Annotated in this window: 52 protein-coding genes and 2 pseudogenes (1 of these 54 running past the window's edge); 28 read left to right on the top strand and 26 right to left on the bottom strand. The window is 54.6% G+C overall.

Annotated features, from left to right (window positions below; genetic code table 11):
• Nucleotides 1–110: 110 nt before the first annotated feature.
• Both LJE94_10280 and LJE94_10285 read right to left on the bottom strand, forming a co-directional pair.
• Nucleotides 111–1,025, bottom strand: a complete 915-nt coding sequence (locus tag LJE94_10280) for a tyrosine-type recombinase/integrase (protein ID MCG6910495.1) — start codon at nucleotides 1,023–1,025, stop codon at nucleotides 111–113.
• Complete coding sequence (locus tag LJE94_10285) at nucleotides 1,000–2,094, bottom strand: tyrosine-type recombinase/integrase (protein ID MCG6910496.1); 1,095 nt, start codon at nucleotides 2,092–2,094, stop codon at nucleotides 1,000–1,002. The genes LJE94_10280 and LJE94_10285 overlap by 26 nt, the downstream gene beginning before the upstream one ends.
• Nucleotides 2,095–3,156: 1,062 nt before the next feature.
• Here LJE94_10285 and LJE94_10290 point away from each other — a divergent pair.
• The 4 genes and pseudogenes from LJE94_10290 to LJE94_10305 all read left to right on the top strand — a co-directional run bounded on the left by LJE94_10290 (nucleotide 3,157) and on the right by LJE94_10305 (nucleotide 5,619).
• Nucleotides 3,157–3,459 carry a hypothetical protein gene (locus LJE94_10290; protein ID MCG6910497.1) on the top strand — a complete coding sequence of 101 codons (303 nt, stop codon included), beginning with the start codon at nucleotides 3,157–3,159 and terminating at the stop codon, nucleotides 3,457–3,459.
• Between the two features lie 716 nt (nucleotides 3,460–4,175).
• Nucleotides 4,176–4,943 carry an SDR family oxidoreductase gene (locus tag LJE94_10295; protein MCG6910498.1) on the top strand — a complete coding sequence of 256 codons (768 nt, stop codon included), beginning with the start codon at nucleotides 4,176–4,178 and terminating at the stop codon, nucleotides 4,941–4,943.
• Between the two features lie 54 nt (nucleotides 4,944–4,997).
• Nucleotides 4,998–5,408 carry a phosphate-starvation-inducible PsiE family protein gene (locus tag LJE94_10300; GenBank protein ID MCG6910499.1) on the top strand — a complete coding sequence of 137 codons (411 nt, stop codon included), beginning with the start codon at nucleotides 4,998–5,000 and terminating at the stop codon, nucleotides 5,406–5,408.
• Nucleotides 5,409–5,493: 85 nt separating this feature from the next.
• Nucleotides 5,494–5,619: pseudogene (locus LJE94_10305) on the top strand (SDR family NAD(P)-dependent oxidoreductase).
• Nucleotides 5,620–5,695: 76 nt separating this feature from the next.
• Here the strand turns inward: LJE94_10305 and uvsE are convergent.
• Nucleotides 5,696–6,613, bottom strand: coding sequence for a UV DNA damage repair endonuclease UvsE (gene uvsE, locus LJE94_10310; protein ID MCG6910500.1), 918 nt, complete (start codon nucleotides 6,611–6,613; stop codon nucleotides 5,696–5,698).
• Between the two features lie 738 nt (nucleotides 6,614–7,351).
• Here uvsE and LJE94_10315 point away from each other — a divergent pair.
• From LJE94_10315 to LJE94_10345, 7 genes and pseudogenes are all read left to right on the top strand, one after another.
• The gene (locus tag LJE94_10315) at nucleotides 7,352–8,008 is read left to right on the top strand and encodes an NAD(P)/FAD-dependent oxidoreductase (protein ID MCG6910501.1); all 657 of its coding nucleotides are present in this window, start codon (nucleotides 7,352–7,354) and stop codon (nucleotides 8,006–8,008) included.
• Between the two features lie 495 nt (nucleotides 8,009–8,503).
• Nucleotides 8,504–9,508 (top strand): metal-dependent hydrolase, encoded by a 1,005-nt coding sequence (locus tag LJE94_10320; GenBank protein MCG6910502.1) that lies wholly within the window; start codon nucleotides 8,504–8,506, stop codon nucleotides 9,506–9,508.
• A 342-nt stretch (nucleotides 9,509–9,850) separates the two neighbouring features.
• Nucleotides 9,851–10,087, top strand: coding sequence for a MoaD/ThiS family protein (locus LJE94_10325; protein ID MCG6910503.1), 237 nt, complete (start codon nucleotides 9,851–9,853; stop codon nucleotides 10,085–10,087).
• 18 nt (nucleotides 10,088–10,105) lie between these two features.
• On the top strand, nucleotides 10,106–11,239 hold the full coding sequence (locus tag LJE94_10330) for an efflux RND transporter periplasmic adaptor subunit (protein MCG6910504.1): 1,134 nt from the start codon (nucleotides 10,106–10,108) through the stop codon (nucleotides 11,237–11,239).
• A 13-nt stretch (nucleotides 11,240–11,252) separates the two neighbouring features.
• Complete coding sequence (locus tag LJE94_10335) at nucleotides 11,253–14,480, top strand: efflux RND transporter permease subunit (GenBank protein ID MCG6910505.1); 3,228 nt, start codon at nucleotides 11,253–11,255, stop codon at nucleotides 14,478–14,480.
• Nucleotides 14,481–14,489: 9 nt separating this feature from the next.
• Nucleotides 14,490–14,606 (top strand): annotated as a pseudogene (locus LJE94_10340) (addiction module antidote protein, HigA family).
• Between the two features lie 387 nt (nucleotides 14,607–14,993).
• Nucleotides 14,994–15,146 (top strand): hypothetical protein, encoded by a 153-nt coding sequence (locus LJE94_10345; protein MCG6910506.1) that lies wholly within the window; start codon nucleotides 14,994–14,996, stop codon nucleotides 15,144–15,146.
• Nucleotides 15,147–15,159: 13 nt separating this feature from the next.
• Here LJE94_10345 and LJE94_10350 read toward each other — a convergent pair whose 3' ends face one another.
• The 3 genes from LJE94_10350 to LJE94_10360 all read right to left on the bottom strand — a co-directional run bounded on the left by LJE94_10350 (nucleotide 15,160) and on the right by LJE94_10360 (nucleotide 22,342).
• Entirely contained in the window at nucleotides 15,160–16,971 is a 1,812-nt protein-coding gene (locus LJE94_10350) for a cation:proton antiporter (protein MCG6910507.1), read from the bottom strand.
• A 596-nt stretch (nucleotides 16,972–17,567) separates the two neighbouring features.
• Nucleotides 17,568–21,080: an AAA family ATPase gene (locus LJE94_10355; GenBank protein ID MCG6910508.1), complete on the bottom strand. Its 3,513-nt coding sequence runs from the start codon at nucleotides 21,078–21,080 to the stop codon at nucleotides 17,568–17,570.
• Nucleotides 21,077–22,342: a DNA repair exonuclease gene (locus LJE94_10360; protein ID MCG6910509.1), complete on the bottom strand. Its 1,266-nt coding sequence runs from the start codon at nucleotides 22,340–22,342 to the stop codon at nucleotides 21,077–21,079. The genes LJE94_10355 and LJE94_10360 overlap by 4 nt, the downstream gene beginning before the upstream one ends.
• Before the next feature lie 350 nt (nucleotides 22,343–22,692).
• Here LJE94_10360 and LJE94_10365 point away from each other — a divergent pair, with 350 nt between their 5' ends.
• From LJE94_10365 to LJE94_10385, 5 genes are all read left to right on the top strand, one after another.
• Complete coding sequence (locus LJE94_10365; protein ID MCG6910510.1) at nucleotides 22,693–23,184, top strand: peptidylprolyl isomerase; 492 nt, start codon at nucleotides 22,693–22,695, stop codon at nucleotides 23,182–23,184.
• Nucleotides 23,156–24,151, top strand: a complete 996-nt coding sequence (locus LJE94_10370; GenBank protein ID MCG6910511.1) for an MBL fold metallo-hydrolase — start codon at nucleotides 23,156–23,158, stop codon at nucleotides 24,149–24,151. Before LJE94_10365 ends, LJE94_10370 begins: the two co-directional genes overlap by 29 nt.
• Nucleotides 24,152–24,156: 5 nt before the next feature.
• Nucleotides 24,157–24,888 carry an MBL fold metallo-hydrolase gene (locus LJE94_10375; protein ID MCG6910512.1) on the top strand — a complete coding sequence of 244 codons (732 nt, stop codon included), beginning with the start codon at nucleotides 24,157–24,159 and terminating at the stop codon, nucleotides 24,886–24,888.
• Between the two features lie 3 nt (nucleotides 24,889–24,891).
• A complete protein-coding gene (locus LJE94_10380) occupies nucleotides 24,892–25,926 on the top strand; it encodes a hypothetical protein (GenBank protein ID MCG6910513.1) in 1,035 nt (344 codons plus the stop codon).
• Between the two features lie 242 nt (nucleotides 25,927–26,168).
• Nucleotides 26,169–27,224, top strand: a complete 1,056-nt coding sequence (locus LJE94_10385) for an alkene reductase (protein MCG6910514.1) — start codon at nucleotides 26,169–26,171, stop codon at nucleotides 27,222–27,224.
• 119 nt (nucleotides 27,225–27,343) lie between these two features.
• On the opposite strand, the gene LJE94_10390 is transcribed toward LJE94_10385, so the two are convergent.
• Nucleotides 27,344–27,568 carry a hypothetical protein gene (locus LJE94_10390; GenBank protein MCG6910515.1) on the bottom strand — a complete coding sequence of 75 codons (225 nt, stop codon included), beginning with the start codon at nucleotides 27,566–27,568 and terminating at the stop codon, nucleotides 27,344–27,346.
• A gap of 176 nt (nucleotides 27,569–27,744) precedes the next feature.
• Between LJE94_10390 and LJE94_10395 the strand changes: the two genes are divergently transcribed.
• Both LJE94_10395 and sixA read left to right on the top strand, forming a co-directional pair.
• Nucleotides 27,745–28,446: a molybdopterin-dependent oxidoreductase gene (locus LJE94_10395; protein ID MCG6910516.1), complete on the top strand. Its 702-nt coding sequence runs from the start codon at nucleotides 27,745–27,747 to the stop codon at nucleotides 28,444–28,446.
• Nucleotides 28,447–28,495: 49 nt separating this feature from the next.
• On the top strand, nucleotides 28,496–28,957 hold the full coding sequence (gene sixA, locus LJE94_10400) for a phosphohistidine phosphatase SixA (GenBank protein MCG6910517.1): 462 nt from the start codon (nucleotides 28,496–28,498) through the stop codon (nucleotides 28,955–28,957).
• Between the two features lie 15 nt (nucleotides 28,958–28,972).
• On the opposite strand, the gene LJE94_10405 is transcribed toward sixA, so the two are convergent.
• The gene (locus LJE94_10405; GenBank protein MCG6910518.1) at nucleotides 28,973–30,646 is read right to left on the bottom strand and encodes a cation:proton antiporter; all 1,674 of its coding nucleotides are present in this window, start codon (nucleotides 30,644–30,646) and stop codon (nucleotides 28,973–28,975) included.
• A gap of 315 nt (nucleotides 30,647–30,961) precedes the next feature.
• Here LJE94_10405 and LJE94_10410 point away from each other — a divergent pair, with 315 nt between their 5' ends.
• Nucleotides 30,962–31,726 (top strand): crotonase/enoyl-CoA hydratase family protein, encoded by a 765-nt coding sequence (locus LJE94_10410; protein ID MCG6910519.1) that lies wholly within the window; start codon nucleotides 30,962–30,964, stop codon nucleotides 31,724–31,726.
• Nucleotides 31,727–31,757: 31 nt separating this feature from the next.
• Here LJE94_10410 and LJE94_10415 read toward each other — a convergent pair whose 3' ends face one another.
• The 11 genes from LJE94_10415 to LJE94_10465 all read right to left on the bottom strand — a co-directional run bounded on the left by LJE94_10415 (nucleotide 31,758) and on the right by LJE94_10465 (nucleotide 42,917).
• The gene (locus tag LJE94_10415; GenBank protein MCG6910520.1) at nucleotides 31,758–32,885 is read right to left on the bottom strand and encodes an AI-2E family transporter; all 1,128 of its coding nucleotides are present in this window, start codon (nucleotides 32,883–32,885) and stop codon (nucleotides 31,758–31,760) included.
• Nucleotides 32,886–32,919: 34 nt separating this feature from the next.
• A complete protein-coding gene (locus tag LJE94_10420) occupies nucleotides 32,920–33,087 on the bottom strand; it encodes a hypothetical protein (protein ID MCG6910521.1) in 168 nt (55 codons plus the stop codon).
• Nucleotides 33,088–33,097: 10 nt separating this feature from the next.
• Nucleotides 33,098–33,478 carry a YdbL family protein gene (locus tag LJE94_10425; protein ID MCG6910522.1) on the bottom strand — a complete coding sequence of 127 codons (381 nt, stop codon included), beginning with the start codon at nucleotides 33,476–33,478 and terminating at the stop codon, nucleotides 33,098–33,100.
• A gap of 25 nt (nucleotides 33,479–33,503) precedes the next feature.
• Nucleotides 33,504–33,725 (bottom strand): hypothetical protein, encoded by a 222-nt coding sequence (locus tag LJE94_10430; GenBank protein ID MCG6910523.1) that lies wholly within the window; start codon nucleotides 33,723–33,725, stop codon nucleotides 33,504–33,506.
• Nucleotides 33,726–33,735: 10 nt separating this feature from the next.
• A complete protein-coding gene (locus tag LJE94_10435; protein ID MCG6910524.1) occupies nucleotides 33,736–36,522 on the bottom strand; it encodes a YdbH domain-containing protein in 2,787 nt (928 codons plus the stop codon).
• A gap of 202 nt (nucleotides 36,523–36,724) precedes the next feature.
• Nucleotides 36,725–37,834 carry a hypothetical protein gene (locus LJE94_10440; GenBank protein MCG6910525.1) on the bottom strand — a complete coding sequence of 370 codons (1,110 nt, stop codon included), beginning with the start codon at nucleotides 37,832–37,834 and terminating at the stop codon, nucleotides 36,725–36,727.
• A gap of 153 nt (nucleotides 37,835–37,987) precedes the next feature.
• Nucleotides 37,988–38,695 (bottom strand): ABC transporter ATP-binding protein, encoded by a 708-nt coding sequence (locus tag LJE94_10445; protein MCG6910526.1) that lies wholly within the window; start codon nucleotides 38,693–38,695, stop codon nucleotides 37,988–37,990.
• On the bottom strand, nucleotides 38,688–39,476 hold the full coding sequence (locus tag LJE94_10450) for an ABC transporter ATP-binding protein (protein ID MCG6910527.1): 789 nt from the start codon (nucleotides 39,474–39,476) through the stop codon (nucleotides 38,688–38,690). Before LJE94_10450 ends, LJE94_10445 begins: the two co-directional genes overlap by 8 nt.
• A gap of 1 nt (nucleotide 39,477) precedes the next feature.
• Nucleotides 39,478–40,689: a branched-chain amino acid ABC transporter permease gene (locus LJE94_10455; protein MCG6910528.1), complete on the bottom strand. Its 1,212-nt coding sequence runs from the start codon at nucleotides 40,687–40,689 to the stop codon at nucleotides 39,478–39,480.
• Nucleotides 40,690–40,752: 63 nt separating this feature from the next.
• A complete protein-coding gene (locus tag LJE94_10460; GenBank protein ID MCG6910529.1) occupies nucleotides 40,753–41,655 on the bottom strand; it encodes a branched-chain amino acid ABC transporter permease LivH in 903 nt (300 codons plus the stop codon).
• Between the two features lie 131 nt (nucleotides 41,656–41,786).
• Entirely contained in the window at nucleotides 41,787–42,917 is a 1,131-nt protein-coding gene (locus tag LJE94_10465; GenBank protein MCG6910530.1) for a branched-chain amino acid ABC transporter substrate-binding protein, read from the bottom strand.
• Between the two features lie 224 nt (nucleotides 42,918–43,141).
• Here LJE94_10465 and LJE94_10470 point away from each other — a divergent pair, with 224 nt between their 5' ends.
• Entirely contained in the window at nucleotides 43,142–43,996 is an 855-nt protein-coding gene (locus LJE94_10470) for an NAD(+)/NADH kinase (protein MCG6910531.1), read from the top strand.
• 380 nt (nucleotides 43,997–44,376) lie between these two features.
• Here the strand turns inward: LJE94_10470 and LJE94_10475 are convergent, their stop codons facing one another.
• The 3 genes from LJE94_10475 to LJE94_10485 are packed head-to-tail and all read right to left on the bottom strand — an operon-like array spanning nucleotide 44,377 to nucleotide 46,865.
• Nucleotides 44,377–45,420, bottom strand: a complete 1,044-nt coding sequence (locus LJE94_10475; GenBank protein ID MCG6910532.1) for an MlaD family protein — start codon at nucleotides 45,418–45,420, stop codon at nucleotides 44,377–44,379.
• On the bottom strand, nucleotides 45,404–46,084 hold the full coding sequence (locus LJE94_10480) for a hypothetical protein (GenBank protein ID MCG6910533.1): 681 nt from the start codon (nucleotides 46,082–46,084) through the stop codon (nucleotides 45,404–45,406). Before LJE94_10480 ends, LJE94_10475 begins: the two co-directional genes overlap by 17 nt.
• Before the next feature lie 7 nt (nucleotides 46,085–46,091).
• Complete coding sequence (locus LJE94_10485) at nucleotides 46,092–46,865, bottom strand: ABC transporter permease (protein ID MCG6910534.1); 774 nt, start codon at nucleotides 46,863–46,865, stop codon at nucleotides 46,092–46,094.
• A gap of 211 nt (nucleotides 46,866–47,076) precedes the next feature.
• Between LJE94_10485 and LJE94_10490 the strand changes: the two genes are divergently transcribed.
• On the top strand, nucleotides 47,077–48,033 hold the full coding sequence (locus LJE94_10490) for a hypothetical protein (GenBank protein MCG6910535.1): 957 nt from the start codon (nucleotides 47,077–47,079) through the stop codon (nucleotides 48,031–48,033).
• A gap of 8 nt (nucleotides 48,034–48,041) precedes the next feature.
• Nucleotides 48,042–48,410, top strand: a complete 369-nt coding sequence (locus LJE94_10495) for a tetratricopeptide repeat protein (protein MCG6910536.1) — start codon at nucleotides 48,042–48,044, stop codon at nucleotides 48,408–48,410.
• Between the two features lie 222 nt (nucleotides 48,411–48,632).
• Here the strand turns inward: LJE94_10495 and LJE94_10500 are convergent, their stop codons facing one another.
• A complete protein-coding gene (locus LJE94_10500; protein ID MCG6910537.1) occupies nucleotides 48,633–49,184 on the bottom strand; it encodes a response regulator in 552 nt (183 codons plus the stop codon).
• A gap of 18 nt (nucleotides 49,185–49,202) precedes the next feature.
• Complete coding sequence (locus LJE94_10505; GenBank protein ID MCG6910538.1) at nucleotides 49,203–49,454, bottom strand: nitroreductase family protein; 252 nt, start codon at nucleotides 49,452–49,454, stop codon at nucleotides 49,203–49,205.
• Nucleotides 49,455–49,672: 218 nt separating this feature from the next.
• On the opposite strand from LJE94_10505, the gene LJE94_10510 reads away from it, so the two are divergent.
• From LJE94_10510 to LJE94_10530, 5 genes are all read left to right on the top strand, one after another.
• Entirely contained in the window at nucleotides 49,673–50,599 is a 927-nt protein-coding gene (locus LJE94_10510; protein ID MCG6910539.1) for a hypothetical protein, read from the top strand.
• Nucleotides 50,600–50,682: 83 nt separating this feature from the next.
• The gene (locus LJE94_10515; protein MCG6910540.1) at nucleotides 50,683–51,075 is read left to right on the top strand and encodes a PaaI family thioesterase; all 393 of its coding nucleotides are present in this window, start codon (nucleotides 50,683–50,685) and stop codon (nucleotides 51,073–51,075) included.
• Nucleotides 51,076–51,085: 10 nt separating this feature from the next.
• Nucleotides 51,086–52,072, top strand: a complete 987-nt coding sequence (locus LJE94_10520) for a bile acid:sodium symporter (GenBank protein MCG6910541.1) — start codon at nucleotides 51,086–51,088, stop codon at nucleotides 52,070–52,072.
• A 499-nt stretch (nucleotides 52,073–52,571) separates the two neighbouring features.
• A complete protein-coding gene (locus LJE94_10525; GenBank protein MCG6910542.1) occupies nucleotides 52,572–53,597 on the top strand; it encodes a radical SAM protein in 1,026 nt (341 codons plus the stop codon).
• A 146-nt stretch (nucleotides 53,598–53,743) separates the two neighbouring features.
• Nucleotides 53,744–54,619 carry an NAD(P)-dependent oxidoreductase gene (locus LJE94_10530; protein MCG6910543.1) on the top strand — a complete coding sequence of 292 codons (876 nt, stop codon included), beginning with the start codon at nucleotides 53,744–53,746 and terminating at the stop codon, nucleotides 54,617–54,619.
• A gap of 88 nt (nucleotides 54,620–54,707) precedes the next feature.
• On the opposite strand, the gene LJE94_10535 is transcribed toward LJE94_10530, so the two are convergent.
• Complete coding sequence (locus LJE94_10535; protein ID MCG6910544.1) at nucleotides 54,708–56,063, bottom strand: PhoH family protein; 1,356 nt, start codon at nucleotides 56,061–56,063, stop codon at nucleotides 54,708–54,710.
• 188 nt (nucleotides 56,064–56,251) lie between these two features.
• Between LJE94_10535 and LJE94_10540 the strand changes: the two genes are divergently transcribed.
• Nucleotides 56,252–57,583 carry an L-serine ammonia-lyase, iron-sulfur-dependent, subunit alpha gene (locus LJE94_10540; GenBank protein ID MCG6910545.1) on the top strand — a complete coding sequence of 444 codons (1,332 nt, stop codon included), beginning with the start codon at nucleotides 56,252–56,254 and terminating at the stop codon, nucleotides 57,581–57,583.
• 36 nt (nucleotides 57,584–57,619) lie between these two features.
• Here the strand turns inward: LJE94_10540 and LJE94_10545 are convergent, their stop codons facing one another.
• Nucleotides 57,620–57,671, bottom strand: partial view of a MaoC family dehydratase gene (locus tag LJE94_10545; GenBank protein MCG6910546.1) — the 3' portion only. Its footprint extends 377 nt past the window's final position; 52 of the gene's 429 nt are visible here — the last part of the coding sequence; its start codon lies beyond the right edge, outside the window; the stop codon is at nucleotides 57,620–57,622.

Here is a 57,671-nt window from a genome sequence, read left to right on the forward strand (position 1 = left end):
ATGGAGATAAGACGTAACAAAAGTTGATTTTTCTATTATAATTAGTCGGTTATCTGCTTATAGCTTGCCCCTTATTCTGGTGGTTGTCAAGCACTAATTTAACCTGGGCATCATCCAGGTTCAAGAGGATGAACCGGCAATGGCAATGGCTGCTCAGAGCGTTGCAGAACATTGCGCATTGCTTTGAAGTAGTCCCGCTGCACCTTTAAATTCGATACCTTACAATACCGCTGGGTCGTCGTGATCCAGTTGTGACCCAAAAGATCCTGGATGGTTTCGACTTCCGCCTCCGCATTCAGCAACTGGGTAGCCATGGTATGCCGCAAACGGTGGCAGGATACTTCAATGCCGGTCTTCTTTGCATAATATTCTATTCGTTTTTGAATGCCGCGAACAGAGATCGCCTTCCCTTTATAGGCCCCTTTCTCAACCAAGAAAACGTTTTTGGAACGGTAATGAGAACGGAACTTCAAGTAGGCATTTAATGCATCGAGAGCATCGCTGCTGATATAAACCACACGATCTTTGCCGCCTTTTCCTTGCTGAACCATGATCCTGCGGCGTTTGAGATCAATAGCGCCCATGGTCAGGTTGGCTACTTCCTCCACACGCAGCCCGCATCTGAGCATCAACTTGAACATGGCTATATCGCGGTTACTCTTGATTGATTCGAACAGCTTTTCGACCTCATGATCACGAAGGCTTCTCGGCAAAGGCTTAGGTACACGCAGACGGCGGTTACGTTTCACAGGGTTGATGAGGTCCACATTCTCCTCATGCTTCAAATAGTCGTAGAATACCCTGATGATGGTGATGTAGAGGTTGATGCTCGCCGGATGCATCCTCTTTCTGAGAAGGTAATCAATGTAGGTGTCTACCTTGTCTGAAGTCGCGTCCTCAAGCGTCACATCCAGCCAGACTACATACTGCTTGATGATGTTCAGATAGTATTTGACCGTATGCTTGGAGAAATTCCGGCGTTTCAGGTGCCTTCTAAAGTTAATAATCACATGCGTCATCTGCATCGGGATCACCTCTCAAGATACGCTCCATGGCCATAAAATATTCGTTTTCCCTGGTTTTATCAGAAAGACGGGCATATATCCTGGTGACCTCCAGGTTGGTATGCCCCAATAGAACACGCAGACATTCCAGTGGCATCCTTGCGTTCAAAAGCTCCGTTGCAAAGGTATGCCGTAGACAATGAAGCGTATACCCACTGTATTCCAAACCCGCTTTCTTTAAATACTTGACGAAGATGCTGCGGGCGGTCTCATAGCATAGGTGACCATCACCGCGACCATAGAACAGGTATTCCTTGAAGGTGTTCCTGACCTGGAGCCAAGACATAAGGGCTTCGCGTGCATCGTCACTGTAGTAGGCAACTCTGCCGACACCGGTCTTGTGGGCTTCATAAATCAGTATCCTGTTATTGTTCAGATCCAAATCATGCACTTTTGTATTCAACAGCTCGCCGATGCGCATGCCGGTTCTCAGCAAAAGCAGGATCATGGCCCGGTCGCGAACCTGGTCAATTGCGGACAATATTCGTTTTACATCTTCAGGGTCGATGGCCCGTGGCAGGCGGTCGGGTAGCCTGATTCTGATTTTCCTTTCCAGAAGTTCGTAGCCCAGAACTTTAGCCTCAATTAAAAATCGTACAAACGCATATACCCATCGAAGCCTGTTGGTCACTGTCACGGGCTGTAGCCCACGATCCTGGAGATCTTCCGTAAAAGCCTCGATATCCTCTCTGTCCATTTGCTCAATGTGATTCTTGCCTGATTTACCGTAGAAGGACAGAAACTGCTTCAGTGAAGTGGCTGCGTTTCTTAGGGTGTTGGTCTTGCAGTTGAGGCGATATCGTTCACGCATATAGCCTGCAAAATGTTCTTTGGCAGAAAAATCCATGAATGATACTTCTTTAAGGATCTTTTCAAGGACTTTAAGCCGTGGAGAGATCTTTTCCGGGGCAGTTTTGGGCTTTTCTGCGATGAGATGGAAGGGATGGTCGCCAAAAACGCCGTGAAGATCCAATGGATGGCAACCGTGAAGCCGATTTGGGTTGATATTCTGTAACTGGTCTCTGTGCATATCTACCTCCTTTTCTACTTTTAATAGAAAAATCAGTTAGATATTGCACTTAAACCATTTAAGCGTCAAATATCATTTTGTTACGTTTTAATGGAGACCATCGTGCCTTTTCGCGCGTGAAAATAACTTTTTCCGATGTATGTTATCACCACCAGTGTTGGATAATGCAACATACTGATACCATACCCAACGACAGCATATCAACTCCGCAAAATTTTAGCCCCCACCCTTCCGCCTTGAACATATGCCCATGGCGTATCTTTAAATTAAGTCGGCGTGCAAGACGAGATGAGATGGTTAGATAACGCCGGGAACAAACCCGGCAATCTGCTAATGTATTTATTTTTATATCGCCTAAATGTTTTCATAACAATTCCTGCCAATAAAACATGGCATTACCGGCGGATTGTATACGGTAAAGTCAAGTTGGCACAGCATGATGATTACGGGCAACCATGCGGCTATAGGAATGCCGATGATTCCATTCATTTTGTTTGCTTTGGTTTCCGGAATTTATATGGATCGAAAGAAAAAAAGAGGAAAATCCTGCCTTTGATTCATGGCATATGTAATTAGATCATGTTGCTTTTGGCTATATCTCAAATAGTTACTTGTGTTCAAGTATACTGGATGTATGTATTGGGCCTTTAATTGAACATAATCTATAAGCATTTCTAAAACCTTCAATACCGCATGGTAGCAAAAAATTCATCAAATTTTTTACAAGATTAAGGTGATAGTTTTAACCTATCGTAAAACAATCAATGCGCACATATTGCAAAATGCTGTTTTCTCCTTATATTAACTCTAAACAAAACATTTTGATGCAAACTAAAACTAACCTTTGACATCTATCATAAAAACAGGTGACATCATGGAAATATTCTTTATTACAATTCTTACCCTCGCAACATGGACCACGTTGGCATTCATTGTATATCGTAGCCAAAAGAACAAGAATAGGCCGGTGTATGTGTGTAATCTATGCAACGATAACCACTGTGAATGCACCCTGGAGCGATCATAGGTGCAGCTAAAATCCATTACACGAAAGGAGTGACCATGAAGGTACAAGACTACTGTAAAGCAATGCACGCAGAGGTAAAAGCTTGGAGCGAAAAGCTCGAAGCCATGAAGAAGGTTGCCGACAGCTACGGAACAGAGCAGAAAGAAAAAATTCTACCGCTTGTCGGTCAGCTAGAGCAGGAGGTGACCGCTGCCCAGATGAGGGTTCAACAACTCGAAACCGAGTGTCCATCTGACTGGTCGCCCCTCAAAAATGAAATCGACGATCTTTTCGGTACCATCGGAAGCAGTGTGGACCGAGCATGGCGAGACCTTTCTCCCGGGGAAGTCGGCGGGTGATGGGGATACGGGGAGGGGTGACTCCCTCCCTCGCCGTTTCTTTGGTTTTCGCACCATGTATACCTATATGAAATGTGCTTTAGTGTTTTCTGGGAAAGAAATGTTAAGACGGTTTCAACCCAATCAATTGTTTACCCGAATGTGGAGAACCCAGCACTGCTTTCTCCCCGGAAGAGAGCATTTAATGTAATCCCACGGGTAACTCCGTGATCCCATTAAAATGCCAGGCTTCGCCGTGTTTATCCGCTTTATTATTGGAAATTGACTATGGTCTAGTTTCCAACTACATGCTGCCGTTTAATTAGGATCCGGACAGTTTTCTGTGGCGTTTCTCTTATCAATCCATCAATACAAGGGGTGAGTTTTTGCACGATCGGGCCCGATATTGGGGCCAAAGGGGTATCCACTATCACCAATTTCTTGATGCCGGAGAAAATACGTTGAACGTAAAACATTCAGGCTGTTGGTAGACTCTTTAAATCAGCACCAGGGGTATGATGCTGGTGATTTTTTACACAGATACATATTCTTACCAATTTAGGTGGGGGAAATGCCTGGCGGGGAGCTGTTTTAGGTGTCCTTCCGGGTGCCGCCCATGGTCTGAAATAGTTCCCGGATCGATGGATCAGTGGACTTGAAGAACCGCCACCCGAACTATTGGGTCCAATTACCGGTGTATCTTCAGATTAACAGTAGGTCTCGCAAAGGAGCTGAAGATGAAACTAAACAACAGAATAGCTTTGATTACCGGCGGAAGCCGAGGCCTGGGAAAGAATGCAGCCTATCGTCTCGCTGACAGCGGTGCTGATGTGATCATTACCTATAACCAGCAAAAGGACGCTGCCGAGGCCGTGGTCAAAGATATTTCAGAACGCTTTCAGCGAAATGCCCTGGCCCTTCAGCTTGACGTCGGCGACATTGGATCCTTTGACGGCTTTTTCAGCCATGTGACAGATGCATTGAAAAGAAATTGGAACAGCGCCAGGTTCGATTTTCTGATCAACAATGCGGGTGTTGCCGGACGGAGGCCCATCGGCGAGATGACCGAAGCGATTTTCGACAACCTGTTTAATATCCATTTCAAAGGGGTCTATTTCCTGACCCAGAAAGCACTTCCACTTATAAATGACAATGGATCTGTGGTGAATATCTCCTCAGGGCTGACCCGCTTCTCATTGCCTGGCCAAAGCGCCTATGCGGCCATGAAAGGTGCAATCGAGGTGTTTACCAAGTACATTGCCAAGGAATTTGCACCCAGGGGCATCCGGGCCAACCTGGTGGCACCGGGCGCCATTGAAACGGATTTTACCAAGGCTGCCTTTGATGCCAATCCGCAGGTAAAGAAGATGATCGCCGCACAAACGGCTCTGGGCCGCGTAGGAGTACCCGATGACATCGGCGGCGTCATTGCCTTCCTGTGTTCCGAAGACGCACGCTGGGTAAACGGCCAGCGGCTGGAAGCCTCAGGAGGAATTTTTCTGTAATGGCTGCTACCGAACAATGTCCTCGAGTTACACCAAAAGTGTGAGGTAATTCACATGCACGGATTTTTAAAACAATTTGAAAAGGTCGTTATCACCAGCCTGATATCCATGATGGTCCTGGTTGTCCTGCTGGCCACCATAGAGTTGGGGTGGATTATTATCAAAGATATTATTACGCCACCGATTATACTCCTGGAAATCAGTGAACTGCTTGAGATTTTTGGTTTCTTTCTGTTGGTTTTGATTGGTGTCGAACTTCTTGAGACCATCAAGGCCTATCTTCTTGAAAAAGTGGTCCATGTTGAGATCGTCCTGGAAGTGGCCTTGATAGCCATCGCGCGCAAAGTCATCATCTTCGACCTGGAGAAGTATGACAGCCTGACCATATTGGGCATGGCAGGACTGATTCTTGCCGTATCCGCTGCATTTTATGTGGTGAAGCGTAAAATAAAAAAGTCCGAATAGGTCTGGAACACATTTTATAGTGCCATGCCGGTTCATCCATTAGCAGATGACAAGGTGGCTCTAATGAATAAATTCCAATGCAATATTGAAGGGAAGTGCTTCGGGTAAAAGGATTTTTTTGTCAGGTGCGTCGCGCGGCATCGGGCTGGCGAACGCAGTAGCCTTCGCTCAGGCAGGGGCGGAAGCGATCTATATCACCGCAAGGTCGGATCATCAATGATGATCTATTGGTGAATCGTTTGCGTACAAAGGATTAGCTGATGGAGAAAAATATAGGGATATGTATTTTAAAGGTGACCATCATACTCAGGTATAAGGTATAAATCATTTATTAATTTAGTTATGGCAATTTCTTTGGCCTTTGCCTCCACTTCAACAGTGACATTGATAGATAGCCACTCCTTGGGCAGGTCGTTGATGTCAATAAAATCATGGTGCTTTCTGGGATTCGATGAGTCCCAACCATCTTTTGGCGATGATATATGAAACAGCGGCTCCCGGTTCCATGTTCTCAGGCTTTGCTCTGTGGCTTTTTCAACGGACAATTCGTCGGGAAAACACCTGTGGTGGTGCACGTCGTAAACCATGGGGATTCCCACATCATGGCAGACTGGTAAAAGGTCAGAGGGAGAATAGTTTCTGTCATCATTTTCAAGGGTCAATCTTTTTCTGACAGGATCCGATAGCGTTTCGATGGTTTCCACAAGCCTGGACAGGGCTGACCGTTTGTCTCCATAAGTCCCTCCGGCATGAATATTGATAACATCGGCATTTACCCATTCCGCTACCTGGGCCTGGTATTCAAGATCTGAAATAGATCGGCAAATTACTTCTGAGCGGTTTGATGACAGGACAATGAATTGATCCGGATGGAAGGTTGTTCTGATATCATGTTTCAGGCTGAATGTGCCGCAGGCTTTGAAAGAATCAATGATCTTTTGTGCCCCTGGAAGTTCGTCAATTTCATATCCCATCTCCGGATGTGTTTTTAACGGCAAAATCTGACTGTTAATACGAAAAGAACCAATATTGTTTTCATAACAGTAAACAAGGGCTCTCATCAGACTTTCGGCATTGGTGCTGCACAAACGAGCAAGACGAACTTTTCGTTCTTCTTCGGAAAGCCGGGACAGAAATTTTGCAGTGGATTTCCGAAATTTGACAGGATGTTCTTTAAACACACAGCAAAGTCCTAATCTGAGCATTGCGTCCCCATTTCCGTTTTAAATTCTGATGCTAAAATATTTAATAGGTCGCATCGTAATGTTAGTGCAGCAGTAGCTCAGGCTAATTACCCTATTCATTTAGGAGATGTCAACGGCAGGTGTTTTGGCGGCTGTCGGCATATTATAACGACCATACACTGAAATTAAATTGTTAAATGAAAACGATAAATTGACAGCCTAATACAACCTTAGATATATGATCTGCCATACAGACTGCAGATTAAAACGGTGGCATCGATTCGCAAAGGAGTATTTATCGTGCGAACCGTACCGTTTGACCCACAAAATGACTTTGCCCCGATTCCCTTTGAGGACGAGCTTTGCCAACTGGCATTAGAAATAAAACAACTCGGATTGCAATGGCATCCGCATGTGGGCTGCTTTCTCTGGGATCCGAACCGATTCATCATGCACCCATCACCATTTCCGAACAGAGTCTATTTCGTCTTTATCGCATATACGAGGGAACCAACGAGGTACAGCGCCTGATTCTGGCCGGCCATGTTTTAAGCAAATATGAACCCAGCATGCCGCCTTTGGAAGAACTTTCCATGCTCAATTTTAATCAGCCCTGGAGACAAGTGTTACCCCGTTTGTCCCATTGGTTTGCCAAAAAGGTTGGCAGGCAACACCTTGACAAGTTAAAATGTATATTCATTGTTTTTATCGAGTACCGAGCTTTATAGCATATTCATAATACCAGAAAGGAGGCACTTTATGCTGAAACTGGGTGAAAAAGGCGCCATCTTACAACGTGACAAACAAACATATGCTATCGCGCCCCATATTCCCTGCGGGGTGGTGACACCTGAACTGCTGCGCCGGATTGCCGATGTTAGCGAAAAGTATAATGCCCAGGCCATCAAGATTACCGGGGCTACACGTATCGCAATCATCGGCATCCAAGAGGATGACGTGGATCAGGTGTGGCAGGAGATTCAGTTAGACAAAGGTGCGGCCGTAGGACTGTGCGTACGAAGTATTCGTTCGTGCCCTGGGAACACTTACTGCAAACTGGGCAAACAAGATGCGCTGGGTATCGGCATGGAACTCGACAAGCGCTATCATGCCAAAAGTCTGCCCGGCAAATTCAAAATGGCGGTATCCGGATGCCATCTGAGTTGCTCCGAATCCTGGGTGCGGGATATTGGCCTGATCGGCCTTAAAGACGGCTGGCAGATGGTTATCGGCGGAAACGTGGGCGCGGACCCGCGGATTGCCCAAGAGGTTGCTTCCAATCTCGATAAAGACGGCATCCTGAAGGCAGTAGAAAAAATCGTTCACTGTTATCAGGAGTCTGCTAAAAAAGGTGAGCGTCTGGGGAAAACAATCGAACGCATCGGCCTAGAACCGTTCAGGGCCGCTTTACAATAAATGAAACCAAAAGGACCTGATGCAGCCCTTTTTAAAACCGGGAAAAATTATCACGTTCCAGCGCACCCATTTATACGAACAGGGCGTGTTTAAAGAAATCATAGAACGGGTCACCCTTTCCAACAGGTATGGGGTATCTAGCTGCCACCCCGTGTCCGGAATCAGCTGATCTACACCAGCCAGGGTCTGAACATACCGGCTGGCGAAGCTGTCCCTGAAGACGACGGTGTGTTGCTATTCAGCCGACCAAGTTCACACGAGACGATTGTCAATTCCCTACTCGCCTACCAGCCATTCGCACCCGCCGTGTGTGTATGATCGAGGCGCTCTTTTGGCTGGTTATGTTTACGATGATATTGGTGAATGCCTTGTCGATCTGACCGCTGTGATCCAAACTCACCTTTTTTGAGGTACACACATGGACCCGAAGCTTGAACTTCTCAGAAAATGGACACTTCGTGCGCATGGGTGATAGATGATCGTTTTAGAAAAAATATGGACTCTTTGACACAGTTAACATTGGGAGCCGCTTGCGGAGAGGCAGTACTTGGAAAAAAAGTCGGCAGGAGGGCCCTGTTTTGGGGGGCCGTCTTAGGGACACTGCCCGATCTGGATGTCTTTATCCCCCTGGGTGGGCCTGTAAATGATTTTGTCTATCACCGAAGCTTTAGCCATTCTTTGCTTCTCCTGGCTCTTTTATCGCCGATAATCGCTTGGCTGATTACAAAAGTCCATTCTGACACGAAGCAATATTATCGTGAATGGTTTCTGCTTTCCTTCCTTGTACTGGAAGCCAGTGTGCTTCTGGACCTGATGACGATATACGGGACACAAATCTTTTGGCCTTTCGACACCACGCCCATGGCAATTCCGGTTCTGTTTATTATTGATCCCCTTTTTACCCTACCGCTTTTATCGGGCATCCTTGCGGTGCTGGTGCTGAAAAAACATCAATCGTTGGGCCATCAACTCAACAAGGCTGGCCTGCTTCTCAGCCTGGCCTATCTTGCTTGGGCGCTTTGCGCCGGAGAAATTATCGAAGGCAGGGTGAGGGAGAAGCTTGCTCGCCAGGAGGTTTCCTATTCCCAGCTCGTATCCTCCCCGGCGCCCTTTACCACCTTGCTTTGGCGGGTGGTGGGCATCGAAAAAGACCGGTATTTCGAAACCTACATTTCACTATTCGATGGGAATACGCCGTTGTTCGTGGATTTCTACCCCAGGAATTTGGCATTGATGACCGGCATCGAAGAACATCCTCCGGTTGCAAAGCTAAAATGGTTCACCAGGGGATATTATAACTTTTCTACTCTGGATGAGTACGTCATCATGACCGATTTGCGCATGGGGTCGGAACCCGACTATGTTTTTCGCTTCAAGGTCGCTAAATTGGAAGATTTGCACCCTCACCCAATTGACGATGAAAAGTTAAGAACCAAAATGGATTGGCGGGGCCTGGCTTGGGTTTGGAAAAGAATCTGGAACGCCATGCCTATCATTTGATCACATTTAATCTATACAAGTCTAGACTTCTCCCAACTCAAAATGCCATATATGGTCTTTAGGCATCTGCCTCTTTATATCATCAATCGACGGTCACATGCTCAATTAAATTCATGCTTGAAAAAGGGCGTACCCGCCGCCTGCCAAATTCGGAACATCACTGAAAAAACTGCTATAAATGCCTTTAGTCAAGCTGGGGTATTTTTCAAGGGGTTTTTAAACCCCTTAAGTAATAGGTATTTGCCCTTATAAACACATTAAATATTACCCATTGTAATTGACGGATCAGCTCTTAATTTTTTGTTTATCAGTACAGAATTTGAAATACGGGAGGACTCAATCATGAAAGTAAATTTAAAATGTTTCGCAACATTGAGCAAGGACAGCCAGTGTGACTACAGGGAGAGTACGGCCTATGACTTGAGCGAGGGCGCGACCGTTAACGATCTCGCGGAACGTGCCGAAATCTTACCCAAAGACATTAAAATTGCATTTGTCAACAGTCGGGTCGTAGCTCTTGAAACGGTATTGTCAGACGGTGACAATGTTGGACTCGCACCTGCCGTGGGAGGCATGTAGCGCTTAAGGAAGATCATTATGAAAATGTTCACACGAATTACATTCGCAATTCTCGGTCTCTTAGCTGTCGTGGGGGCTTTAAGCGCAGTAAAGGGCCTTCAAATCAAACAGATGATTGCCCAGGGCGAATCCTTTGTGCCGCCGCCGCAAGTCGTTAGCGCCGCAACGGTTGAGCGGATGACCTGGGAAGATACCATTCAGGCCGTCGGGACCCTGACAGCGGTCAAGGGTCTTGAGGTAAAAGCCGAGCTCTCTGGAAAGATTGTGAAGATAGGCTTTAAATCCGGGGCGCTCGTCAGTGCGGGACAACTGTTGGTCCAGCAGGACGTCTCCATCGAAAAGGCGCAATTAAAGGTAGCCGCCAGCGAAAGAGACCTGGCCCAGAAAGAATTAGCGCGTATACAAACCCTGTACAAGAAAAAGGTTGTCTCCATCTCTCAAATGGACGAGCTTCGATCGCGACTTGAACAGGCCGCGGCCCAGGTCGAGCTCATACAGGCCAGTATCGCCAAGAAATCCGTCAAAGCGCCCTTTAGCGGTCGTCTTGGCTTTCGGCAAGTCAATCTGGGAGAGGTGATCATGCCTGGACAGTCCATTGTGGCGCTGCAGTCTCTAGATTCCGTTTATGTCACTTTTCAGCTGCCGCAGCAATATTTGGACAAGCTGAAAAAAAACCTGGTTGTCAGAGTCAAATCCGATGCACTTGGGGATCAGACCCTTGAGGGAAAAATTTCTGCACTCAACGCGGATGTTGATAGCGAGACCCGAAACATTGAAGTACAGGCGATACTGCCCAATAGGGATGGGCGATTACGCCCCGGTATGTATGTGACTGTGGCGGTTCTATTGCCCGTACAAAAGCGGGTGCTGACCGTTCCTGCCACGGCGATCAATTTTGCGCCGTATGGTGATTCGGTTTTTCTGGTTGAGGTATCCGATGAAACTGCAGATTCCGGTCAGTTGGTTTTACGTCAGCAATTTGTGCAACTAGGTGATAGACAGGGCGACTACGTGGCGGTCCAAGATGGTGTAAGCCTCGGACAACAGGTGGTCAGTACAGGGGTGTTCAAACTGCGCAATGGCCAGAAGGTTGTTATTGACAACAGCAAAGCACCAACCTTTGAAACATCACCAAGGCCTGAAGACGCATGACAGGAAAACTGATATGAGAGTTACAGACATATTCATACGCCGCCCGGTATTGGCCATCGTAATCAGCCTGATCATTATCATTGCGGGCGGTCAGGCTTTTTTGAATCTCAATGTCCGCCAATACCCGCGTAGTGAGAACGCGGCCGTAACAGTGACGACGGCCTATACCGGTGCCAATGCAGAGTTAGTGCGGGGATTTATCACCACACCGCTTGAGCGTGCCATTGCGGCGGCTGATGGCATCGACTATATCCAATCCAGCAGCGCGCAGGGGGTTTCGACTATTACAGCGCGTTTAGATCTTAACGCAGACGCCATCAAGGCGCTGTCTGAAATTAGTTCTAAAGTTGATCAGGTGCGCGGCAACCTTCCGCCAGAGGCCGAGGTGCCTGTTATTAATGTCGAGTCGGCTGATAGCCGATTTGCATCCGCCTACTTGAGTTTCACTTCTGACATTTTACAGCAAAATCAGATAACCGATTATCTCGTTCGTGTGGTGCAACCGCGACTGTCAGCCATTGCCGGTGTCCAGCGGGCCGATATATTGGGTGGCCGTACCTTTGCCATGCGAATTTGGCTCAAACCCGAGCGGATGGCGGCCTACAATGTTAGCCCGGTGCAGGTGCGTCAGGCCCTTGCCGCCAACAATTTTCTGGCAGCTATCGGGCAAACCAAGGGATCACTTGTTCAGGTTAATTTGACAGCCGATACAGATCTTCAGTCCGTGCAAGAATTTGAGCGTTTGGTCATTCGCGAAGAAAATGGCGCCATCATTCGTCTCCAAGACGTGGCCGATGTGGTGCTGGGTGCTGAAGACTATGATACAGAGGTCCGCTTTTCAGGTCAGACAGCTGTTTTCATGGGCATCTGGCCCCTGCCCAATGCCAATAGTCTGAATGTGATCCGAGCAATTCGAAATGAAATGGATTCCATTACCGCTGAGCTGCCCGGTGGATTAACCGGGCGGGTGGCTTACGATGCAACCGCCTACATCGAGAGTGCCATTTCAGAGGTCACCCACACCCTGGTGATAACCCTTTTAATTGTGGTGGCAGTCATTTTTTTGTTTATGGGCTCCCTGCGCTCGGCGCTGGTGCCCCTCGTGGCTATCCCCTTGTCACTCATCGGTGGGCTGTTTCTCATGCAGGTGTTCGGCTTTTCCATTAATCTGTTGACGCTGCTGGCCATTGTCCTGGCGGTGGGGTTGGTTGTGGATGATGCCATCGTGATGGTTGAGAATATCGAGCGGCATCTTCGCATGGGCAAATCACCCAAAGCTGCCGCCATTGCCGGGGCTCGCGAACTGGTCGGTCCGGTTGTGGCTACCACCATCGTTCTGGTGGCGGTCTATGCACCCATTGGATTGCAAGGGGGCTTGACGGGCTCACTTTTCCGGGAGTTTGCCTTTACGCTGGCCGGTGCAGTGACCATTTCAACGGTGGTTGCACTGACCTTATCGCCCATGATGTCGTCAAAGCTGCTCAAGCCCGGCATGGCTGATCGCGGACTGGCAGGGAAAATCTCCCGGAGATTCAAACGACTCAGTACCTATTATGGACGCCTTGTGGAGAGTACGTTGAAGTCCCGTCCGGCTGTATATGCCGTCTGGATCATTCTCGGTCTGGTTGCCATTCCGCTTTATATGATGTCTGCAAAGGAGCTGGCCCCTACTGAAGATCAGGGCGTTATTTTCGGAATTGTGGATGCCGCCGCCAACGCCACCCTCGACCAGACCAGCCGGAATGCGGCGCATGCCAATGATGTATTTATGGACGTGCCCGAAACAAACTACACCTTTCAGATCACGTCACCATCCGGCGGATTCGGCGGGATGGTCGTACAGCCATGGGATCAACGGGAACGGACCATTTTCGAGATATTGCCTGAGGTTCAGATGGGTCTTGGGCAAATACCGGGGATTCAGATGTTTGCCGTAACCCCCCCGGCACTCCCGGGTGGGGGGCAGTTCCCCGTGGAATTTATCCTGGCTTCTACAGACGAACCAGAGAAAATATTGGATGTGGCCCGTCAGTTGCAGATCAAGGCCATCCAGAGCGGGATGTTTGCCTTTCCGCCAATCATCGATGTCAAGATTGATCAGCCCGAAACGGAAATTCAAATTGACCGGGACAAGGTTGCGGATTTGGGTCTCAACCTTCAGCAGGTGGGGAGGGATCTGTCTTCACTGGTGGGGGGCAACTATGTCAATCGGTTTAGCATTGATGGGCGCAGCTATAAGATTATCCCGCAGATAAAGCGAACGGATCGATTGACCGCGGAACAGTTGAGAAACGTTTATGTCAGTGGCCCGGATAATCGGTTGGTGCCCTTGAGCACCATTGCAACCCTTGAGAATCGTACCGTGGCACGTGCCATCAACCGTTTTCAGCAATTCAATGCGGTGACCCTCAGTGGCGTAGCGGTGCGGCCTTTGGATGACGCCCTGCGCTTTCTCGAAGACGAGGCCGCCAAGATTCTCCCGCCCGGCTACGTAATTGACTATACGGGTGAATCCCGGCAGCTGCGCACCGAGGGCAACAAGTTCTTGCCCGCCTTTAGCCTGGCTCTTATCATGATTTTTCTTACCCTTGCAGCGCAGTACAACAGCTTTCGCGATCCCTTTGTCATTATGGCGGGCTCCGTTCCCCTGGCGTTGTTTGGTGCTCTCATTTTTACCTTTCTGCGGATGCCCAATCCCAATGTCGCCTTCTGGACGGATAGCATATCGACGACCCTCAATATATACTCACAAGTGGGTCTGGTAACGCTGGTGGGTGTTGTGTCCAAAAACGGTATTTTAATTGTAGAATTCGCCAATAAGCTTCAACGACAAGGCCGAAGCAAGCATGCTGCCATCCGCGAAGCGGCCCAGACCCGCTTGCGACCCGTTTTAATGACCAGTTTTGCCACTATTGTCGGCTATTTTCCCCTGATCTTAGCCAGCGGCGCCGGGGCTGCATCACGCAACTCCATTGGCCTGGTTTTGGTGGGAGGGATGGCTGTTGGTACGGCATTTACGTTGTTGGTAATTCCATCAATTTACATGCTCATTGCCCGTGAACGCAAGCAAACGGCAGTCGCGGCGACTGATCCTGACGATGTGACCACGGCGTGCTTATTACCGCAGCCCAGTGATTTTAAAGTGCCAGTTGGTTGCCGTTTGACCGCCGAAGACGATTGCCAGTGGACCATCAACTGTAATACCCCCCAAGTGGTTGAGTTGAAAAAAAAGACAGCTTGAACCGCAGTAGTGAACGCAATCAAATTTTTTGATCCGATTACACCAGGTGAAATCCTGCGTAAAGACTTTATGGAACCATTCGGTATCAGCATCAATAAGCTCTCTCGTGACCTTTCTGTTCCTCCCATTTGAAACGTTGATAGCCAACTTCTTAAGTCATCGATGTGACTTAAAATAATTCTTGAGGTTCTGTTAACCCCCAACGTTGCAAAAGCCTGAGGGCTTCAGAGTCAAGGCGCCTGAGGGTGAAGTCGTAGTTCTTTACTTCGAACCCTCAGCAACGTAGAATCTGAAGTTTTCAGGCTTTCCCGAAGGGTAAACAACATGGCAAAATAGGCAAGACCCCTGGAATGCACCGGTGGTTCTATCCAGAAGCTTGCGATGTTGTTATGAATTTGTATATTATTACAATGCATTATCTATTCTCTGTCATGTTGTTTATGCAACCTTGGGGTAATAAAAGCAGATCAGGTTGAGGCCGAGTCTAGAATTGAATATCAGAAGCAAATCGAAATGCTGAAGCAGAAACGCCTTGAAATCGAAAACAAAGTTGCCGAGATGACGCGGTCCGGCGAGGATGCCTGGGAAGATCTAAAATCCGGGGCGGATCTAGCCTGGGAAGCCATGAACGAAGCTATCAAATCGGCAAGATCGAGACTTAGCTGATCCTAAATAGCGATTACCTGTTTTCGAAAATGGGTTTTTTCTTATCCTTAACGATTGAAATTACCTGCCAATCGGCCTCAGGGGAAGCAGTGCTGCCATCGGCAAACGGGTGCAGTTGTCCCTTGGGACTGATGGCCATCAGGGGCAGCGCACGATCCCCCCATGTTTCCAGGTAGTCTTCCCATCCAAAACTTTCCGTCAGCTCAGTACTGCGGAATTCCCAATCCTGTGAGAGCAGACTGGCCAGCTTGGCATAGGTGATGTTGGCAGAAAAGAGCAGCCTTGGGCGCTGCCGAATGGAGGTTTTCCGGCGTGCATTAGTCTCCTTTTCGTACTCCGTTCGTACCGCATAAACCAAGTCTCGGCCGAGTTCCAAACGATAATGCAGGACCGCCAGCGTGTTCAACTCGGCATTGGGCGTTAGCGCCAGCATTGCCCCGACCCCGATCAGGTCTATATAGCGGTCGGCGTGATCCGACAGAGGATTGCCGTAGTAGGTATTCAATCCCTCCATCCGGCTTTGCCTGATGTTATCGCGGTTATCATCGACCAACTGTGGCCGGAACCCGCAATCCAACAAAACTTTGGCCAGGGCTCGTGACACCGGACCTGCTCCGACGACCAGTATGCCTTTGGGAACGGCCTCTGCAACCCCCAAGGCCCGAGCCAGGGGGGCACTGGTCAAACCCTGCAAAACGACGGTACCGATAATCACCAGAAAAGTCAGCGGAACCAGAAAACCGGCTTCGGGATGTCCCACCTGTTCAAGACGCAGGGCGAACAGCGATGAAACGGCAGCCGCCACGATCCCGCGGGGAGCGATCCAGGCCAGCAATTGCCTTTCGCGCAAAGACAGATTTGTACCCACCGTGGCTAACGTCACACTTATAGGACGGGCGACAAACTGCACCGCGACCAGGATTCCAACGCCGGCCCAGCCAAGCTGCACCAACGCATCGGGTTGCAGCCGGGCCGCCAGAACGATGAACAGCAGAGAAATCAGAAGCACGCTGATGCTCTCCTTGAAATTTACCAACTGATCGGTATCGACATCCCTAATGTTGGCCAGCCGCATACCCATTACCGTTACCGCCAGAAGACCGGACTCCCCTTGCATCAGATCCGCTACGGCAAAGACGCCGCAAACCAGGGAGAGCGTAAAGACATTGTGAAGGTAGTCGGGCAGCCAATGCCGCCGTATTAGTCCCCCTGTCAACTGCCCGGCCGCCAACCCCAACGTAAGACCCACCAGAACCATTTTAACGAGGGTCAACATCGTATGGTATATAGATGCTTCAACGCCCGCCAGGATCACCTCGTAAACCAGCACCGCAAGGATCGCCCCGATAGGGTCGATGAGAATGCCTTCCCATCGCAGGATATGCGCGATGGATGCGTTTGGGCGGATTGAACGCAGCATCGGTACAATGACGGTTGGACCGGTCACCACTGTCAATGCACCAAACAATAGGCAGATGTCCCACCCCAAACCGAAGAACAACCGGGTGGCCAGCGTGATCAGAAGCCAGGTTGCCAGGGCACCCACCGAAATCAACCGCCTGATGACGCGGCGTAAGCCGCGAATCTGGTGAAATTCAAGGGTGAGCCCACCCTCGAACAGAATCAACGCGACTGAGAGGGAGACGAAAGGAAACAGCAGATCACCGAAAAGCATATCCGGGTCTAGCCAGCCTAAAAGTGGCCCCGCAATGATTCCTACCAACAGTAAAATGAGGATCGCCGGTATTCGTAGACGCCAGGCCAACCATTGGCATCCGATCCCGGCGACCAGCACGGCTGCAATGATATAGATTGCGTCAGTCATCTGCTATTCCATGTAAGGGGCTGTGTCATGGTGGTGACATTTTAAGACCGCCATGAGAGCACAGGTTGAAGAAAGGCCAAAACGTATGGTGGTAATTTTGAAAATACAAGTTGTCTTTATGATAAACTTTCAAGACAGGAAAAAATCACCGCCGATTTAAAAGACGGTGTGCTTGACTGGTTCTGCCCAAGGTCGAGAAAGCAACACCACGCAAACTAACTGTTAATGCAGGATAATTAAGTCAAAGCCGGGTGCTGACACGATAATCAGTGCCCGCTTGATTTGCTATATATGCTTCTTTCCATTTTGTGGCTAACATGTTGCTTCGATCGACTTATAGCCCCTGTTGCAAGCGCCTCTGAGGCACATTCATTTCTATTGCAGGAGGGCAGGGGTATCAGGCAACCGGTATTCTCTTTAAGAAGAACGTGTGCGCCGCCCCCCGGGTTAGTTGAGCCCCATGCCGATCACCAGACCCACTGCAATCCCCAGGATGACGGCCATCGCCATTTTAGGCAGGGCGTTTGCCAGGCGCTGTGTTCCGTGCTTCAAATCTCGACTCCAATACAAGACATCGTTCGCGTTCGATATGTCAATCAATGCAGCGCATGGATGAAAATGCCCGCTTGCGCTTCGAGCCTTTCCGCCAGTTCCACAACCCTTCGATGATGGGTAAAAACCAATACCTGGGTGATATCCGAAAGCTCGGCAAAGATCTCCAGGCAGACCTTCGTGCGGTTGTCGTCAAATCCGATGAGAATGTCGTCGACCACAAAAGGCATCGGCTCTCCTTTCCGCAGGTATTGCTCGAGCGTTGCAAGCCGTAGCGCCAGATAGAGTTGATCGCGGGTTCCATCACTCATCTGATCTACCGCCACCTCTGCGTCGTCCGGGCGAACGCCCAGTAGAATCGGCACACCGCTTTCGGTCAATTCATCGCGCAGGTTCGCGAAGGAGCCTAAGGTGAGTCTGGCAAACAATTCGCCCGCCCGTGCCAGGACAGGTGCCTGGTTTTTCCGGCGATACGCATCTATGCGCTGCTCCAAAATGAGGGCGGCAATCTGGAGGCGAAGATATTGCTCGATACCGGAAGCCATGGCGGCGAGGTGCTGCTCAGCCTCCTCCGATGCAACGGCGGCCGTGTCGCTGCCGTCTATGGCCTGCATCTCGGTTTGAACCGTTTGTCTCTGGTCGCGCAGCCTGTCACGGGTCGCCTGCAAGACCTTCAGCTCCTCGGAAACACGATCGAGATCATCCCCGACAGCATCGGCATCCAGCGCAACAGCTTCATTTTCGAGATCTTGAATGCTTAACCCATCTCCATTGCGGGTCAGCTCGCGTTCAACCGTCTCGAGCCGCTGGTTCAAATCACGCATGGTCCGGGAACGATCCCACGCCGCTTCGAGCGCATCGTCTGTTTTGGCACTCGCCTGTTTCCGCAGGGTCGCAAGCTGTTCCTCTACCGAACGGATTGTCAGGCCGGCATTTTCGACTTCCGCCGTTGTTTCTTTTTCCTGGGCCTGTATTTTTTCCAGGCCCGCCCTCGCCTCACGTGCCCGGGTCAATTCCCGGTTCAGCTGTGCGGCGACGGATGCAGCCTCTTGGTCATCCGCTTTGAAGCCGATGCCGGCGGCGAATGTCTTCACCTTTAGGCGAAATTGCTCGGAAACCTGGTCAATCCCGTAAATCCGCCGGTGCAGCTCTTCAGACCTGTCGAACTTGTCGAAAAACGCCAGCAGCTGTTCGAAGACCTCCGTGGCCCGTGCCGGGTGGGTATCGGGTTCCAATCCCAACCCGGCGATGGCCTGCACCCATTCCCTAGACCAAACGGCCCTCTCTTTTTCAATCGATGCAAGGTCTTCGCGCGCTCTTTTTTTGTGAACCGACAGGTCTCTCAGCGAATGCTCCCATTGGCGCTTTCTTTCAAGCGCTTCTTCTTCCTTCTCGATACGCTGTTCACAGAGGCTGATCATGGCTTCCAGGCTCATCAGATCCGTATCGACAGCGTCATCGACGCTTGATATTTGCAGGGCAATGCTTTTCCTTAACGCGTTACAGGCCGCAGCCAACGTCTGCGCCTCCCCGGAAACGACCCGGGCCGACCGAAGACCTGACAGCAGGTGGTCTACCTTCAGCAGCCACTGTTTCATCTCCCTGGGCGTTCCGGGGCTTATCTCCAACGGCCCCCAAACAGCCTTCCATTCCTTCTCACAGGCGATTTGGCGGGCTTGAACTTTTTCAGTTTCATCTGCTGTGAATTTGTGACGCGCCTTGAGATCTTCTATCCTCGCTTCGAGGTCCGCTCTTTTTACCACCTGGTCCGAGGCTAATCTGAGTTGGTCCGATATGTGATCCGCTTCGCCGACTTTCTGCTCGTAAAGCGTTGGCAGGTCGGAATCGTGCGCATAGGCGGCGATTTCCTTTTCTGCATCGGCTTTTTTGATGTACTTGCGTTTTATGAGATCCCATCCGGCGTCCCGCAGCGTGCGCGAATCTTCAAGCTCGGCTATTGTCGGCGCATTGCTGGTCCTCAGCAGCACGTTTAAATCCTGTTCCGCATGCTTGCGTTCCTCTGAAAGATCTTTTTTTACACGGTCGAGATCCCTTGCTTCCTCAAGCAGCTCATCAAATCTTTTTTCGAATGCGTCTAACGTTTCGGGCAGAGGCACAACCAATTTTAGAAGGGCATCGATGGTTCCCGAAAACCGTCCAAGTCGTGAGAACTCGTTTTGACATGCCTGGCTGTCTTCCGAAGCACGTTTTTGAGCGTCGTTTAGACGTTTTTCCAGATCACCGGCCCTGCGCGCAGCGGCAACCGCCGCTTTCAATTCACTCAAATCCAGCTTCGAATCGGCGTGTTCGCCAATTTGCTTCTCGATTGTCGCCTGTTCGTCCTCGATATCCTTTGCTGCGCGTTCCGAATTTTCCTGCTTCTGTTCCAAAAGGCTGTGCCGCCTGGCCAGATCGGTGATCCACTTTTTATTGTTGGTCAGCGGTCTTAGCCGTCCGGCATCGGCAACGCCGAGGTCTGGACGGACGCTTTTCAGGAGCTGTTCCGCTTCACTGCGCAGCAGCCGTCGTTTTGCATCTTGCCGGGGACGATCCTGGATCGCCTTTTCGACACTGCCGATCTCTTTGTAAAGTGCCAGAATCACCGCTTCGTTGTCCAACAACTCGGCCCTGACATGGATTTTCCCGGCGTTCTCTTTCAAACGCGCCAGGTTGGCTTCGGCCTTGCTTTTAATCTCTCCGATCGACCGCAGGCGGTTGCGGGCATCTTGTAATGTGTCCCCGAATTCTTCCGGCAGCAGCAGTACCTCCCCCAGGGCATCGATGCGCTCAATGACGGCGCGTCTTTCGGCCAACGCACCTTTTACACGGTTGAATCGATCCAGGCGGCTTTTTTCTTTGCTTTTGCCTTTGATCTCTTCTTCGACCTTTTCAATGTCTTTTACCGTTTCTGCCAGGCCTTTTTTCAGCCGTTTCCATTCTGCAACCGGGACACTCGCCTCCTTGACCCGCCTTTTTGCATCTCTGAAATCGGCGATTGCCTTGTTGACGACCTTGGTGGATGCCCTCGGTTTAAAAAGTTCTTCGGCACCGTTGCGCAGGTCGGACAAAATTTCACGGAGGCTTGCAGTACCCATGGCCGCGCTGAAAAGCGCCTGGCCGAGATCACCGGACTGGTTCAGCAGCTCCCTGCCGCCCTCCACCAGTCTGACATGATCGATGCCATGCAATTTTGTAAACAGGTTCTCATCCATGCCGCCGGGCAAAAACGGCGTTAAAACAGCATCGTCAAGGGACTCGCCGGTGCTTGGGTCCAACAACGTCCCTTTGGTCCCCTTCCTGCGAACGAATTCCAATGTTTTGCCGCCAGACAGCTTGAGTTTACCGCCTATCCGCAATTGCGGGTTGGCGTGGAGAAAGTTGTCATTGGTCCGTACCGGTATGCCGAACAACCATCCGGTGAGCGCTCTCAGTGACGTACTTTTACCCGCTTCATTGTCTCCGTATATCACATGCAGGCCTGATACCCCGTCCGACAAGTCCAATACCGTGTCGGTGAACGGGCCGTATGCGATCAAATCGAACCGGTCGATTCTCATTTCGAACCTCCGCCCGTCAACATCCTTCCAGCCAGCATCTGTTTGGCTTCATTGATAAGACGCTCAAGCGTTTGGGGTTCTTCGAGATTAAAAAGGGCGTCATCCCCGAACGCCTCTGTGGGAATCTTCTGCTTAAGCTCGGAAACGACGTCCTCAAGGCCGCCGATCTCCTCCGGCTTGGATGGTGTCGCCAATATGCCCTCCATCAATTTGCCCAGGGCACCGCCCTCGGCTAACACCGCATCCAAATTCAATTTGCCGGCCGTTGCAATTTCAACTTTTTCTATCCACAGATCATCCCCGGCAATTTCTGCGCCAAGCGCCTTGATCCGCCGCTCGAATCTTTCCGGATATGCCGCCAGCTCATTTGAAATTGCCGTTGCACCTTCGAAACGAACGCGCATGGCGATGGGACGCCCCCGGGTCGACATCCCCTGATTGGAAATGGACATTCGTGCCCGCTCGAGGACCTCTGCCATATCGGATGCATCCGTCAGGTCTATACGGTTGTAAACCCAACGCAGAACATCCAGAGGGCACTTTTCTATTTCGCTCACCGATCCATCCACGACGGTCACGATGACACACCCCTTGGGGCCGGTTTCGCGAATGTGCCGCCCCTGGATGCAGCCGGGAAAAACGATGTGGGGTTCCTCGGACACAAGCTCCTGCTTGTGGACGTGCCCCAAGGCCCAGTATTGATACCCTTTGGATCGCAGGTCGTCTATTTTGCACGGTGCGTAACGTGCGTGGCCTTCGCGGCCATCGAGACTGGTGTGAAGGAGGCCGATGTTGAACATGCCTTTTTCGGCAGCGGCAAATTCCACCGCAATATTTTTATCGACGTGCTGCGTGCCAAAGCTGCGCCCATGAATCGCGACCGGATACTTGTCCAGCCTTACTGTTTCAACTTTTCTCGACGACAGGATCTTCATGTTGGCCGGGACATCGAGCGCCCTGGTCATACGGTTGGCCGCATCATGGTTCCCGGCGACGGCAAAAACAGGTATGTCGTTTTTGCCGAGCCGGCCCATTTGCCTGCTGAGAAATATACCCGTGCTGTAATCTTTCCATTCACCGTCGTACAGGTCGCCTGCCAGCAATACGAATGCGACCTTCTCTTCGATGGCTAAATCGACAAGATTTTCGAACGCTCTGCGGCAGGCGTTGCGAATGGTTTCGGCAGGTGCGGACTCGTATTTGGATAGGCCGCGCAACGGGCTGTCCAGATGCACGTCCGCTGCGTGAAGAAATTTAAACATGACCAGCTCCCCGGGCCTCATTTTTTTCTAAGGTGAGCGTTTTTATAAAAACATTCTATTTTTCATTCATCCATCGATATACAGCATCCCTTTTTATACTGAATTGGTGGAAAAATTGAAATAGAAAGGAATCAAGAAATACATTACGGCCTTTCCGCTACGGCTTGCGGCCGGTCTTGACTTGTCCGAATTAAGCTGTATGTTAATCTCCATACAATCAGGGATGGGAACTCATTGATAGCATAACCAACGGAAACAAGTATCACCACCGGTTATCGGTATTCTCTTACACGTGAACATCGATATGGTCGCGTAACGTACCTGCCTGTTTCCAATGGAAGGAGATGCCGATGCAAACAGTTGAAAGTGGTAAATTCGTGAGTGTGACCTACACCGGAACCCTGGATGACGGCCAGGTGTTCGATTCCTGTGGAACCAGCAACCCCCTCGAGTTTCAGACCGGGTCCGGCCAGCTGATCCAGGGGTTCGAGGATGCCGTTCAGGGCATGGCCCTGAACGAAAAGAAAAAATTCACCATCCAACCGGAAGACGCCTACGGTCTTCGGGACGAAAATCACGTACACGAATTCCCCAGGTTGGAACTGCCGGATGGCGTGGACCCCAAAGTGGGTGAAACGGTCACCTTTTCCACCCCCGAGGGCCATCAGCTACCCGCCCGGCTGGTGAAAATGGACGATGCCAACCTGACCTTCGACCTCAATCACCCGCTTGCCGGGGAGACGCTTACCTTCGAAATCGAAGTGGTGGGCATCAGCGACACCCCCAGCCAGACCCAGGCTTGCGGGGCCGGATGTGACTGCAGTTCGGGGTGCAGCTGCTGAGTCGGCGATGATTTTTACGGACACGGGCCGGCTGACGGATTTTTTCCACGTTCTCGGAAGCAACCATTTCCCCACGCACTTGCTTCGCGGGCCAAAGCCGGTGCTCTTCGAAGCGGGGATCTCCTGCCTGGGACCGCTTTACGTGCAGGAGGTTGGGAAGATGCTGGGAAAAAGCCGGCCGCGGATTCTTTTTCTCACCCACATGCATTTCGACCATTGCGGCGCCGCCGGATTTTTTCAGCAGGCATGGCCCGGGTTAAAAATCGCGGCCTCCCGCTCCGCCGCCGATATCATCGGCCGGACGAACGCCCGGCATACGATTGCACGCCTCAACGAGGCAACGCTGGGCTGGATGGAAAAAGAGGAACCCGGGATTCCCTCGAGGGTGCCCTTTCAACCATTTGCCGTGGACATGATCCTCGCGGACGGGGATTGCATCGACCTTCCGGGCGGGTTGACGGTACAGGTGTTCGAAACACCGGGGCACACCTGGGATTCGCTCAGTTTTTACATTCCCGAAAAAAAGCTGCTGGTGGCCGGCGAAGCCATGGGCTGCGTGTCCCCCACGGGTTTTTTCTCGACGGAGTTTCTGGTGGACTTCGATCATTATATCCAATCCATCGAACGCCTCGCCGCGCTGGATGTGGATATTCTGTGTCAGTGCCACCATCAGGTCTTTACCGGAAAAGACGCCAGAACGGCTATCGGGCGTTCCATTCCCTCCGCGATGGCGTTCAGGCAGCGCGTAGAAGCCCTTTTAAACGAAGAGCACGGCCGGGTGGAAAAGGTGGTGGAACGGGTCAAGGCCGAAGAGTACGATCAGCGCCCCGACCCCAAACAGCCCGAACAGGCCTATCTGCTGAATATTCACGCCAGGGTGAAATGTCTTGCCGCATATCTGTCACGGCCGATCCAATTTTCTCACGAAGACAACATCCGCCAACCCATACCAGGAGCAAGAAAATGAAAAAAATGTTTTTCGTCATACCGGCGCTTTTGATGCTGTTCGCTGTTCCCGCCATGGCCCAGGAGCCGTTCGAAAGGGATGTCATCCAGACATCCGGAGGTAATCTTGACATAACCTTCATCGGTCACGGAACCCTGATGATGACCTATCAGGGAATGGTGATCCACGTAGACCCGTTCAGCCGCCTGGCCGATTATGCCGCCCTGCCCAAGGCGGACATTATATTTCTCACCCACGACCACCGGGACCATCTGGATGAAGCCGCCCTGAAACACGTGCGCACCAAAGACAGCGTCATGGTTTTTACCGCCCGCTGCCGGGAAATGCTGAAGACCGACGGGATCGTCATGCAGAACGGCGATGTCAGAGTGGTGAACGGCATCAAGGTCGAAGCGGTCCCGGCCTACAACCTCGTGCACAAGCGGGAGAACGGCCAGCCGTTTCATCCCAAGGGGGTGGGGAACGGTTACGTGCTGACCTTTGGCGAAACGCGGTTGTACATTGCCGGTGACACGGAAAACATCCCGGAAATGAAGACCCTGGAGCAGATCGACTACGCCTTTTTGCCCATGAATCTGCCCTACACCATGACCCCCGAAATGGTTGCCGACGCGGCCATGGGCTTCAAGCCGAAGGTGCTTTACCCTTATCACTACGGGGAAACAGACCCCCAGAGGCTGGTTACCCTGCTCCGGGACGACCGGAGCATAGAGGTCCGCGTGCGAAAAATGAGATAACTTGTGGACGCAACGATTGTCATACTGATCATTTCCGGTTGCGTGCTCCTGGCCGCGCTGACCCTCCTGCGCCGTCGCCGTGAAAAAGCGCCCCAGGACATGTGGCCCCAACGTGAAGACCCGCTGCGCCGCATTGCCGCCCTCAAGGCCCAGCACCCCTCGGCAACGGATCAGCAGGCCTGCGACCTGATCGAAAAAAAATTGAGCCGCATCAACCGCACCTTTTCCCTGAAAACGTCCATTGCCCCCAAAAAGGTCTACGCCATGGCGGCCGACCTCACCCGGGACATTGCCGCCATCTATTACCCGGACACCGCAAATCCGGTTTTAAGCGCCTCTCTGGCAGACCTTTTGAAGCTGGACGAGCGGATCGTCAGCCGGCTCACCACCAAAATCCAGGAGTTCCCCCTGAAAGCGGTCAAGGACGTCAGCATCGAGAAAATCCTGGCCGGCAAGGCCTTCTATGACTCGAAAGTGAAAAACAAGCTGGAATGGATCAAAAAGTACAAAACCCTATACTCCCTGGGCAACCACGCCTGGTTGGCCTACAACGCCATAAACCCCTGGTACTGGGGCCGTAGGCTGGCCTACACCTCGACTCGCGAGATTACCTTCCGCTACCTGCTGACCTGGATCGTCACCATTGTGGGCGAGGAAGCCATGGCCGTGTACGGCCGGCGGGAAATCAACACCCGCGACGCTGTTTTTGAAAGGGATCTAGCCTTTGCCATGGTGGACCTGGCACGCACGCCCCCGGACACTTCGGCAAAAGCCTATGCAACGGTGATGGACCACGTGCTGAACCACGCCCACCTCAACGACGCGGTGCGGGTCGATGTGCTCCGCGCCCTGGTTGCGAAAAGGCCTCCCGGCGAATGCCGCGTCGAAGGAACCTACACCATGGGGCAAACCCGCAGGTTTCTGGCGGCCCTCAAAAAGGTGGCCACGGCCGATGGAAACCCGCCGCCGGAGATGCAGGCCAGGTTGGATGCCGTTGCCGCGGCTCTTGCAAAACCGCGTGAGAATGATGCCGTTTAGCGCCCTTGGCCGTCCCTGGCATTTTCAAGGCGGCAACAAAGGCATCTTTGGGCTAGAGCATTTGCCATATATATGTTTCCTTTCAAGATCGGATTGGAAGGTGGCGGGATTAGGGCATACGGAACGTTTATCTGACAAGCACTATAGCGAGTGTAACGCAACAAACACAACGAATACAATAAACGCAACTAACGCAATGAACACAATAACTCATGATATTGTCCACCACTAAAGGAGAATGTATGCCTACCCTGTTCGATCCCGTGCAACTGGGGGAATTGTCTTTACCCAACCGTATCGTCATGTCGCCGCTGACCCGTTGTCGGGCCGGCAGGGGCAGGGTACCCAATGCGCTGATGTCCGAATACTACACCCAGCGGTCCAGCGCGGGTATGATCATCAGTGAGGCCACATCGGTTACGCCCATGGGGGTGGGATACCCCGACACGCCCGGCATCTGGTCGGATGAACAGACCGGGGGCTGGAAACAGGTTACCCGCGCCGTGCATGCCGTCGGGGGCCGGATTCTCCTGCAGTTGTGGCACGTGGGCCGCATTTCCGATCCGAGCTATCTCGACGGCGAAATGCCGGTGGCTCCCAGCGCCATTGCCGCAAAAGGGCACGTCAGCCTGCTGCGGCCCAAGAGAGCCTACCCCGCGCCCCGTGCCCTGGAAACCAGGGAGATCCCCGGCATCGTCGCCGCCTATCGACGGGGAGCCGAAAACGCCCTGAAAGCCGGTTTCGACGGCGTCGAGATACACGGCGCCAACGGCTACCTGCTGGACCAGTTCCTGCAGAGCACGACCAATCGACGCACGGATGATTACGGTGGGAGCATCGAAAACCGTGCACGTCTGCTTTTGGAAGTAACCGATGCGGCCGTGTCCGTATGGGGTCCCGGTCGTGTAGGCGTACACCTGGCCCCCCGGTGCGACGCCCACGACATGGGCGACGACAACCCGCCGGCAACCTTCGGCCATGTCGCCGGGGAACTGGGCAAACGCGGTATAGCCTTCATCTTCACCCGTGAGCACTTCAAGGCTCCTGCCCTGACGCCTGCGTTGAAAAAGGCCTTCGGCGGCAGCCTCATCGCCAACGAACAGTTCACCCGGGAAAGTGCCACCCGCTTGCTGCATGAAGGCACAGCCGATGCCGTGGCTTTCGGCAAAGCCTACATCGCCAACCCGGATCTCCCTGAGCGTTTTCAAAAGCGGGCGCGCTTGAACGCACCCGACACTAGCACTTTCTATGGCGGCGGTCCCAATGGATACACCGACTACCCGACGCTGGAAGCCTGAAGGCTGCCGCAGCGGCCATAAAAAACCGAGGCCGGCGGGTGTCCCTGTTCCATGGAGACGGCTTGATCATGGAAAGAGGTGAAGCATCCCCTTGCTCTTGCCTAAGGTGAACGTCTTGATCAGTTTTCCTGCCTGACCATGTCCAGGATCTCGCGTATCGCTTCCTTCGAGGAAGCGGGTCCGTAGAGTTCTCCCCAGCCTTTCTGAAACTGAAACAACCCATCGTAGGCGGTGTCGTGGAAGGATCTGATTCTGTGGGGGATCCCCCTTTCTTTCAGAATTGCCTCCACGAGCTGAGCCTCGAGGATGCTTTCCAGGGCCGCGATGCGAATGTAGGTTTCCATGCTTTTTCCTTCCCGGTTGGCCCGGCTGTCGCCGTCAGCCTCGCGAGGTGGTTATTGCAAGTCTTGAAATCGGGCTTACATTAATATCAAAGCCGAACGTCGGCAAGCAGAAAAGCCGCGGCGGCAGAATCCATTGCCGGGGGAGACGGCGGCGCCCGGGACTAAAGGGGGACGATATGAAACCACCAACCAAAATGACCCGCCGGACATTCATGGCGGCGGCCGGCGGAAGCATGGTCGCCATCGGGCTGCCGGGCGTGTTCGTCAAGCTGACGGCCGCCGACAATCGGGCCCTGGCCGCAGAACTGAGGCCGGATGGACGTCCGCGAATTCCGCCCGGCCAGCATGCCGTGAAAGCCCTGTCCGACATGGGCGGCGTGCCGGGCGCCGGCCGGACGCCGGAGTGGCGCCTCGTCATTACGGGTGCGGTGAAGAAGCCGACGACCCTGACCTTTGCGGACCTGTTGAAACTGCCGCAGGCTTCGCAAACGTGCGACGTGCACTGCGTTACCGGATGGACGCTGCTGGATTCCCGATGGCAGGGGGTTTCCCTGCAAACCATCATGGAAGCGGCCAACGTCGACAGGCAAGCCGGTTATGTCGTTTTCGAGGCTCCCGGCGACTACTCCAGCAGCATTCCCATTGCCGACGTTCACAAGGGCAACGTCCTGCTGGCCCACGGGTTTTCAGGCCAACCGCTGCCCCCGGCCCACGGCGCGCCTTTGCGGGCCCTCGTGCCTGACCGCTATTTCTACAAAAGCGTCAAGTGGGTCCGGCGCATCAAATTCACCATCGAGGACGAACCCGGGTACTACGAAACCCGGGGGTACAGCAACAGTGCCGATCCGTGGAAAGAGGAACGGTTTGACGACGGCTAAGTAGTCACCTTCGGCTAAAGTCGAGGGCTTGTGGGACCCAGGAGGAGTTATGGCATTTTACATCGTGCAGCACGGTCTGAGTATGCCCAAGGATCAGGACCCGGAGCAGGGTCTTGCGCCCGAGGGCATCGAGGAGGTTAAACGCATCGCCGGGGTTGCCCGGAATTACGGTGTCGAGGTGGAACGAATCCTGCACAGCACCAAAAAGCGGGCCCGGCAAACCGCAGAACTCATAGCCGCCGTGCTCGAACCGCCCTCCGGCATCGAGGAGATCGCCGGCATCAAGCCCATGGACGACGTGGCCGCTTTTGCCGCCGGGGTCGATTTTTCGGCCAATACCATGGTGGTGGGCCACCTGCCCTTCCTGGAACGCCTGGCGTCCTTCCTGATCACCGGGCGTTTGGAGCCCGTGGTTTTCAAACTGCAGAACGGCGGCATCCTGTGCCTCGATCGGTTCGCCCACATGGAAGCCCCCGCCGCCAAGTGGGCCCTGATGCCCGCGGTAACCTGATACCGGGATGCACCTCTAGGGGCGTTCCCCGGCCAGGGCACACCCCAGGGCCTCCCGGTTGGTTTCGCGGACGGTCGCGATAACCGCCTCGGCCAATTTGTCCCCGATGGCATATTCTTCGTCCACCACGGCATCGGCCCCGGCCTCCTTCAGGCTCTGGCTGGCCACGTGGTAACGGCTGCGGACCACGATTCTAGATTCCGGCAAGAAGGTTCTTAAATTGTGGATGATCTCCCTGGCCGACCTGGGATCCGGCACGGTCACGGCCACCAGACAGGCGCCCTGGATGCCGATGTGGTTGATGACATCGCTGTTGGTGGCATCCGCCATTTGCACCGCAAGCCCCCTGTTGCGCGCCAGAGCGGCGGTTCGGGGGTTCAGTTCGACCACCTTCGGTGAGATGCAATCTTCCAGCAACACATCCGCCACCCTCTGGCCGGCGGGGCCGAAGCCGATGATGAAAATGTCGGGGGCCGCATCCGCCTCTTGATCTTTGACGATGCCCGGAACGCTGAAGGTGGGACGATGCTTCAGAATCGACATGGCCTTTTCTGAAAGAGGCAGGGCATACGCGGCCATGTAGGGCGCCAGGAACATGGACAGGATGGTGACGGTGACAATCATGTCGAAATTGTCCCGGGTCAACGAACCGCCCCGAAAAGCCACCGTGGCCAGGACAAATGAAAATTCCCCGATCTGGGCCAGGGTGATGCCGGTTGCCAGCGAAAACAGGCGCCCCATGCGAAACCCCATGCAAATGACAAAAATGATTGCCGTCTTCAGGGCAAACACGACCGCGAGCCAGAACAGCGCCTGGGCCACATGCGCCAAAAGCCAGGACGGGTTGGCCAGCATGCCGATGGAAGTAAAGAAAAGGGTGACGAAAAGGACACGCAACGAACCGATGTCGGAACGGATTTGAGTGGCAAATGGAGATTCGGCCAGGAGCATGCCGGCGATAAAAGCCCCCAGCGCCGGGGACAGACCGACGGCATGGGCCGCCCAGGCCGAGCCGACGGCCGCGGCAATGGCCATGAGAACCACCAGTTCACGGTTGGCAAAAAGGTTTCCCGTCATGAGAACCCTGGGAATGAACAGGTAAAACAGCAGGAAAAAGACCACGGCCAGCCCCCCCGCGGCGGCCACTGTTTTGGCGATGTGAGCGGCGACGTGCCCCAGTCCACCGCCCGTCCCCAGTATGGACACTAAAAGCACCAGCGGCACCACGGCCATGTCCTGGGTCAACAAAACGGCCAGGGCGTTGCGGCCGTGGACGGAATCGATGGCCATGCGGTCCACCAGCACCCGCAACACGATGGCGGTGGAACTCAAGGCGATGATGGCTCCCATGGCCAGGGCCTGCGGCAGGGGGCCGAGCAGCACGAAAATAAGGGTGAACACGCCCAGGGTCGCTGCGATCTGGAGCATGCCGATGAAAAAGGCCCGGGCGCCCATGCGTTTGATGCGGCCGAAGGAAAACTCGAGCCCGATGGAAAACAGCAGCAGAGCCACACCCAGTTCGGCTACTTGCTGCACCGCGGCCTTGTTGAACAGAATGGGCCCCAGGACCGCCCCGGAGAGCAGGTAACCGACGATGGCACTCTGTTTGAGGCGCTGGGCAACGACCCCGAACAGGAAAGCCACGCCCAACAGCAAAACGATCTCCATGATCAGATTCCAAATGTCCATGCACCGCATCCTTTCTGAAGTTATTGATGATATGGTGCTTTGAAAAATAAACCGCCACCTTCCGCTCCAGTTGTGAAACGGAACAGCTATATGGCAAATGCGCTACGTGTTGCACCTACCGCGTTCGGAACTAGCGTGGTTGACAGAAAAACGTCCTGAAAATATCAGGGACGGCCTCTATTTCGAGTTTCAATCGGAACATACTTATGGCAATGGGTATATATACCGGACAACGTCCATCCCAAGGTTGCAACGTTGGGGGTCACCGTTGACCGTCGGATGTCATCCATAACATCATTCAAAAAGGAGGACAACATGCTCATCCTCAGTGAAAAGACCGGGGCGATAACCACCATCATCATCAATCGCCCCGAGGTGAAAAATGCCGTGGACAGGGATACGTCCCGGGCTCTGGCCGACGCCTTTCGGGACTTCGAAAGCGATCAAAAAGCCCGCGTGGCCGTGCTGACCGGAGCGGGCGGCACCTTCTGCGCCGGAGCGGATTTGAAGGGGTTGACCGAGGGCCGCATCCCCCGTCTGGCGCCCGACGGTGACGGCCCCATGGGGCCCAGCCGCATGCGTCTTTCCAAGCCGGTCATCGCCGCCGTGGCCGGATATGCCGTGGCCGGCGGACTCGAACTGGCCCTGCTTTGTGATCTGCGCGTCATGGAAGCGGATGCCGTTTTCGGCGTTTTCTGCCGGCGCTGGGGCGTTCCCCTCATCGATGGCGGAACGGTCCGTCTCCCGCGACTGATCGGCATGTCCCGGGCCATGGACCTGATTCTCACCGGACGACCGGTTGAAGCGCAGGAAGCCATGGCCATGGGGCTGGCCAACCGGGTGGTTCCCAGGGGCAAGGCCAGGGAAGCGGCCGAAGCGCTGGCTGCGAAAATCGCCGCCTTTCCCTGGAACTGTGTGCTTTCCGACCGGCGTTCGGCCTACGAAGGTGCCTCCCTGCCATTTGACCAGGCCATGGCCCGCGAATTCGAACTGGGCATGGGCACCGTGGAATCCGGCGAAACGCTCAAGGGGGCCTCGCGTTTTGCCGGCGGCGAAGGCAGGCACGGATCGTTCGAATAGTAGATATTATTATTTTCGGTTTAGCGCTGGGTTAGCTTCCATCCTCATCCGAAGAGGCACCGTCCTCCCCCGGGACTTTTTCGACCGATTCCGGTTTCAGCGAGCGGACATCGGGGAGAACATCCCTGAAGGCCAGGCCGTAAATGTCCCAGATGGTAATGAACAGCGCCGCGATGATGGGGCCGATGATGATGCCGGGGACCCCGAACATGAAGATACCGCCCATGGTGCTGAAAAAAATCATCAGCTCGTGCATCTGGGTGTCCCTGCCCACCAGGGCCGGCCGCAGGATGTTGTCCAAACTACCCACCACGATGGCGCAAAACAGCGCCAGACCCGCCGCCTTGTAAACCGCACCGCTGGCGGCCAGAATGATCGCCGCGGGAATCCAGATCAGGGCGGTTCCTATGCCGGGAATGATCGACAGCACGGTCATGATCGTACCCCAAAACAGGGCACTGGGAATCCCCACCACCGCAAAGGCGATGCCGGACAGCCCCCCCTGCAGGATGCCTATGACCGCCGTTCCCTTGAGGGTCGCCCGGGAAACAGAGGTGAACTTTTCCAGAATGCGGCGCTCGTCTTGGTCTTCCAGTGGCAGGTAGTAGAGAATCCTGTAAAGCAGTTTGTCGCCGTCCATGAGCAGAAAAAACATGGCGTACAGCAGCACAAAAAGCATGAACACAAAATTGACGGTCCCGAAAGTAAAGGCGGACAGATGATTGATAAAAAAGCTGCTGATCCGGCCGACGGCCTCACCGGCCTTTTTGAGGATCACCTCGCGGTGCGCCATCACGTTTTCCGCATAGGGAAGGCCCTGCAGCCTGGCTACCAGGGCATCGGGTTCGGTCATCTGCTTTTCGATCCAGGGCTTTACGCTGCCGCCAACCTTGATCGCCTGGTTGGTGACGATGCCGAACAGGCCGACCAGAGGCAGCAAAATCACCAACAAAATAACGAGAATGGTCACCCCGGAAGCCGGGGCGCGCCTGCCGCCAAACCCTTTGGTGATGCGGCTGTAAAGGGGGTGGGCCAGGGCCGCGAAGATCCCGGCAAGAAAAACGGCCATCAGGAAACTGCGGATCATGGCAAAAAACAGCGCCGAGATGAACACCACCAGCATCAGCAAAACGATTTTGCTGACCGTATCCTTTTTCATTGCTTCCCCCGGTTTGAGATTCCTTTGACGTGGTTCAGCCGTATTTCTTCCTCAACTGTTCACGTTCTTCCCGGCTCAGTGAATTCAGGTAGGACTTCCACCCCGGACACCAGCCGATGTGCCATTTCCATATGCGCCCCAGGAGGGAACGGGGTGCGCCGTCGTATTTCGCCCGGAGTTTACATTTTTCACAGTTGCTCACGGTGCTTCCCCTACATTTTTTGCGTCCACTTGCCGCTTTCGTCCTGGATCCACTCCCCCTTGTCGGCCTTTTCCGCGATCTGCTTGGCCCGGCGCTGCCCAACGACAAGGGCGCTGGAACCGGTTTTCTTGGCGATCGCTTTGTAGACGGCCTGTCGGTCCTTGTTCTCCTCCGCGACGACATCCGCCTTTTCCTGAACGCTACCGACAAATTCGAGCAATCCCTGGTTGTTCTCGCCGACAATTCCCTTTTGTTTGAGTTCGATAATCGCGGGCAGCCTTGCAGCCATGCGGGCCTTGATTTCCCTGGCCCCGCCCCAGGCCGCGGTTGCGACGATGCCCACAACCGCTGCCAGAATCAACATCTGGATAAGGATATGCTTGCGCTTCATGTTGTCATCTCCTGTCTGGCTGTAATTATTCATCCACCTGGGTTTCCGCCGCCTCTTCGTCCAGGTCGCTGAAAAAGTCATCCAGCTCCTTGTCGATCTTGATGTTAAGGTCGATGGTGATGTGAATGGGCTCCACCTTGATGGGCGCCACCTCCACCTTGCTCTCGGATTTGATTTCGTGCCGGGTGCACCCATAGCCCCCTATCAATAGAATCACACCAACTATCGCCAGACCTCGCCGAATCATTTTTTTCTCCTCACCTCAATAGTTCCAGAAGGTTCCTGTACGCCAAAAGATCGTTCAAGGGCACCTTGAAATTGACATCCAGGGAGATTCCCTGGAATTCCGAACCCCGGCTGTCCGCCCCCACCCGTGCGAATCCGCCGAAGGTTTCATCGTACTCGAACGGCAAAATCCTACCGGGTTTTCCATTGAATTGCAAGCGCATGCGCAGGGTCTCTTTCTCGCTCACCAGTCTGAGCTTGGCCCATTCGTAGTCGAAATCCTTGAGCGCTTCGCGGGCCAGATCCACCTGAAAATACTGCCGTGTTCCCTTGGGAATGCCCGCCATCAGGGCGTCGGTGCCGTGCAGGCTGATTCTGCCGCCGTCGCCGGGTGTGGAATACAAAAAACCGTCCTGAAAATGGATGCGCCCCCGCTCGATCGATACCGGGATGCTGCCGTTCACCGTACCGTCGCCCCTGGCATCGGCGACGGCCAGCTGTTCCAGGATGGCGGCCAGGTTCAGGCGGTCGCAGTCCAGGCGCAAATCATATGCGTCGATGCCCGGTGTAATGCGCATGGGCTGCAGGCGAATCTGGCCCCCGCACCATCCCAAGCGGCCCTTTTCCACAAAAAGGGTCCGGTGGGGCTCCATTTGAAAATGGAAGCGGCCGTTTTCGATGTTGAAGTTTCCCATCGTGGCCCGGTCGAATGTCAGGACCTGGCTGGGTCCGGTGGTCACGTGCGGTAAATCCGGAAAGCACACCTCCGTATTCAGGTTCTCCACGGCCAGATCCCTGTCGGGGATGCGGATGGCGGCCCCGTCCATCCCGGCGCAGGCGGATGCATGCATTCCTTCGGCGGCGTAGGCGCCTTCGAACTCACCGTGCAGAGCGCCTTTTACATGGATGCCGGCCGCGCCTTCCACAAAACGCCCCAGATCGATTTCCGCTGCGGTCGCCGGCCGCGACAGGGAGGCCGACGCCTGGGCCCGGAGGGGCCCGCCGGCCGGAAACCGCAGCCCGGCGGAAAAATCCAGCGACAGCTCCGGCAGCTGCTTATTGAGATGATGCCCCTCGATAACGAGGCCCTCGCGCTGTTGCCCCACGGTCATGCCGAGGGATCCCATGTCGAGATGCTTCCACTGCATGCGGGCCACGGAAATCAATCCTTTGGTGGCGGCCCTTTGAACCGGCCACTCCCAGGGTATCCGTGCCGTGATGCCTGACAGTATGACCGAAAACGCCGGCGCCGCCAGGCTGGATTCCGCCAGGTCCACACATCCTGTGAAGATCGGCGCCGATCCCTTGCGGCCGTGCATCTCCGCCCGGCCGCGAATTTCCGGGATGACGACCCGCACCGTTGAAGCCGTTCCAGCCTCCCCTGCGACGGCATCGATGCCGGATACCTGGATATTGACGGATGCGTCGGGCGACAACAACCCGCCGGGGTTTTGGGCGGCGACCTCACCTTTCAGCACCAGCTTGCCGGCCCTGACGGTTCCCCCGGCGACGCCGGCCGCAATCCCGCTCACCGACAGGGCACCGGTGCCCCTTACACGACCCCCGGTTCCCCGCACGCGCACCTGGTACGACGGAACACCGGTATCTACCCTGACATTTCCCCAGGTCAGTGCCAGGGGCGTGGGGGTACGGGCACCGGCCGCCGGAATATCGGAAACGGCAAGGCGCCAGTCACCGCCGGCCGCATAGCGCCCGGAGATAGCGGTGGTCAGAAGCAGCTCTTTATTGGGTAAAACGGAATGCCCGGCCGACCGGGTGGATGCGGGCAGCCGCGTAACGGCCTGCAGGGACATATCCGCAACATGGGGCTGCACGACAACGTCGCCGCTCAGGCTTTCCACGATGAAGGCTACCGGCGACGGCACTGTCAGGTTGCCGGCCTTTATATCGAACCGATCGTCGTCGGTTTGCTGCACATTCACGTACAGGGCTTTGTCCGCCTGCCCCGCAGCCGCGGCGGCAGCAAAATCGATGCCCTTTAAATGCACATTCAGGTCGTCTGACGCCAGGCTGAAAACGAGTCCTTCCACCGCCAGAGGATCCAGTCGTACGGTCGCACCAGCCCGGATATCGACCATCCCGGCAGCCTTCAGGTCCGGAGCAAGGGCATGGGTAACAGCCCCGGCCAGGGTCGCCATTTTCTGCAGGGAAAGCGACTGCCCTCTCAGGGAGACGTCCCCCCGGGCATCTTCAAGGCGCCACCGGGCCGAAACCATCACCTTTTCGCCGCAGGGGCGGAGGGTCAGCATGGCGTCCACCCTCCCGGCGGGTTCGAGCCTGGCCGTCAGGTCGAAGGGGATTTGCCACTTTCGGCCGCGCCACTCGAGATTCAAGGTTGCATGGCCGAGCCTGATGTTTCGCAGATCGACGGTCGGTGCGGTCGATGCTGCCGACGATTCCAACGGCAAACGCTCCGATGACGCCGGCGCTTTGGCGAATTCGATGCCTCTGACGGCGACGCCGTTATCGTCGATCGACACGTTCAGGCTCAACCCGCTGATGGTGATGCCATCGATACGTTTTTTGTACAGGCCCCACGGGGTGTAGTCCACGTGGATCGCATCCACGACCAGCCCGGCTTCATCATCGCGGCCGATGACCACCGCTCCGGCATCGAAGCCCGTCAGCCCGATGTGGTGGATGCATCCCTGGCGCCAGCCGATGCCGTTCTTCAGGGCCAGCTCCGGCAGGATCCTGTTCTCCAGCAAGCCGGGCAGAAGCAGCCACAGGCCCGCCAGCCCCAAAAACAGGATGAAGCCGGTGACGAAGAGTGTTAAGGATATCTTCCTGAAAGTCATATCGGTGTTTTAGAGTGGTTACCAGAAAAACGTTCCGAATGGCGTGCCTGGCCGTCCCTGATATTTTCAAGGCGGCATAATATTACCATTCTGCATGGCTGTCCGGGTGCCCCGCCGGATTGATGATGGTTCCATTCTATTATGAAATCCTTCCCTTTACAATCCGCGCATGTCGTTTCTTTCACGACGACATGCGCGGATTTTAGAAGGCTTCATTCAACATGACGTAGGGGAAAAAACCGTAGCGGCTGATGCCGATGTCCAGGCGGACGTTGATTTTCTCCGTTTTGTTGAGAGTGAAACGCAAACCCGCGCCCCCGGCAACCTTGGGATCGAAATCCTCCATGGTGGCCGCGTCCGGAAACGCGTCCCCAACGGCACCGAACACGGCCCCACCCCAACGCCCATTGGCAAAAAAATTGATTGGGAAACGGTACTCCGCCCTGATGGCCGCCGCGTTTTTATCCTTGAAAACATTTTCGTAAAGCCCGCGCATCGGGGGGGTGGGATATTCATAGAAAGGCACCTCACCACTGGTCAGGACCATGGATGCCTGCAGGGCCAAAACACCGTCCTCGAACACAGGGCGGTAGTGTCTGAAATCCAAAGCGTAGCAGTCGTAATCGAACTCACTGCCCATCCATTCCCGATAGATCCATGCCCAGACCTTGTACCAGCTCCCCTCCGAAGGAAAAAACAGGTTGTCGCGGGTGTCCCATTCGACCACCGGCCCGACACCCGATTGGATTCCACCCCGGGTGCCGACAAGGTCACCCCGATCGATCACGCCGCCGGATTTCTCATCTGCAATGCGGGTGTTTTTCCAATCGAGGGTCACGCCCGCACGGAGACCACCGATAACCGTATGAGTTAACCAGGGCTGCACCGTGATATACTCGTCGGTGTAGGTTTCCTCCAGGTCATCGATCTGATCCGGCCCAATTCCCGATCCATTCCCGATGCCGAAAAAGCTGGTGGGCCAATTCAGGTAGGCCACGTTCATGAAAAGCCTGCCGCGCTGTTCATTGAAATATTTCTCCGGGGCCAGCCTCAAGAAAAACTGGTTCTCGAGGGTGTAGGCCGCCATCAGCTGCAGGTTGTCCGGCCGCGATTCGACCCGCTCGTCTCCATCCCTCAAGGTGAACACGGCACCACCACCCAGGGCCAGGCTGGTTTCGGGGGTATAATAAATCACCGGAAAGGGGGTAACACCCAGGCCGCTTGTGTGCGCTTCGCCGGAGGCACCTGCGGAACCGGCTTCCACCACGGTTTTTCCGGTGGCAGCGGTATCGTCGGCGTCGGTTGTTTCCAATGCTTCTTCCGCACCGGCAGCCAACGACAGACACAGCAACAGACAGATAAGTATCAGAAGATGTATAGGTAATTTGGTTGGTACGATCATAAGCATCAAAAAACAAAATTCCCTGAATTTTTTTCAAAGAAAAAATTCAGGGAATTTTGTTTTTTACATACCGAGGTAGGCCTTTTTGACCTCTTCGTCGACCATCAGGTTTTGACTGGTGTCGGACAGAATGATCTTGCCGTTCTCCATCACATATCCCCTGTGCGCCACTTTCAGCGCCAGGTTGGCATTCTGTTCCACCAGAAAAATGGTGGTGTTGTTTTCCGTGTTGATCTTTTCGATGATTTCAAAAATCTGTTTGACCACCAGGGGCGCCAGCCCCAGGGATGGTTCATCGAGCAGCATCAGGCGCGGTCTGGCCATCAGCGCCCGGCCCACGGCCAGCATCTGCTGCTCGCCGCCGCTGAGCGTGCCGCCGGCCTGGCCGCGCCTTTGAGCGAGAATCGGAAACAGCTCGAAGATGTATTCCATGTCCCTCTTGATCTCGGCGGTGTCGGTTCTCAGGAAAGCGCCCATGTCGAGGTTTTCGCTGACCGTCAGGTAGGGAAAAATGCGGCGCCCTTCCGGTACCTGGCAGATGCCCAGCGCGACGATCTCGTTGGGCGACAACCCGCCGATGGGCTGCCCCATGAAAAGGATCTCCCCGCTGCGTGGTGGCACGACACCGGATATGGACATGAGGGTGGTGGTTTTACCGGCGCCGTTGGCGCCGATCAGGGTGATGATCTCTCCTTCGGATATCTTTATATCGACCCCTTTCAGGGCCTGGATATTACCGTAATACGTTCTGATGTCCCTGACTTCAAGCATCCACGTCTTCTCCCAGATAGGCCTTGATAACGTCTGGGTTGCTCTTGATCTCTTTGGGCGTACCCTCGGCTATTTTTTTACCATAGTCCACCACGTAGATCATATCGGACAGGCTCATCACCAGCTTCATGTCATGTTCGATCAGCAGAATGGATATCTTTTCCCGGTCGCGAATCTGGATGATGAGATCGTCCAGCTCCCTGGTTTCCCTGGCGTTCATACCGGCGGCGGGTTCGTCCAGCAGCAGGATGAAGGGCTCGGTGGCCATGGCCCGTGCAATCTCGAGGCGCCGCTGGGCGCCGTAGGGCAGGTTCTTGGCATACTCGTTCACGTATTGCTCCAGCCCGATTTTCTCGAGCATCGCGTAGCTGTCCACCAACACCTGCTCCTCTTCCTTCCGGGTTCTCGGGTTGCGGAAGATCGCCCCGGGAATACCGGCATGCATGCGGCAGTGGCGCCCGATCATGACGTTTTCCAGCACGGTCATGTTCTGGAAGAGCCGGATGTTCTGAAAGGTGCGTGCCAGGCCCTGTTCGGTCACATGATTGGGTTTGAGCCCGTTGAGTTTCTTCTTTTTTTTGCCTTTCGGAGCGATCAGCATCTCACCCCTGGTGGGTTTGTAGATGCCGGTAATGCAGTTGAAAAAGGTGGTCTTGCCGGCGCCGTTGGGGCCGATCAGGGCGACGATCTGGTTCTCCTGCACCTCGAGATCCAGGCTGTCCAGGGCGCGCAGGCCCCCGAAATCCTTGGTCAGCTCTTTTACTTGGAGAATCGGTTCCATGCTATGTTTGCCTGTTTTTCTCGAACTTATAGGTTCGGCGGACGTTGCTGATAATGCCCTCGGGCCTGAACACCATCATGATCACCAGAATGGCGCCGAACATCAGCATGCGGTATTCGGAAAAGGCCCGCAGGTATTCCGGCAGCAGGATCAGAACCATGGCGCCGCAGATCACACCCAGGATGGAGCCCATGCCGCCCAGCACCACGATGCAGAGGATGATGATCGACTCCCAGATGGTGAAACTGGCCGGGTTGATGAAGGTCGTTTTGGCGGCGAACATGACCCCCCCCAGGCCGGCCCACGTGGCTCCCAGGCCGAAGGCGCTCAGCTTGGTTTTCCACTTGTCGATACCCATGGCCTGGCAGGCCACCTCGTCCTCGCGCAGGGCTATCCAGGCCCTGCCCAGTCGCGAGTCCTGCAGGCGCCGCACCACGAAGATGGTGAATATGGCCATACCCACCATCAGGAAATAGATGTAAATGATGTTCTGCTGCAGGGACAGCTCCATACCGAAGAACCCGGGCCGGGGGATGTTGGCGATACCGCTGGGACCGTATGAAAACTCGTTCCAGTTCTCCATGATCAGGCGGATGATTTCGCCGAACCCCAGGGTCACGATGGCCAGGTAGTCGCCGCGCAGCCGCAATACCGGAAACCCCAGAACGACGCCGAAAATGCCTGCGAACAACGCGCCGATGGGCAGCACCGTCCAGAACCCCAGGCCGAAGTGCAGGTTTAAAAGCGCGTAGGTGTAGGCGCCCACCAGGTAGAAGGCCACGTACCCCAGGTCAAGGAGGCCGGCCAGGCCGACCACGATGTTGAGGCCCAATCCCACCACCACGTAGATCAGGGCCGTGGTCATGATGTTGGTCTGGTACATGGAGAACGCGAAGGGGAAGATCACCACGAAAATGGCAAGGGCTGCCAGCGCCGGCAGATAGATTTTCCTGTTTTGCGTGATGCGCTGAACCATCGACTGCCGGTCTTCGCCGATATCGGCTTTCTTGACGCCGGCCTCCTTGCGCCTGATGAAAAACCGCCACACAAACGAGAGCACAAACGTGCCCCCCCCCACCATGAGGATGCGCCACCAGCGCCACTCGATGGTTTTTTCAATGGTGTTCACCTTGATGACCATGATGGGAAAGGTCAAAAACATGAACCACAGGGAAACCAGCAACGATTTCTTTATCTCACTAAGACTAAACATCGCTCACAACATAACTAATGCGTATAGCGGCCAAGCCGCGTTCCGTAACATCGCGAAGCGAGGTTACACTTTGTCCGTGTCACTCCTCCCCAGGATACCCGCCGGCCGGAAAATCAGGGTGAAGACCAGGAAGAGAAAGGCGAAAACATCCTCGTAGTCGCTGGAAATGTACCCGGTGAAGAAGCTCTCCGACATGCCCAGAACGATGCTCCCCAGAACCGCGCCCGGCATGCTGCCGATACCGCCTAAAACCGCGGCCACGAAAGCCTTGATGCCGGCGATGAACCCGATGTAATAGTTGATCTGCCCGGTGTGGGATGCGATCAGGACGCCGCCCAGGGCCGCCGTTCCCGAACCGACGATGAAGGTGAAGGAGATCACCCTGTTGATGTCGATGCCCACCAGCATGGCCATGTCCCGGTCCTGGGCCGTGGCCCGCATGGCCTTCCCGATGCGGGTGAACTTGATCAGGAAGGTCAGAAGGACCATGACGACGGCCGTGGTGATGTAGATGACGATCTCGGTGGAACGGACGATGTGTTCGACGGGTTCCAAAAATTTGAAGTCGGGGATCAGGGCCGGAAAGGGCAGAAAATTGGATGTCTGGGCCAGGAGCACGTAGTACTGCAGAAACATGGACATGCCGATGGCGCTGATCAACGCCGAAAGCCGGGGCGCCCTGCGCAGGGGCTTGTAGGCCATTTTCTCGATGGTCCAACCGTAAGAGGCGGAATAGATCACCGCAATCACCGAGGATAGAATCAGAATGACAATCGGATTCCACCCGAGCATGGAAAGGATGCCGGCCACGATCAGGGCGGTGAAGGCGCCGATCATGTAAATTTCGCCATGGGCGAAATTGATCAGCTCGATGATGCCGTAGACCATGGTGTAGCCCAGGGCGATCAGGGCGTAGATGCTGCCCCGCGTCAATCCCCCCAGAAAGAGTTCTGCAAAATATTCCATGCGTCAACCTAAAAAAAGATCGTTCCACATGCCCGGCCGCCACGGGCACGGCATGCGGATGGCTGGGTCAGAAAAAGTCAGGGGCCAGGCCCCCATCGGCCTGTCCCCCGACTGTTTCGCAATGGGCTTGACTACTTCAATTCGACATAGGCGCCGTTCTGTACGCGGTACATGGCAAAGCCCACGCCGATGGCATCCCCTTTTTCGTCAAACTTGATCTTTCCTAAGGGGGTGTCGACGTACTGGGTCTTGAGGGCTTTGGAAATGGCGTCGTAATCCGTGGAGCCCGCATTTTCGATGCCGTGGAGCAGGGCCAGGGCCGCGGCATAGCCGTTCAGGAAAAAAGCACCGGGATCTTCCCCGTAGGCGGCCTTGTGCTCCTCGTTGGCGGCGATGGCCATGGGGTTGGAGGACACATCCATGGGACCGGTGGCGTAAACGCCCTCGGCATACCTGCCGGCGACCTTGATGAACGTATCGTCCTTGACCCCGTCATCGGAAATGAACGGAATCTTCATCTTTTTCTTGCGCATCTGGGAAACGATCTTGGAAGCTTCAGGATGGTACCCGCCGAAAATAAGCGCATCCGCGCCGCTGCGCTTGATTTTCTGGACCACGGCGGAGTAGTCCATGGCGCCGACGGTGATGCCCTCGTAGAAAACAACCTCAGACCGGGGATCTTCTTCGATAAATTTTTTGGCGAATTCGGCCAGGCCCTTGCCGTAGTCGCCCTTGTCGTGCAGCACGGCGATCTTTTTGACGCCCAGAATATCGAGGGCGAAATCCACCTCCAGTTTGGCCTGGGCATCGTCGGATGCGATGGTGCGGTAGAAGTTGGGGTAGTCGCCGCTCTGGGTCAACGCCGGGTTGGTGGCCGAAGGGGACATGGCGATGATGTTGGATGCCTTGTAAATCCCCAGGGCGGCTTTGGTGGCCCCGCTGCAGATGTGGCCCAGGACGACGGTGACGCCCTCGCCCACCAGTTTGGTGGCGGTGTTGGTGGCTACCTCGGGCTTGCATTGATCGTCCTCGACAACCAGTTCCACCTGTTTGCCCAGAACGCCGCCCTTGGCGTTGATATCCTTCACAACCAGTTCGGCGGCTTTGACGGTGGGGATGCCGTAGGAAGCCAGGTCCCCGCTGAGCACGCTGCCAACCCCCAGTTTGATGGTGTCCGCAGCAAGACCGAGACCGGACAGGCTGAGCGTGAGAAAAAGGGTCGCAACCGCAACGATCAATATTTTTCCGCAATTTCTTTTCATCATTAAAATCCTCCTATACGCGTTTGGTGATAATAAGTCTCCGGCAAACCAATACTTAATAGACCCATGACGGTTCCGAGTCAAGCCAAAACCTGGTTGCCGCGCCCTCATGGGCCGATTTCTCTTAAAACCGTTGCAACTTAGCTGTTGCTGTTTGGCAGTGGGCATTATAAACAGTATTCAGATCGAAAAGCAACATCCACATATCAGGAGACGCTGAAAAATTGAAAAAAATCGGATTGGTTGTCAAACCGGATGTGGTCGTGCGTAAACGGGCGGACATTTTTGCCGCCTGGCTTGCAGAAAGATCAGTCGAGGTGGTCCGCAGGGATCTCCCTTCACCCGGCCTCGAGAAAACCGGCGAGCCCCGCCCCTCTGCCCCGTCGGACTTAAGCTGCGTGTTCGTCCTCGGCGGTGACGGGACCTTCCTGAGCGCCGTGCGCTGGATCGGCGCCAACCGCATCCCTGTATTGGGCGTTAAATTCGGCGAAGTCGGATTTCTGGCGGACACCACCGAGAGTAACCTGACCCGGGCGGCCGAAGCCGTGCTGGCAGAAACGTTCACCACGCTGCCGCGCATGCGGCTGCTGGTCAGGGTCCTGCGGGAGGAAAACGAAATCACCCGGCAGACGATTCTCAACGATGCGGTCATCAACCGGGGGGCCCTGGCCCGCCTGGCCCACGTCAAGACGTACATCGACGACCAGTTCCTCACCGAATACCGGGCCGACGGCCTGATCATCTCCACCCCCACGGGTTCGACGGCATATTCCCTTGCCGCCGGCGGTCCGGTGGTGCACCCGGCGGTGGACAGCATCTTGCTGGCCCCCATCTGCCCGTTTACCCTGACCAACCGGCCGTTGATCGTACCCGATGATGTGTGCATCAGGCTCAAACTGGCCAAGGGGGCCTCGGACATCCTGCTGACCTTCGACGGTCAAGCCGGCATCGAAATCGACGAACGCGACACCATCATCGTCCGCAAGGACGACCAGCCCGTGCACATGATCATCCTGCCGGAACACACCTATTACGATGTGCTCAAGACCAAGCTCAGGTGGTCGGGGGGAAGGGTTTGAGAATCCAGAAGTCAGAGGTCGGATGCCTGAAGCATGGGGCAGGAGCGATTCAACCATATTCGACGTTGGATGTTCGATGTTCATTTTTCAATAGAGTGAAGACAGGCGACTCAAAATCGAAAAAATGACAACTAATGGTTAATTGCTGACCGCACGCTCCTCCAATATATCATCACGCCAACACGCCATACCCCCAGCACTCCAATACCCCAATACGCCGTTACGCCAGTACCCCGACACACGGATTTGCGGCCAACTCCACGTCCCCTGACCTGACCGGGATGACCAGGCGTACCTGATGGAATAAACACGGCGTAGCCGTTGTCTAAAAGAAAACCGTGGGGATTTTTAACGATTTTAAAAATTCCCACGGTTTTCTTTTAGCGTAAATGGGTCTCGGTGTTGCCCACCACCGGCGGTGGCGGCAGCTTGGAGCGAATGAGAATATTTTTCTTGAGCGCCTGAATGATCATGTTCACATTATCGAGCTCCTCTCTGGCATCGTAAATGCCCTGAACCGCCGAACCGGTCAGCTCGGGAATGTCCCGGCTTCCCTTTTCGGCGTTCTCTATGATGCGTTGAATCTTGGGCATGTTGGCCTGAAACGCTTCGAGCAGGCTGCGAATAAGCCCTATACTCTCGGCGACCTCCTCCCTGACAGATTCCAGTTGGGCCAGGTTTTCCTGCAGTATGTCCATGGTGGCGGGCGTTTTCGCGCTGGCGACGGCAAGCTGATCCAGAATGACGTCCACCTTGTCGAGTCCGCCCAGCGCTGCATCCATCAGTTCGGAAGAATACAGCATGCGCCCGGCGGTCCCCTCCCCGGCCTGGACATGGCCGGCAATCTTCGCGGCATGCTGCGCGGTTTTGTTTAAATTTTCGATGGCCTGCAGGAAGGGGCCTTCGGGATCGTTGATGGTGTCCATGAAAACGGAAAAACGCTGAACGGCTACCACCAGGTCTTTGGCGGTTTTCTCCACCTCCAGCTCTTCGATATAGTCGCCGATGCTTTTCCTGGCCACCGAGGTCAACTCGCCACCGGGCGGTACCAGGGGGCTGTCAACCGATCCGGGCAGGATCGCGATGTACTCCGAGCCGATAAAAGTGGGGCTTTCCACCTTGGCCACCACGTCGGTTCGAATGCGGGACGCGTAAAGATCGAGGATAGCCAGGCGTATCCGGACGTGATTATCGACGAGACTGACCGCTTTTACCTTGCCGATGTCGGTTTCAAGGTATTTGACGGCCGCACCGGGTTTCAGGTTGTAGCTTGCGTTAAAGGACGTATAATAGGTGTTGTATTTTCGAAACCAGTTTTTACCGCGGCCCAGAAGGACGACCGTGGACAACAGCAGCACCAGAATGCTCAGCATGAAGATGCCGACCACCCGTTCCATGACGCTGTATTTAAACCTGGTATGCATGTCCCCCTTCGCTCAACCGCCCCATGCGTAGCACTAAGGCCCGATTGGATACACTGTCAATAAAATTCTTGTCGTCCGAGGTGAACACCACGGGCACCCCCCGATCCATCGCACCGCGTAACAGCCAATCATACAGGAAAAACCGCGTATATCCCAGGTAATTTTCCGGATTTTCCATCAAAAGCAGGCTGCTGGCCTTGACGATTTCACGGATCACGATGGCGGCACGCAGGTCGGCCTGGTCCATGTCCTGCGGACGCCGGTCCATCTTGTCGGCAATGGAAAAATGGCGGCACAGTTCGAAGGTTTCATCCTCGACCCTCGCGGACAGGTCGTTGGCGCCATAGCTGCGCATCAGGGTCAGGTTTTCCCTGAGGGACCGATTGCTGATCAGGGCCGAACGGGTCGTGATGAAGCCGATGCTTTTTTTCAGCGGAAGCAGGGTGATGGGGTTCGAAAAATCCAAAAGCCTCCCCTCGAAAAAATACGCGCCTTCGACGGGTGTGTCCAGGGTGGTAAGCGCCCTGAACAGCAGGTGCACGGCATGCGTGCTGTCGGCATCCAGCCAGCAAACATCACCCGTGGAGATGGCAAGGCTGAATCTGTCCAGCGCCCCCTCCTCCGAAACAGGCAAAAGGTAATCCTTGAGTTCGATGCGTATCATGGCCTCACTACAGATAAAACAGCGCTGAAATCAAAACATTGAGCACCAGGCAAAAGAAAAAACACTCAACCGCGGCCCTGGAGGCTGCCACCGGGACCTCGGTGATGTGCTTGCGCACATTCAAGCCGTGGTAGGTGCTCGTCGCCGTAATGGTTATACCGAAACAAACGGCCTTGAACAGCCCCACGGCAATGCCGGAAACGGTAATGGCACCGGCGATCTGCCGTAAAAAATCGGCCACCGGCAGATGGGTGATCGTCCACACCACCCCATACCCGCCGATAATGGCCACGATGTCGAATACCACGAAAAGGCACAGGATTGCCATGGTAATGCCGATCAAACGGGGTATGCACACAAACCAGACAACGTCGATCCCCAACATCTCCAGGGCATCGATCTCGTGGAGAACCTGCATGTATCCCGTCTCGATGGTGACCGCGGTGGCCGACCGCAGAATGATCAACAGGGCCGTTATGGCGGGTCCCAGTTCCCTGACGATCAGGATCACGGCAATGCTCCCCAAATCGTATTGAGCGGACAGCTTGCTGAACTGAATGATGATGGCGCTTCCGATGATCAACGCAACAGGGATAATGATGCTCAACGCCTGAACGGCGGTGAAGTAAATCTGCTCCAATGCGACTCGCCGGACCAGCGTACGGCCTTCCCTGGGCCTCCTGAACAGCATGAGCAGGAGTGTGGATGCAAAGGTGAGCAGGGTCGTAACGTGGTCGAAGGAACGTATGGTTCTGCGGCCGATGAGTCTTGTTATTGACATCGAAAAATTCTTACACTATATTACACAAAAAGGTCAACAAAATTAGATAAATATAATATCGTCGCCTGCCCTGCGGCGCAAGCGCCGCAAACCGGTGACATGCAATAAAGGCGCCTGACAATACCGTGCCGGCTGCCATGGACAGGGACAACCGGCACCGTTTATTTTTTAAAGAAAAACCGGTTTTGGAATGATTTTCGGCCAAAGGCTTATGGTAATCACCATTCCCGTGAAACGCCGGAGCAGAAAACGACATCGGGTAAGAGCCAACCGTGCACACGGCTGGGCGCTGAAAATATGCGTTTACTCGGCGGCGCTTGCGCTGTTCGGCTGGGCCCTGAACGGTCAGAGTATGGCGACCGGCCTAGCGGATGTCGTCGAAAGCGGCCCCCACGGCACCATCAACTGGACTCTCGGTGTGCTCAGCACCAGCGGCGTTGCGACCCCCCCGGAAAAAAGCGAAGCCAAAAGTGCGGAAGAGCTTCAGGAAGCGCAAAAAAATGCCATCAGCCTTGCACGCCGGCACATGATGGCTCTCGTTCTCAAAACCAGGGTCGATTCTGAGCGCTCGATTGAAAGCCTCGTCGCCAATAATGACTTGATGATGACCAAGGTGGAAACGCTGGTGAAGGGAGTCAAAGCGACCGGGCAGACGTATCTATCGGACGGAACCGTCGAAATCACCATGCAGATGAACATGTACGGAGGCTTCGCCCAACTGGTTCTGCCGGAAGAAATCAGACAGATAGAACCCATCAAAACGGTAGCCAATGGCCATAAAACCGCCAAAGGCACGCTTCAGCCTTCCGACCCAAAACCTGAGAAGGAAATCTTTACCGGGCTCGTTGTCGACGCCCGCGGGATTCAGTTTTCCCCGGCCATGGCACCCGTCATCGTCGATGAAAAAGCCAGGGAGGTTTACGGCTCGGCCTTTGCCAGCCGCGAGTTCGCCGTGCAGCAGGGAATGTGCGGCTATACCCGGGACATGCAGATGGCCGGACAGGATCCCAGGGTGGCGGGGAAGCCGCTGGTCGTCAAGGGCCTGGGGACGGAAAAAGGCCGGCAGGCAACCATCGTTATCAGCAATGCCGACGCCTCGAAAATTAAAAGCGCCTCGGAGCATCTTTCCTTTTTAAAACGATGCCGCGTGGTGATTGTCGTCGATTAGGAGAAAACATGAGACCAAGACTGATAAGCATTATCTGTATTGCAGGCTTGTTGCTGACCGTCATCGCCTGTGGTCCGGACAGTATATTTTTAAAATACGGCTTGGACACGCCGGCACACCATACGGACAACGGCTACCGGTTTCTGGATAACAAAAAATATGACGCCGCCTTTGGCGAGTTCAACCGGGCCATCGAACTCGACCCCAACTACTCACCGGCCTACGTCGGATTGGGATTGGCCTACGGTTTTCGCGGCAGCCCGGAAAAAGCCGTGGCAACCATGCAAAAGGCCCGGGAACTGGCCCGGGACGAGGAGCAGCGCAAGCTTGTCGATGACGGGTTCGAAAAGCTGAAACAAATGGGCATTGCCAACTAAATGAGGCTCTTCCGAAAGACGCGTACTTATGCATCCACCCCCGCCTGAAAACGGCCTTTGAATGGTTACCGATAAGGATCCGAGGGGCCGAAGATTCAAGTAGCCGAGGGTAAAACCATAGAGATCAGAGGCCGGAGGTCAGATATCAGAAGTCAGAAGCCAGAGGTCGAATGCCTGAAGCATGGAGAAAGGGCAATTGAACCACCCCGGTCAAGCACTGGATCACTCGACCCCTTGAGCCCTCGGCCCCTGGACCCTTCTTAAAATGACGGGTTCCGGTTTGTAGCTGCCGGAATTGACCTGGTCCCAGAAGGTCTTCTCATCCTCCATCCAGCGGGAGCCGAATTTTTTGTTGAAGACGCCTCCCAGGCGCTGAAACATACGTTTCAGGCCGGTGCTGTAGCCGACGGTCAACACGTCTTCCAGAAAATCAGTGATATCCGCCATCGACTCTTTGGGGATGTAGGCGCGGGCGCCCATTTCAATGGAACGCTTGAGATCATCGATGGAAAATGCATGGGCGGTCAGCATCACGGTGGGAAAACCCAGGTGCACGGAAGCGTTGAGAAGGTCGTATCCGCGTACCCCCATGATGTCCAGAATAACGGCATCGTAGGTCCAGGACCTGAGTAAATGAAAGCCGGTTTCGTAATCGGATGCACGATCGAAGATGAGATCGTCATAGTCTTCGAGCAGGTCTGCCAGCGACTCGAGGATGTCGGGCTCGTCGTCCACCGCCAGTATGCGTTTGCCGTTCAGGATGCTTTCGGTCATGGCACTCATCCTTCTTTTTTAAATGTACCTGATTTTTTCCTTGACATCTTTCCTGGGGGTAGCAGCCGGTTGATCCGCCGGTTTGCCGATGCAGATCAGGGAAACGGGTGTTCTGTTGTCAGGAATTCCCAATATCTGTCTGAGCGCCTTTTTGTCATAGAAAATAAACCAGAGGGAGCCCAGGCCCAAGGCATGCGCCGATAGAAGCATGTTTTGAATGGCGGCCGCGCAGGCCAGCTGGTAGCCGACGCCGCCTTCTTCCTGAAACATATCCACGCCCGTGGACTATATTACATTTACGCGCTGCAGGCAACCGCCTTGCCGGCAGCCGCTTGGAATACATTTTTTCGGAACAAAACGGATGACAAGCGCTATACGGGGCTGCATAAACCCGATAATTCTGATATGCTGCATGCATGTATCTGGCCCGGACCACCTTAGAACGCCACACCCGTTTTAGCATACGGAGCACCTACCGGGACGGAAGCGTGCTAAGAAGCCGCACCGTCTTCGACCTGGGCACCGACCCTTCCCGGTTCATCGTCTACCCCGGCGGCAGGGGATATTATTTCGACGAAGCCATGGAGGAGGAGCTGCGCAGCCAGGGGCTCGATCCGACCCAGGATGAAATGGACCGGATTTTCTGGGAATTTCTCGACCCCGAGATCAAAAGGGCGATCAACGGTTTTCAGCGCACTTCCCGCAAGGGCGCCACCGGTGGCGATACAACCGGCGAAAGGGTGCACATATTCGACCGGCGGCGCGTCCATTACCTGAAATTCGCCCAGACAGACCAGCGCAATCTCGCCCGCATGCCGGCCAAGCTGTTCCGTCATCTCAACGGCAAGTCACGCGATGAAATCGAGCAGTGTTTTCTTTCAGAAGAGCGCATATTGAAAAGGCACGAGCTGAAAAGATATGTGTGCACGATTTTCGATCTGCTGCCTGCATTCCGGGAAATTTCCCGCCGCTTCACGGCCCAACCGCTGCAGAGCGACGCGGTCCGGGATAGCATGGACCATGCGTTTATCGACGCCGTCTGCCGGCTCGCCGACGACCGCGTGTTCTGGAAGGGAACGCATGCCGCCCCTGTTCTGCAGGAATACCTGGTGCGATATGTGATCTTTTATTTTGACAATGAATTCCCCATAAGATCTCCTCTGGAAGGCTTTTTAAACGATTTCATGAACCGGCACCGGCGCTATGTGCCCCCCAAAAAAGTGCGCCTGAGCATGGAGGAGGCCGGCCGCCTGTTTAAAACCGACTGGAAGACGCTCGAACGGATGGATGCAAAGACCCTGACAAAATTGTACCGCCGGCAGGCCTTGAGGCACCATCCCGACCAGGGGGGCGACAAGAAGAAGTTTATCAGGCTGACCGCGCTCTACAAACACCTCATGCAAAGAAAATGTTGACGATCCGGCTAAAAACTGGAAGAACGCTATGATGGTTGGTGTTTTGTTTTTAAGATACCTGTTTCCCAATATAAGGCGAATAGATGAATCATCCCTTTGCAGAATTGATCGGCCTGGCATTCGAAAGCGTGCACCAGGGCAGGAGCCTCTGCCGTATCCAGATTCATGAAAAACTTTTCAACCCCCACTGCGTCGTTCACGGCAGCGTGATGACGGCCCTGGCCGACACCGGCATGGGCGGCGCGCTCTATCCCCTTTTGGAAGAGGGCGAGTCCTGTGCGACCATCGAGCTGAAAATAACGTATTTCAAACCGGTTCGGGAGGGCACCCTCGAATGTTCCACCCAGCTGCTGCACAAGGGCAGTACCGTGGCCGCCCTTGAATCTGAAATCTTCTGCGACGCAACGCTTGTGGCCAAAGCCAGCGGGACCTACGCCATCTTCCACCCCCGGAAGCATCTCAAGATTAACGTCTGAAACCGCCATCATGCTGAGATCGATTTTCGTTAAAAACTGGTTTTTCGTAGGTATCGCCGCCATGGTGCTGACGGCCTTCTATCTTCCCCAGGTGGGCTTGTTCGTAAAAACCTACAAGATACTGAATGTCGCTATCTTCCTGGGGTTTCTGGTCACCGGGCTTACCCTGGACACCTCCAGCATCGTGACGCAGCTGAAAAACGTCAAGGTGCTCCTGGCCGCTCTCATATCCTCGCTTTTTCTGTTCCCGGTGATCGCATATTTTCTGGCGCTTCTCTTTTTCAAGGCCCCGCCGGACATCGCTGTCGGGGCGTTGATCATCGGCACCGCACCGGCGACGGTCGCCTCGGGGACGGTGATGACCGCCATAGCCCTCGGCAACATCCCCCTGAGCCTTTTTATCTGTGTTCTGACCAGTTTTGCATCCCTTTTAACCATTCCTTTGATCCTGTCGCTGCTTTTGCAGTACACCGGGACCAGCGTGGACCTTCCGGCCATGCAAATGCTGCTCGGCCTGTCCGTTAAAGTTCTTCTACCCACCGTTATCGGCCAGCTTCTGCGCCCGCGCCTGAAAGCCGCGATCGCGCCTTATGGGAAGCAAATTTCCATCTTCAACCAGTGCATCGTTCTCATGATCGTGCTCAACGCCGTGTCCAGCTCCGCCGAAAAAATTCTGGCGTCGGACGTGATCATTGTGTGGATTTTTCTTCTGATGATCGGCCTGCATTTGCTGATTCTATCCATCAATTTCACGATTTCGCATCTCATCCGGCTGGACCTGCCCTCTACGGCGGCATTCACCATCCACACCTCCCAGAAAACCCTCACCATATCCTATCTCGTATGGGCGGGTCATTTCTACCACAGCCACCCCATGGCGTTGATCCCGCCCATCGCCTATCATCTGACCCAGAGCGTCGTGGACACCTGGATCGCCCACCGCTTCCGCAGCAAGGTGGAGCAACAGAGCATCGGCAACCGCGGCGAAAACATCTGATAGGACCGCCCTGGTCAACATGAAGTTTTTCGGCTCCATAACCAATAACAAGGTAAAAGCCTGCCAGCCGAGGGGTGATACTGTCCCGGCCGTGAAACTGTTTGAGGTTTTTAGCGTCCGTTATGCCGAACAGCCTGAACATATCCCATCATACCTATGCCGGGCTGAATACCGACGATATTATTTCCAAAGTTTAGCCCTGTTTGGCATTACGGCCGCTTTGAACCGAGTTTTTCACGGCCGGGACGGTATTATTCCTCGGCAATCAATAGGCCTTATCTTGGGTTATAGATCCGAAGTTTTTTGATCATTTTTAAAAGTTGAAACGCTAACCGTTTGGAATTATATTGCTTGACAACTTCGCCAACGCCTCCGATTATTAATAGCGGTTGTCATATATATGTTCAGATACGACCTATGTCCAACATATGAAACATTTTTTTCGAAGGCTTCAGGGTGCCGAATACCATGGCAACCGCTATAAATGGAGGAAAATCGTATGTCCGTGGAGACAGCCCAGCGTTATGATTTTGAAGTCGGCATGTACCGTCCCCCGAGCGAGGGAGGCAGCCACTCCCTGCTGGTCAGGGTCACCCGCAACTGCCCGTGGAACCGCTGCGAGTTCTGCGCCATGTACAAGTCGGAAAAATTCTCCCTGCGGACACCGGCGGAAGTCAAACAGGATATCGACCATGTCGCCGCCATTTCCCGCCGGCTGCTGGGCGATGACAAAGCACCTCCCCATGTCACCAGGGAAGCGGCCCTGCGACTCGTAAAACAGGACCCCTGGCTGGGGGGGCACTATGGATTCGACATGGTTTTCAACTGGCTGGCATCGGGCGGAAAGACAGCCTTTCTGCAGGATGCCAACAGTCTGATCATGAAAACGAACCAGCTGGTGGAAATCCTGCAGCACCTTCGCCAAACCTTCCCGTCTCTTGAAAGGGTGACCTCCTATGCCAGATCGCGAACCCTTGCCCAAAAACCCTTGCAGGAACTTGCTGCGATTCACATGGCAGGCCTCGATCGGCTGCACGTGGGGCTTGAAACCGGGGACGAGGACCTGTTGATGACTGTCAGGAAAGGCGTTACCGGTGCGGGGCACGTCAAGGGCGGTCGCAAGGCCATGGAAGCTGGATTTCAACTGTCCGAGTACTGGATGCCCGGCTTAGGCGGCCGCGAAATGGCGGACGGCCATGCCCGCAACACGGCGGCGGTGCTGAACCGGATCGATCCCCACTACATCCGTTCCCGCCCGTTCTTCCCGGCGCCGGGAACCCCTTTAAGCGACCGCTACGCCAGCGGTGAATTCACCCGCCAGTCGCCGCATGAGCAGCTCATGGAGCTGAAAACCATGATGGAAGCCCTGGATGTCACATCGCGGGTCTGTTTCGACCATGCCGGCAACTACTGGACCGATCGCCGGGGTGGCCTGCTTTTCAGCCAGAGCTATGAAGGCTACAAATTTCCCGAAGAAAAGCCCCTGGTGCTGGCGCTTATCGAAGAGGGACTGGCAGCCAATTGAATCGCCAACAATCGATAGCCAATCGCGAATAATGAACTGTTTTTTACCCAGTACCTATGGCAGACTTGGACGCTGGGCATTCGTTATTGGTTATTGGACATTCGCATTTACGTGTTGAAACCATTCTATTTCCAAGGAGGTCTTGCATGAAAGTGGCATTTATCGGCATGGGCACGATGGGCGTCGGCATGGCGCTCAATATCCTCAACGGCGGCTACCCGTTGACCGTACACAACCGGACCCGTGAAAAAGAGGCCCCCGTGGTCGCTAAAGGGGCTCTGGCCGCCGGGTCGCCGGCGGAAGCCGCAGAGGATGCGGATCTGATCATCACCTGCGTCAGCGACACACCCGATGTGGAAGCGGTCCTTTTGGGTGAAAACGGCGTCATTCACGGGGCCGGCAAGGGCTCTGTCGTGATTGACATGTCCACCATCAGCCCCGCGGCAACCCGTGACATGGCCGCGGCACTGGCCGAAAAGCAGATCGACATGCTCGACGCACCGGTATCGGGCGGGTCCGAAGGCGCCCAGAAGGGGACGCTCGCCATCATGGTGGGGGGCGACCAAACCGTTTTCGATCGCGCCCTGCCGATCCTGGAAACCATGGGGCAGACCATCACCCTCCTGGGCCCCATCGGCTCCGGGCAGGTGACCAAGGCCATCAACCAGGTGATCATCGCCGCGACCTATCTCGGGGTGGCCGAGGGCATGGCTCTGGGGCTGAAAGCCGGTTTGGACTGCAAGAAGGTGGCCCGGGCCATCAGCGGCGGCGCCGCCGGTTCCTGGGTTCTCGACAACCGGGCCGGGAATATGGTCGACAACCAATACCCCCTGGGCTTCAGGGTCAGGCTGCACCACAAAGACCTGAAAATTGCCCTCGAGGCCGCGCGGGAGCTGGGCGTTTCCATGCCGGCAACGGCCCTTGTCGACCAGGTCGAAACCGGCCTTGTCGGCAGGGGATACGGGGACGAGGACGTGTCCGCGGTGGCCCGCACGATTCGGGAGCTGTCGGGGATTCTTTAAATTTTCACCTGTATCTAACATTTCCGGTAAAGGAAAATCGGAAAAACCGGCGGACCCGGCCTCCCTGCTGTTGAAACGGCATGAAAATTTAAAGTAAGTTGATGGCCAGGTCGGAAAGGTCGGAACGTTCACCCTTTTCCAGGTTGATATGGGCGTAGAGCTTCTGCCCCTTCATCTTTTCGATGAGGTAGCTCAGACCGTTGGACTGACTATCCAGATAGGGATGGTCAATCTGGTGAATGTCGCCGGTGAAAACCAGCTTGGTGCCTTCCCCGGCCCTGGTGATAATGGTTTTCACCTCGTGGGGTGTCAGGTTCTGGGCTTCGTCCACAATGAAGAAGACCTTGACGATGCTCCGGCCGCGTATGTAGGAAAGCGGTGTAATGACGATTTTACCGTCCTCCAGAAGCTCTTTGATGCGGTGGGTTTGGGCGTCGCTGCCTGAAAACCTGCTCTGGATAACGGAAAGGTTGTCATAAAGGGGCTGCATGTATGGGTCGAGCTTCGAATTGATGTCCCCGGGGAGATAGCCGATGTCCTTGTTGCTCAAGGGAACGATGGGGCGGGCTACGTAAATCTGACGGTAATAACGCTTGCTTTCGATGGATGCCGCCAGGGCCAGCAGGGTCTTGCCGGTGCCGGCCTTGCCCGACAGGGTCACCAGAGGAATTTCCCTGTTCATCAGGGCGTTCATGGCGAACGACTGCTCTGCATTACGCGGCCGGATGCCGAAACAGGTTTTGCTTTCGATGCGCTTGATCCTGCCGTCGGCGCCGTCAAAAAAAGTCAGGGCGGATTTGCTGCCATTGCGCATGACGAGAAACTCGTTGGAGAGAGGCGGCGTCGCCAGGCTGAGCAGCGCGGCCTCCACCTCGTAAGGCGCATGATAGAGCAGATCGATGGTTGCTTCGGACACGTTCTCGATGACGCTCTTTCCCTTGTACAACCCGTCAATGTCCTTAACGTGGTCGGTGGTGTAGTCCTCGGCCAGAAGGCCTACGGACTTGGCCTTCATGCGCAGGTTCACATCCTTGGTGACCAGGAACACGTTCTGGAACGTGTTTGCCTCGGCCACGTGATAGGCGGCGTTCAGGATGCGGTGATCGGCTTTGTCCGGTGAGAAGTTGGGTTTCAATTTTTCGTGAAAGCCGCACTCGAGAAAAACAGACACCTTGCCCTTGCCCGGACCGATGCTGACGCCGCCGTTAAAAATGCCGTCTCCGGTCAGGATGTCGAGAGAGCGGATGAATTCACGGGAATTGCAGTTAATGATGTCTTTGCCTTTTTTAAATCTGTCCAGCTCTTCCAGCACCGTAATGGGCAGCACCACGTCGTGCTCGTCAAAATGGTAAATGCAGGAACTGTCGTGCAGAATGACGTTGGTGTCCAGTACGAAGATTTTTCTGGCTCGCTGTGAGATCGAGGCCGTGTTGCCGAGTGTCATGCCGCAACATATAGCATATAAATTGCGGTGAAGCAACAAGATGCAGTGCTTTTCAGGTGGTCTCCGTGTTAGATTTATGTTAAGGTTCCGTTGATTCGAATTGGTGAAGGGGAGGCTTGCAAATATCGCTTTTGGTGTTTAGCATAACCTCAAGACGTCAAAACTTCAGAATTCAACGTATCGAGAAAATGGACACTGAACAAACACCATTTACGGTTAAGGATATTCTCAGGACGGAAGTAGCCCCCGCCCTCGGGTGTACGGAGCCGATCGCCATCGCCCTGGCCGCGGCCGCAGCAGCATCCCTGATGGAAAAGGACGCTATCGAAGCTATTGAAATCTGGGTGGATCCTAACATCTACAAAAACGGGGTAGCCGTCGCCATCCCGGGCACGCAGGGGCACAACGGCCTCGACCTGGCAGCTGCACTGGGGGCGCTGGGGGGCGTTCCCGAACTGCGCCTCGAGGTATTGGAACCCATCGACGACCGGGTGGTTGCACGGGCGCGAAAAATGGTGCACGACGCCAGGGTGCAGGTCAATCTCCTGCAGGACCGTAAGGGGATATTCGTCAAAGCCGAGGTCAGGGGAAGCGGCAATCGGGCCGAATGTATCATCCGCGACCTGCACGACAACATCGTTTCCCTGAAACGCAACGGCGAACCGGTGAGCGACCACCCCCTTATGCGCCACGTCGCCGGGCCGGACGGCAAGACCGAACTGCATCAGGTCGAGGCCTGGCTGAAATCGCTGCCGCTCGTCAGGCTGCTGGAACTCCTGGACGACCTCGACGGGGAGGACCTTGACTTTATCGAAAAAGGGGTCCGATTCAACCTGCGCCTGGCCGACTACGGCCTCAAACACGGTTCCGGCCTGGGGATCGGCAAAACCCTGAACCGTCTGGTCAGACAACGCATGTTGACGCTGGACATGGCACTGGCGGCGCGGATGCTCACGGCTTCCGCCTCTGACGCCAGGATGGACGGTGTCAAACTTCCGGCCATGAGCTCCGCCGGAAGCGGCAATCACGGGTTGACCGCCACCCTGCCCATATGGGCCGTCAGGGACTACGTCGAATGCGACCACAAAACGGTCCTGGAAGCCATCGGGCTCAGTCACATCATTACCGCCCATGTCAAATCCCACACCGGCAGACTCTCCGCGGTCTGCGGGTGCTCCATCGCCGCAGGCGCCGGGGCCACGGCCGGCATAAGCTACCTTCTGGGAGGAGACCGCCACCACATTGCGGGGGCTATCACCAACCTGACCGAAGACCTGGCCGGTGTCATCTGCGACGGCGCCAAGGCCGGGTGCTCCCTCAAGCTGGCCACGGCGGCCGGCACCGCGGTTCAGGCAGCCCTTTTTTCACTCCAGGGGATCCAGGTTAAAGGCACCGACGGCATTATCTCGACATCTCCCGAAAAAACCATGGAAAACGTCGGCATCCTGAGCAGCCAGGGTATGCTCGAAACCGACCGGACCATCCTGAAGATTATGCTGGAAAAACAATTTTCCATTTGAAACCTTGATTTTCCATCGAACGTCAGGGCCTGGTGATCAACCCGCTGCCCCTCTTGGCGGGCTCACCATGGCCTCCCCGGATATCAGC

The sequence above is a fragment of the Deltaproteobacteria bacterium genome (genome assembly GCA_022340465.1).
GTDB lineage: Bacteria > Desulfobacterota > Desulfobacteria > Desulfobacterales > B30-G6 > JAJDNW01.

What these genes read in the sequence shown, in the direction of transcription:
- LJE94_10280 (MCG6910495.1), bottom strand. Translation starts at nt 1,025, where the DNA reads ATGCAGATGACGCATGTGATTATTAACTTTAGAAGGCACCTGAAACGC.
- LJE94_10285 (MCG6910496.1), bottom strand. Translation starts at nt 2,094, where the DNA reads ATGCACAGAGACCAGTTACAGAATATCAACCCAAATCGGCTTCACGGT.
- LJE94_10290 (MCG6910497.1), top strand. Translation starts at nt 3,157, where the DNA reads ATGAAGGTACAAGACTACTGTAAAGCAATGCACGCAGAGGTAAAAGCT.
- LJE94_10295 (MCG6910498.1), top strand. Translation starts at nt 4,176, where the DNA reads ATGAAACTAAACAACAGAATAGCTTTGATTACCGGCGGAAGCCGAGGC.
- LJE94_10300 (MCG6910499.1), top strand. Translation starts at nt 4,998, where the DNA reads ATGCACGGATTTTTAAAACAATTTGAAAAGGTCGTTATCACCAGCCTG.
- uvsE (MCG6910500.1), bottom strand. Translation starts at nt 6,613, where the DNA reads ATGCTCAGATTAGGACTTTGCTGTGTGTTTAAAGAACATCCTGTCAAA.
- LJE94_10315 (MCG6910501.1), top strand. Translation starts at nt 7,352, where the DNA reads ATGCTGAAACTGGGTGAAAAAGGCGCCATCTTACAACGTGACAAACAA.
- LJE94_10320 (MCG6910502.1), top strand. Translation starts at nt 8,504, where the DNA reads ATGGACTCTTTGACACAGTTAACATTGGGAGCCGCTTGCGGAGAGGCA.
- LJE94_10325 (MCG6910503.1), top strand. Translation starts at nt 9,851, where the DNA reads ATGAAAGTAAATTTAAAATGTTTCGCAACATTGAGCAAGGACAGCCAG.
- LJE94_10330 (MCG6910504.1), top strand. Translation starts at nt 10,106, where the DNA reads ATGAAAATGTTCACACGAATTACATTCGCAATTCTCGGTCTCTTAGCT.
- LJE94_10335 (MCG6910505.1), top strand. Translation starts at nt 11,253, where the DNA reads ATGAGAGTTACAGACATATTCATACGCCGCCCGGTATTGGCCATCGTA.
- LJE94_10345 (MCG6910506.1), top strand. Translation starts at nt 14,994, where the DNA reads ATGCTGAAGCAGAAACGCCTTGAAATCGAAAACAAAGTTGCCGAGATG.
- LJE94_10350 (MCG6910507.1), bottom strand. Translation starts at nt 16,971, where the DNA reads ATGACTGACGCAATCTATATCATTGCAGCCGTGCTGGTCGCCGGGATC.
- LJE94_10355 (MCG6910508.1), bottom strand. Translation starts at nt 21,080, where the DNA reads ATGAGAATCGACCGGTTCGATTTGATCGCATACGGCCCGTTCACCGAC.
- LJE94_10360 (MCG6910509.1), bottom strand. Translation starts at nt 22,342, where the DNA reads ATGTTTAAATTTCTTCACGCAGCGGACGTGCATCTGGACAGCCCGTTG.
- LJE94_10365 (MCG6910510.1), top strand. Translation starts at nt 22,693, where the DNA reads ATGCAAACAGTTGAAAGTGGTAAATTCGTGAGTGTGACCTACACCGGA.
- LJE94_10375 (MCG6910512.1), top strand. Translation starts at nt 24,157, where the DNA reads ATGTTTTTCGTCATACCGGCGCTTTTGATGCTGTTCGCTGTTCCCGCC.
- LJE94_10385 (MCG6910514.1), top strand. Translation starts at nt 26,169, where the DNA reads ATGCCTACCCTGTTCGATCCCGTGCAACTGGGGGAATTGTCTTTACCC.
- LJE94_10390 (MCG6910515.1), bottom strand. Translation starts at nt 27,568, where the DNA reads ATGGAAACCTACATTCGCATCGCGGCCCTGGAAAGCATCCTCGAGGCT.
- LJE94_10395 (MCG6910516.1), top strand. Translation starts at nt 27,745, where the DNA reads ATGAAACCACCAACCAAAATGACCCGCCGGACATTCATGGCGGCGGCC.
- sixA (MCG6910517.1), top strand. Translation starts at nt 28,496, where the DNA reads ATGGCATTTTACATCGTGCAGCACGGTCTGAGTATGCCCAAGGATCAG.
- LJE94_10405 (MCG6910518.1), bottom strand. Translation starts at nt 30,646, where the DNA reads ATGGACATTTGGAATCTGATCATGGAGATCGTTTTGCTGTTGGGCGTG.
- LJE94_10410 (MCG6910519.1), top strand. Translation starts at nt 30,962, where the DNA reads ATGCTCATCCTCAGTGAAAAGACCGGGGCGATAACCACCATCATCATC.
- LJE94_10415 (MCG6910520.1), bottom strand. Translation starts at nt 32,885, where the DNA reads ATGAAAAAGGATACGGTCAGCAAAATCGTTTTGCTGATGCTGGTGGTG.
- LJE94_10425 (MCG6910522.1), bottom strand. Translation starts at nt 33,478, where the DNA reads ATGAAGCGCAAGCATATCCTTATCCAGATGTTGATTCTGGCAGCGGTT.
- LJE94_10430 (MCG6910523.1), bottom strand. Translation starts at nt 33,725, where the DNA reads ATGATTCGGCGAGGTCTGGCGATAGTTGGTGTGATTCTATTGATAGGG.
- LJE94_10435 (MCG6910524.1), bottom strand. Translation starts at nt 36,522, where the DNA reads ATGACTTTCAGGAAGATATCCTTAACACTCTTCGTCACCGGCTTCATC.
- LJE94_10445 (MCG6910526.1), bottom strand. Translation starts at nt 38,695, where the DNA reads ATGCTTGAAGTCAGGGACATCAGAACGTATTACGGTAATATCCAGGCC.
- LJE94_10450 (MCG6910527.1), bottom strand. Translation starts at nt 39,476, where the DNA reads ATGGAACCGATTCTCCAAGTAAAAGAGCTGACCAAGGATTTCGGGGGC.
- LJE94_10455 (MCG6910528.1), bottom strand. Translation starts at nt 40,689, where the DNA reads ATGTTTAGTCTTAGTGAGATAAAGAAATCGTTGCTGGTTTCCCTGTGG.
- LJE94_10460 (MCG6910529.1), bottom strand. Translation starts at nt 41,655, where the DNA reads ATGGAATATTTTGCAGAACTCTTTCTGGGGGGATTGACGCGGGGCAGC.
- LJE94_10465 (MCG6910530.1), bottom strand. Translation starts at nt 42,917, where the DNA reads ATGAAAAGAAATTGCGGAAAAATATTGATCGTTGCGGTTGCGACCCTT.
- LJE94_10475 (MCG6910532.1), bottom strand. Translation starts at nt 45,420, where the DNA reads ATGCATACCAGGTTTAAATACAGCGTCATGGAACGGGTGGTCGGCATC.
- LJE94_10480 (MCG6910533.1), bottom strand. Translation starts at nt 46,084, where the DNA reads ATGATACGCATCGAACTCAAGGATTACCTTTTGCCTGTTTCGGAGGAG.
- LJE94_10485 (MCG6910534.1), bottom strand. Translation starts at nt 46,865, where the DNA reads ATGTCAATAACAAGACTCATCGGCCGCAGAACCATACGTTCCTTCGAC.
- LJE94_10490 (MCG6910535.1), top strand. Translation starts at nt 47,077, where the DNA reads ATGGTAATCACCATTCCCGTGAAACGCCGGAGCAGAAAACGACATCGG.
- LJE94_10495 (MCG6910536.1), top strand. Translation starts at nt 48,042, where the DNA reads ATGAGACCAAGACTGATAAGCATTATCTGTATTGCAGGCTTGTTGCTG.
- LJE94_10500 (MCG6910537.1), bottom strand. Translation starts at nt 49,184, where the DNA reads ATGACCGAAAGCATCCTGAACGGCAAACGCATACTGGCGGTGGACGAC.
- LJE94_10505 (MCG6910538.1), bottom strand. Translation starts at nt 49,454, where the DNA reads ATGTTTCAGGAAGAAGGCGGCGTCGGCTACCAGCTGGCCTGCGCGGCC.
- LJE94_10515 (MCG6910540.1), top strand. Translation starts at nt 50,683, where the DNA reads ATGAATCATCCCTTTGCAGAATTGATCGGCCTGGCATTCGAAAGCGTG.
- LJE94_10520 (MCG6910541.1), top strand. Translation starts at nt 51,086, where the DNA reads ATGCTGAGATCGATTTTCGTTAAAAACTGGTTTTTCGTAGGTATCGCC.
- LJE94_10525 (MCG6910542.1), top strand. Translation starts at nt 52,572, where the DNA reads ATGTCCGTGGAGACAGCCCAGCGTTATGATTTTGAAGTCGGCATGTAC.
- LJE94_10530 (MCG6910543.1), top strand. Translation starts at nt 53,744, where the DNA reads ATGAAAGTGGCATTTATCGGCATGGGCACGATGGGCGTCGGCATGGCG.
- LJE94_10535 (MCG6910544.1), bottom strand. Translation starts at nt 56,063, where the DNA reads ATGACACTCGGCAACACGGCCTCGATCTCACAGCGAGCCAGAAAAATC.
- LJE94_10540 (MCG6910545.1), top strand. Translation starts at nt 56,252, where the DNA reads ATGGACACTGAACAAACACCATTTACGGTTAAGGATATTCTCAGGACG.